The organism is Micromonospora sp. DT41 (assembly GCF_049841715.1).
GTDB lineage: Bacteria > Actinomycetota > Actinomycetes > Mycobacteriales > Micromonosporaceae > Micromonospora > Micromonospora profundi.
On sequence record NZ_JBNCKU010000003.1, the window covers coordinates 284788 to 339411 of the forward strand.

Below are 54624 nucleotides of genomic sequence, written 5' to 3' on the forward strand. Positions count from 1 at the left end.
AGGGCCGCGACGGCGATTGCCGGTGCGGCGTACCGGGGCAGACGGCGTGCCCGCAGCGAGTCCGGCTGGGCCGGCGGAGGGGTGCGGCGGGAGGTGGCGGTTGTGGTCATGCGGCCGACTCCGTGAACTCCCGGCGGCGGTAGATGATCGCCCGCGCCGTGATGTTGACGATCAGCGTGATGGTGAACAGCACCAGGCCGGAGGCGATCAGTGCGCCCCGGCCGGTCTCGTTCGCCTCGCCGAACGCGTTGGCGATGTTGGCGGCGATGGTGTTGCCGCCGTTCTGGATCAGGTTGAACGAGATGCCGAAGGTGATGCCGAGGGTCAGCGCCAGGGCGATGGTCTCGCCGAGCGCCCGGCCCAGACCGAGCATCACCGCGGCGATGATGCCGGGGCGCCCGTAGGGGAGTACCGCGGTGCGGAGCATCTCCCAGCGGGTGGCGCCCAAGGCGAGGGCGGCTTCCTCGTTCGCCGTGGGCGTCTGGAGGAACACCTCGCGGGACAGCGAGGTGATGATCGGCAGCACCATGATCGCGAGCACCAGGGCGCCCAGCATGACGGAGGCGCCGAACGGGCCGTCGCCGCCGAAGAGTGGGATCCAGCCGAAGTGCTGGTTGAGCCAGATCGAGAAGTCCCGGACCGGGCCGCTGAAGACGTCGCGGCCCCAGAGACCGAAGACCACGCTGGGTACGGCGGCGAGCAGGTCGATCAGGAAGCCGAGCGCGGTGCCGAGCCGGCGGGGAGCGTAGTGCGAGAGGTAGAGCGCGATGCCCAACGCCACCGGAACCGCCACGAGGAGCGCGAGTGCCGAGCTGAGCACTGTGCCGAAGGCGAGGGCGCCGATGCCGAACTTCGGCTCGGTCTCGTTGGGGGACCAGCCCTCGTAGGACCAGAAGTTCTCGGTGTTGGCGCGCAGGGCCGGCACCGCCTTCGCGACCAGGAAGATCGCGATGGCGGCGATGATGACCAGAACGGCGGTGCCGGCGGCAAGTGTGAGACCGCGGAAGGCCCGCTCGGCGCCGAACTTACGGCTGCGCGGCAGCGCGCCGCCGCCGCCCAGCCCTCCGCTGCCCGGGGGACGGGTGCTTACTGGTGCCTCGGCCACGTGCGCCGAGGCACCGGCGGGCCACTCGTGACTCTGGGTCACTTGCGTCCCGCCGGTGCCGGCGTCGGCCGAGCGGTGAGGGGTTTCACCCATCTGCTCGCTCGATTCGGTTGCTGAGGTGTTGGGGTCGGGTCAGGAGAGGTTCTTGACCGCGGTCTCGACCTTGGTGCGAACCGTCTCCGGCAGCGGGGCGTAGCCCAGGTCGGTAAGCGAGTTCTGGCCCTCGGCGCTGGCGGCGTAGCCCAGCAGTCCCTTGATTAGCTTCAACTTGTCGGCCGCGAGGCCCTTGCTGCAGACGATCTCGTACGTCGCCAGGACGATCGGGTAGGCCCCGGCCTCCTCGGTGTTGTAGTCGATCTTCAGCTTGAGGTCGTCGCCCTGGCCCTCGATCTCGGCACCGGCGATGGTCTTGCCGGCCGTCTCGGCGGTCAGCGCGGCGAACTCACCGTTACCGTTGCCGATCTTGGACATCTTGAGGCCGGCGTTCTCGGCGAACGACCACTCCATGTAGCCGATGGAGCCCTCGGCACCCTTGACCCGGCTGGCCACGCCGTCGGAGCCCTTGGCGCCGGTGCCGCCCGGGCCCTTCCACGCCTTGGCGTTGCCGAGCGTCCAGTCGGCCTCGGCGGTCTTGGAGAGGAACTTGGTGAAGTTGTCGGTGGTGCCCGACTCGTCCGAGCGGTGCACGGTCTGGATAGTGGTCGCCGGCAGCTTGGCGTCCGGGTTGTCGGCCTTGATGGCCGGGTCGTCCCACTTGGTGACCTTGCCGGTGAAGATCTTCGCCAGGGTGGCCGGCTTGAGCTGGAGGTTGTCCACGCCGCTGATGTTGTAGGCGACGGCCACCGGGCCGATCACCATCGGCAGGTGAATGGCCTTGCCGTCGACGCACTTGGCGTCGGCCTGCGGCTGCTCCTCCGGCTTCAACGCGGAGTCCGAGCCGGCGAAGTCGGCGGTCCCGGCGATGAACGCCTGGATGCCGGCGCCGGAACCGGTCGGCTCGTAGTTGACGGTGGTGCCCTGGCACTTCTGCTGGTACGCCTTGATCCACTCGGCCATGGCGTTCTTCTGCGCCGACGAGCCCTGGGCGTTCAGCGTTCCGGTAGCGCAGTCGATCGCGGCGGCCGAGCCCGAAGCGCCGGCACCGGCAGCGGGCTCGTTGTTGTCCGAGCCGCATGCGCTGAGGCCGAGCGTCGCGGCGAGAGCGAGGCCGGCAATCGCGCCGTACCGCTGGAGCTTCACCTGAGGGTTCCCTTCGCGTCTGACTTGGCACCCCGAATCCGGGGCCCGAGAACCGGCACTGGCCGGCTGACACGAAAGTTAGAAGTGCCAGGTAGCCGGTTCGCCGGTCACAAGTGAACGCAAGGTGAACACGTACGGCCTGGAAGATGACCGCTCGCTGAGGGCGAGTTGTCCGTTAAGTGAACCGGGGCACTTCAGTGCCCCGTTGCAGCTCAGCCGAGGTGGTAGTTGATGTGCGCGGACCAGCGGGCGAAGCCCATCCGCTCATACAGCGCGACAGCTGCGCTGTTCGACTCGTCCACGTAGAGCATCACCCGGTCCAGGCCCCGCTTGTCCCGCAGGTAGGCCAACCCCGCAGTGGTCAGGGCGCGGCCGAGCCCGCCGCCGTGCGCTGTCGGTTCGACGCCGAGGACGTACACCTCGCCGATGCGGGCCGACCCCGGACGCTCGTGCACCTTGGTCCAGTGGAAGCCGAGCAGCCGGCCGGTACCGGTCTCCTCGGCGAGCAGGAAACCGGCCGGGTCGAACCATGGCTCGGCGAGGCGGACAAGCAGGTCGTCCGAGGTCCACCGGCCCTGCTCTGGGTGCTCGGCGAAGGCGCGTGAGTTGAGGGTCAGCCACGCCGCGTCGTCCGCCCCCGGCCGGAACGCGCGCAGCGCCACCCCTTCGGGCAGGCGCGGCTCGCCCTGCGCTGTGGTCAGTGGCCGGCGCAGCTGCAGGAGCACCCGCGCCCGGGTGAAACCGAGGTCCACGCCGAGCGCCGCGGCCGAGGGGTGGTCGCCGTGCGCCCACGCCCGCAGCGGCCCGGTGGCCGAGGCGAGCACGCCACGGGCCAGCGCCCGACCGGTGCCCCGCCGCCGGTAGCCGGGGTGCACGACGAGTTCCACGCCGATTCCGCCCACCGGGTCGGTGGTGTCCAGGTGCGCGTACCCGGTGAGGGTGCCGTCGTCGGCGCGGGCCAGCAGGTGTACGGCGCTGGCCTCCGGGTCGCGCAGCCGAAGCAGGACGTGCTCGTCGAGCGGGTCCGCGCCGTCGGTGTCGCCCGCGGCGCGGGCAAGAGCCAGCACGTCGGCGATGTCCGCCGGAGCCAGTCGGTCGGTACGGGTCACCTGGTCGCTGGTCGGCTCCGCGCTGCTCATTCCGCCACCGTATCCGCTGGGTGCCGTGCGGCTCGGACCGTCGCCGAGTAAAGCCGCAGCCGGCTCAGGTCGGGTCGGTGGGCAGTGCCTCCAACTCGAAGTGCGTGCTCAGCTCCGGCAGGATCCGGCGTAGCGCGTCGACGGTGCCCTGCCGGTCGCCGCCCGCGTCGTGCAGCAGCACCACCGAGCCTGGTCCCACCTGCGTGGATACCGTCGCGGCGATCTTGCCGGCGCCGGGGGCCTGCCAGTCGGACGGGTCCACCGACCAGTGCAGCGGGGTCATGCCGAGCTGCCGTGCCACCGACACCACCGGATACGTCCAGGCGCCGCCGGGCTGGCGGTACCAGACGATGGGCGCCTCCGGCACCGCAGCCCGGATCGCTGCGTTGGTGCGCAGCAGGTCGGCGCGGATCTGGTCGGTCGACCTGTTGCCCAGGGAGACGTCGTGGTGCCAGGAGTGGTTGCACAGGGTGTGCCCGTCGGCCACGATCGCCTGGATCAGGTCCGGGTGGTTCTGTGCGTTCTCGCCCACCACGCAGAACGTGGCCTTGACGTCGTACTCGCGCAGGGCGGCGAGGACCTGCGGGGTGTAGCGCGGGTCCGGTCCGTCGTCGAAGGTCAGCGCGAGTCGGTCGCTGCCGGTGCCGGTGTGCGCGCCGAACAGTTGGTCGCCGGTGGCGTCCCGCCCCGTACCGTCCTGGCCGGCCTCGGTGGGGCCGGTGCTCCGGCTGGCGCTCGGCGTGACGCTGGGCTTGTCGCTGGGGGGCTGGTCGGCGTAGTGCGGCTCGCCGTCGTTTGTGGTGACGCCGGTGGCCTGCCGTTGAGGCTGGTCGGGGACGAGACTGCGGCCCAGCACGTACGCCGAGCCGAGCAGCGCGACCACAACCAGCGTCACTATCGCCGCGGCCCGCGCGGTCGAGTTGACCCGGATCACGGCTTCCGCCTCGTCGACAGGGCGCGCCCGCCCATTGCCCCCGTGGTACCTGCGCGCACCGTCGCCCCCTTTTTTCGACAAACCCGGCAGTCAGAATAGAGCCGACGGGCTGCGCAAAAGGGGCATATGGGAAATCGTCAGGAGGCGGGATCGCTCTGAGCGACCTCAGGTCAATGTCAGACGGGCAGCGGCGCGTGCTCCGCCTCGGGCAGGGACCGCGACGGCGGCACGACGAACTTGTAGCCCACCTGACGGACGGTGCCGATCATCGACTCGTACTCCGAGCCGAGCTTCGCGCGCAGCCGCCGGACGTGCACGTCCACAGTCCGGGTGCCGCCGAAGTAGTCGTAACCCCACACCTCGCGCAGCAGTTGGTCCCTGGTGAACACCCGGCCGGGGTGCTGGGCCAGGAACTTCAGCAGCTCGAACTCCTTGTAGGTCAGGTCGAGCGGGCGACCCTTGAGCTTCGCCGCGTACGTGTCCGGGTCGATCGTCAGCTCACCGGCGCGGATCGAGCCGCCGGCACCGGCGGTCGCGTTGCTCAGACGCCCGACCGCCAGGCGCAGCCGCGCCTCCACCTCGGCGGGGCCGGCCGAGGCGAGGATGACGTCGTCGACGCCCCAGTCGGCGTTCAGCGCGATCAGGCCAGCCTCGGTCACCACCGCGACAAGTGGCACACCGAGCCCGGTGGCGTGCAGCATCCGGCAGGTCGCCCGGGCCTCGCTCAGTTCCGAACGGGCGTCCACAAGCACCGCGTCCGGGCTGGGCCCGGCGACAAGTGTGCGGACGTCTCGCGGCGCGGTGCGAACCGAGTGCGGCAGCAGGTCGAGTGCCGGCAGCACAGCCGACGGCTCCCCCGCTCGCGCGGTCACCAGCAGCAGGATCTCCACGATCACCTCCGTCCCGGCGGCGCATCGCCGCGCGCGACCAGACACACTCATCGAGGAGTGCGCTGAGAAATTGCGTGGTCCCGGCGTCGCTGACGGGCGGGTAACGCGTCTGAGACTAACCGATCGCCTCGCCCGCACCATCAGGCCCTTTCCTGTTTGTCTAGCTTGCCCCTGATCGTGGCGCAGTTTTTAACGTTGCTGAAACCCGGGACCACCGTGTCGGGCGGTCGGTCTGGCACGATCGGGGCGTGTTTCCCTCCACCTCGTCCGACGCCGATCGCGAATCGTGGCCCGACGGCCCCCGCTCGGGTCCGGCCGCCCCGACCCGTGGCCAAACGCCAGCGCCGCGCACCGGGCCGGCTGGCACCGATGGCGAACGCCGTGAGCGCGGTGGGCCGCGCCGGGCTCGCCGCGCCGGTGAGCCCGCCCGCCGCTCCGAGGACGAGGTCGACGAGCCGGAGGAGGAGGTCGTACCCCCGGTCGAGGTGCGCCGCCCGCTGGCGCTGACCATCGCCGGCTTCGCCGCGCTGCTCGGCCTCGGTCTGGTGCTCGGCGCGCAGACCTCCGGGCCGGGCAACCGGCTGCCGTTCGCGTTCGTCATCTTCGGCGTCCAGTTGCTCTTCATCCTCGCCTGGACGATGGCGATGCGCCCACCGGCGGTGCTGCTTGTCGCCGGGGTCAGCGCGGTGGTCGCCGCAGGCGTCGACGTCGCCGCCGTGCAGACCGACGTCGCCGGCCTGGCGCCACTTGGTTACCTGGCGGCCGGCGGATTCCTCGCCGCGGTGCTCGGTCAACTGGTCCGTCGGGTCGACCGCGCCCGGGTCACCGATTCACTCGGCGCCACACTGCTCATCGTGGTCGGCGTGGTGGCGTTCGGCACCCTGATCGTGCTCAGCCGCATCCCGGCCGGCACCCAGGCCATCACGGTCTGCCTGACCGCAAGCGGGGTCGCGCTTACCGTCGCCCGGCTCACCGACGCGGTGCTGCCGTGGCCCCGGCTGGCCCCGCAGGTGCCCCGGGGCGCCGCTGGCGTGGTGGCCGGCGCGATGGTCGGCACGCTTGTCAGCGCGGTGCTCGGGAGCTACCTGGTGGCACCCTTCACGCCGACGCGGGCCGCGGTGCTCGGCCTGGTCGCGGCGGTCACCGCCGTGCTCTCCGACCTCGCCGTGGGGTACGCGGAGGCGGGCCGAATGATGGCCGGTGAACTGCCCACGATGTGGGTGGCCCGGCACATGCAGGGGCCGCTCGGTGGCTTCGCCCTGGCCGCGCCGGCGGCGTACGCGATGTGCATGCTCTTTCTTTGATCCACCGTCGGGCCGTGAGCCACGGTTGAGCGCGGCGCCGGTCGGGTACCTACGGAGGCGCCGCGCTGCGGCACCGGTACGCACGCTCCGCCGCGCCGCGGCGGGTGGAGACAGGAGGCGGCGTGGCCCAGGAGTATCCGGCTGACGATGCCCGGCCCCGACGGCGCGGTCGCAAGTTGCTCATCGGTCTGGTCGTGCTGCTCCTGGTGGTGGGGGGCCTGCTGGTGGTCGCCGACCGGGTGGCTGTCGGTGTGGCCGAGCGCCTCATCGCCGACCGGGTCAGCCAGGAGGTCAGCAAGCAGGGCGCACAGGCCGCCGCTCCCAAGGTGGAGGTCGCCGGTACGCCGTTCCTCACCCAGGTGCTCGACGGTCGCTACGAGCGGATCTCCATCCAGCTGCGGGACGTGCAGGCATCGGTTGAGGGTGACGCCGTTCGGCTGCCGGTGCTCGACGTGGACGCCCGCAACGTGCGGGCATCGCTGGACACCCTGCGCACCGGGCAGGGCGACGTCGTGGCGGACACCGTCAACGGCACCGGAACGATCAGCTACGACAGCCTCGCCGCGCTGCTGAACCGGCCCGGGCTCACCCTCGGCGAGCAGGGCGGCAAGCTCGCCGTCACGGCACCTGTCGACGTGCTCGGCCAGAGCTTCACGGTAAGCGGTACTGCTGACGTCACCGTCGCCGAGAACGGCGCTGTCGCGCTGCGGTTCAGCAACCTCGACGCCGAGGGTCTGCCGAACCTGCCGCTGGCCCGCACGATCCTGAACAACTACGCCAAGGGCATCTCCGTCGACGTGCCGTTGCCTGATCTGCCGTTCCAGCTCGCGGTCCGGGAAGTCCGGCCGTTGCCCGAAGGTCTGGCCGTCACCGCCGACGCGAAGGACGTGCCGATCAACTCCGCCGGCTGATTGGCGCGTCAGTTTCCTCCGTCGGTGGGACGCCCCGATGGTCCGACAGCCGGGGCGATTCCCGGATGCTGGTCGGCTCTGTGGCAGCTCCGTCACTCACTGGTAAGCTCCGTGGCCATGGGGATTCACCTCACCAAACGGCGCGCGGTCGACCTGTGCCGCGTGGCCACCTGCCTGTGTCGCCCCGTCATCTGACGGCGGGGCTGTTTTCGGCCGCCTGATGGCGGCCACCGGCTTGCGGGGTCCTCGACCCCTCCGGTGATCCCACCGAACGCCCGGCAGCGGCGCCGTCGCACGAACCCGTGATCCCGTCCTTCCGTTGGGTCCCGCGCGCGGTGCGACAACTGCATCCATCGACATTCGCGCGCTGACTCACCATCCATTCACCAGGGAGTGATTCGATGAGTCGCGACACCGCACTCGTTTCGGCCGAGTGGGCCGAGAAGAACCTCGACGCCCCGGGCGTCGTCTTCGTCGAGGTCGACGAAGACACCTCGGCCTACGACACCGGTCACATCGCCGGCGCCGTCAAGATCGATTGGCGGACCGACCTTCAGGACCAGGTCCGCCGGGACTTCGTCAACAAGACCCAGTTCGAGGCGCTGCTCTCCGAGCGGGGCATCAGCAACGACGACACCGTCATCCTCTACGGCGGCAACAACAACTGGTTCGCGGCGTACGCCTACTGGTACTTCAAGCTGTACGGCCACGGCGACGTGAAGCTGCTCGACGGCGGCCGCAAGAAGTGGGAGCTGGACGCCCGTCCGCTGGTCACCGACGCGGTTCAGCGGCCGAAGACGCAGTACGTCGCGCAGGAGCCGGACACCTCCATCCGCGCCTTCCGTGACGAGGTCGTCGACGCCATCGGCACCAAGAACCTTGTCGACGTGCGCAGCCCCGACGAGTTCGCCGGCCGGCTGCTCGCACCCGCCCACCTGCCGCAGGAGCAGGCGCAGCGGGCCGGTCACATCCCGACCGCGATCAGCGTCCCGTGGTCCAAGGCGGCAAACGAGGACGGCACGTTCAAGTCCGACGACGAGCTGCGCAAGATCTACGCCGACGCCGGTCTGGACGACGGCAAGGAGACGATCGCCTACTGCCGGATCGGCGAGCGCTCCTCGCACAGCTGGTTCGTGCTCCAGGAGCTGCTCGGTCACCGCAACGTCAAGAACTACGACGGTTCCTGGACCGAGTACGGCTCGCTTGTCGGTGTGCCGGTGGCGCTCGGCGACGAGCCCGGGGAGGTCTGACGATGACCGCTCCCACGGCTGCGGGTTGCGCCGCCCCGGACCAGGCCGCGCCGCTGCCGGCCAGCCTGGACCTGGAGAAGGAAACCGTCATCACGGGCATCGTCCGCTCTGCGGCGGACGAGGTCGTGCCGGGCGCGTACGTCCGGCTGCTGGACTCGACAGGTGAGTTCACCGCCGAGGTGGTCACCTCGGCGGCCGGTCAGTTCCGGTTCTTCGCCGCGCCGGGTTCCTGGACGCTGCGGGCGTTGTCCCGGCACGGCAACGGCGACGCCGCCGTCACCGCCGCGCGGGGCCTCAACGAGGTCACCGTAACGGTCGCCTGAGGTGTGCGGAGGGGCCCCCGACAGGAAGGGCCCCTTCCGACCGCTCTCGCACCGCGCATCGGCTCGGGCCGGTCGCCCCACCTCGGGGTGACCGGCCCGAGCCGTTCGTGCCGCCGAGAAGGGCGCGGGCGAGAAATGGTGAAACAACAGCGGGGGCACGGCGCGACGGACGCCGTACCCCCGATTAGCTGCGGTCAGTTACCCCGGCTGCGCACCTTCGCTCCCCACTGCGCCACTGTCACCAGCAGCGCGCCGAGGCCGAGGGCGATGGCGCCGATCACACCGACGGCTGCGGTCGAGGCTCCCGTCACCGGAAGATCCTGGCTCGCGGACATGTTGATTCACCTCCCTTCCGACTGCGTCACGGCGGAGACGACGAGGCGGGCGGGGAAGCCCACACGCAGCGGTCTACCGTTGGTTGACGGATGGCCTTGACCAGGGCGTGCACCAGGATCACCCGGTACAGCAGGTCGGTCAGCACGATCGCGGGCAGGAAGAGCAGCAGGCGGGGGCGTCGAAGCCGCCAGGCGGCGAGCGCGACCCACAGCACATGGCCGGCGAGCAGGAGCAGCAGGCCCGGACCGAGTCCCGGCCCGGCGGTCGCCAGCAGCCAGATCGTCAGCGGCGTGCCGAGCACGTAGAGGAGCCAGTGCGCCATGAGCAGCAGGTACGCGTAGTCGAAGCGGGTGTTCCGCCGGCCGACCTGGTGCCCGATGACCCCTGGAAGGTGCCCCACAGCCAGCGCAGGTTCTGCTTGTACCACTCCCGGCCGGTCGTCGGGTCCTGCAACAGCGCGACGGCGCGGGGGGCGTACACGACCCGGCCGAGGCCGCGGCGGTGTGTCTCGAGCACCCAGTAGGTGTCGTCGACGATGTACGGCGGTTGCTGCGGCAGCAGCACGTCGAGCAGTTCGGTGCGGTAGAGCGAGTTCGAGCCGGAGATGCAGTTCATGACGTTGAAGTGGCTCTGGATGCGGCGTACGACGGCCTGGTAGTTCCAGTAGCTGTAGGCGCGTTTGGCCAGCCAGATGTTCCACCGCCGCTCGGGTGGCCACCAGGTGACGTTGTGCCCGACCACGATCGCCACCCGCTCGGTGAGGTGCGCCAGCGCGTTGGTGATGAAGTCGGGCTTGACCAGCACGTCGTCGTCGAGGATGACGACCGCTCGGTAGAGCCCGCCCAGCCCGAACCGGACGTAACCGGCGTGCAGGGCGGCTGGCTTGCCGACGTTCTCCCGCAGCTCCAGCACCGTGGCTCCGGCCTGGAGCGCCTCCTGTGCGGTCGCGTCGGTGGAGGCGTCGGAGATCACGTACACCGGGGCGCCGGTGGCACGGGCGGCCCGTACGGCACCGGCGATCGTCGCCGCCCCGTTGCGGCAGGCGATCAGGATGGCGACTTCGCGGGGTGCGACCGGCTGGTACCTGGGGAATTCGGGGCGCTCGCCGCGCCGGGTGACGCGTTCGGGGCGGAGGAAGCCGTAACAGAACGCGGCCACGATGAGAAACAGAGCGATCCCACTGAGAGTAACTATGGAGATCAGCAGAACTTCCCGCATGTAAGGGCCAATTCGCAGGGAGGAGGGGGGATGCGAAAACTGCTCACGTTGCGGCGTTGCGGTAACCCTAGGTGTTCTTTTGGTGACTTCCAAACGCCGGCCCGGGTTCTGACCGTTCAGTCGACCCGTCTCCGTCAGCCCGGCTGAATCATGGGCGGCCGGCCAGGTTATGGCTGGTCAGACGGTCCTTCGGCGGCCACCGGACGTACCGCCCTGGCGTTCGCGGTCACTGTGGGTCGCACCCGAGGGTTCGGTTGGTCGCTCGGGCGGTCGCCCCCCGAAATGCATCGGCGTACGTCACTATCTACAGGTGAAGTCACGGTGGGTGTGGGGTGGGGATGTGTCCGGTGCGGACGTCCCGATCGTCGTCTGCGTCAGCGCGGACGTGTCGGTGCGTGAGCGGGTCCTGCGCCAACTGGACGGGGTCGGCCCGGTGCTGAGCTGCGCCGACCTGTCCCAGCTGCGGGCGATGCTGTTCCCACCACCGGCCGGCCCGGCGCCGGCCGTCGTCTCGCCGGTGGCGCAGCAGGGGCCGGTCCGCTGGGGTGAGCTGGTCGTCGATCGGGCCGGGCACGTTGTCACCTGGCGCGGCGAGCCGATCCCGCTCACCCGCATCGAACGCGAGTTGCTCGCCCGGCTCATCGGCCCGCCGTTGGTGGTGTGGAGCTACGAACAGCTCTTCGCCGCCGTCTGGAACGGCGCGTACCTGGGGGATTCCTCGATCCTGCACTCCGCCGTCAAGCGGCTCCGCCACAAGCTGCGCGACCTTCCGGACGGCCCGCGGGTGCACACCGTGCGGGGGGTCGGTTACCGGCTCGACCCGGCACCCGGTCCGGTTGAGGCCGATAACGCCGTACCCGTGCTGCCGACCGACCGCTGCCTCCGGACCGACGGACCGCCCGTGACACCATGACCGGGTGAGCGGTGCTGTGCAGACGGGTTGGCCGTCGTCGAACGGCCCTGTCGAGCCGGCACGGGCCGGGCATCGACGGCGTTGGCTGCTTGTCGCGTCCGTGCTGTGGGCCGTCCTGCTGGCCGGGCTCGCCTGGACGTCGGCTCGCGACGACCCGCCGACAGTGCGCGAGCAACGCACCCTCGACCAGGCTGGCCCGATCGTCGACAGTGCGGCCGGCGAGCTGGCCCGTGCCGCCGGCTCGGGGCTGCTGGAGGTCGTTCCGGCCCGGGTCCGGTCGGGCTGCCGGGTCACCCCGATCTCCGACGGTGCGGCCCTGCGACGCGAGGTCGGTGTGCTCGCGCCCGCCGGCACCGAACGGGCCGTGCTGACCGGCATCGCCGATCGACTGCCCGCCAACTGGCGGGCCTGGGTCGGTCCCGGGCTGGACGGCCCGGAGTTGCGCGCCGACGCCGGCGAGTTCGTCTCCGTCGAGGGCCGGCCGACCGGGGACGGCCGGGTCCGGTTGACTGTCGAGACCGGCTGCCGGCCGGTGGGCTCCGGCTACACCCCGACGTCCGCCGCCGCCGGCCCGGAGGTCGCCGGGTTGAGCCTGGTGCTGACGGCCGCGCTGAAAGCTCTCGGCCAGGCGAACCCTGCCGCACCGGAGGTGGTCACCGCGCCCTGTCCCGGTGGCGCGCTGGCCCGTACCGCCCGGTCCGCCGAGCCCGGCCCGGTTCCGCCGGCCGGCGGGCTCGCGCAGTTGGCCGGCGCCGCTGCACTGCTGGACAAACCCCCGGTGTACGCGTACCGCGCCGGCGGCGTCACGGTGCTGGCCGAGACCGGCCCGGACGACGGCGCCGTACGACTGGCAGCCACCGTCGGCTGCCCGGACTGACGCGACCCGCTCCGGTCAGCCGTCGGTCGTCCCGCCCTGCGGATCGCGGCTGCGGCCCAGGGCGTCCACCCGGCCCCAGCGGCCCGGAATGTCCAGCAGCTCGATGCGACCCATGCCCGGCGGCACCGCCGGATCGATGATCAGGTGCTCGCCCTGCGGCTCCAGCCCCAGCATCACCCGCAGTAACAGCAGCGGGGTGCCCGTCGACCACGCCTGCGGGCTGCACGCGGTCGGGTACTCCACCGGATACTCGGTGAGTTCACGTGTGTAGCCGGCGAACGCCTCCGGAAGCCGACCTCCGAAATAGCGGGACGCCTCCAGCATCCTGTCGCAGAGCATCCCGGCCTCCTCGCGGTAGCCGTACCGCCACAGCCCCCAGGCGATGATCGAGTTGTCGAACGGCCAGACGGTGCCCACGTGGTAGCCGATCGGGTTGTACCGGCCCTGGTCATCGGCGAGGGTCCGCACCCCCCAGCCGGAGAAGAGGTGCGGCCCCAGCAGATGCTCGACCACCTTGCCGGCCCGGGTCTCGTCGACGATGCCGCTCCACAACAGGTGCCCGATGTTCGACGTCAGCGCGTCGACCTGACGGCCGTCGGCGTCCAGCGCGAGCGCGTAGTAGCCCCGCTCGGCGATCCAGAAATCATGGTTGAACCGCTGCTTGAGCGCTGCGGCCTCCCGCTCCAACCGGTCGGCGAACTCGCTGTCATTCCAGAACGTCCGGGCCAACCGGGCGGCCCGGATCTTCGCGTCGTACGCGTAGCCCTGCAATTCGCAGGTAGCCCGGGGAAATCCGGGCAGTTGGCCGTCGGCGTACGAGATGGCGTCCCAGGAGTCCTTCCAGCACTGGTTCTGTAGGCCGGTGCTGGGGTTGCGGGTCTGGTACCAGAGGTAGCCGGTGCCCAGCAGATCGCCGTACGTGTCGATCCACTCCAGCGCCGCGCGGACCTGCGGCTCCAGCCGGCGAACCAGTGCGGAGTCGCCGGTCCAGCGCTCGTACTCGTCGATGAGGATGATGAACAGCGGCGTCGAGTCGGCCGACCCGTAGTACGGCGAGTGCGGCTGCTCTTCGAAGCCTGCGGTTTCGCCGTAGCGCAGCTCGTGCAGGATCTTGCCGGGTTCCTCGTCCCGGAAGTCGTCCACCCGGTGCCCCTGAAGGCCGGCCAGCATCAGGATGGTCGGCGGAATCAGCTCCGGTAGGAACGGCACCACCTGTAGCGAGGTGAAGATGCTGTCCCTGCCGAACAACGTCATGAACCACGGCAGCCCGGCGGCGATCAGCCGTACGCCCAGGGCGATCGACTCGTAGCGCAGGGCGGCCAGGTCGTTGAGGCTGCACCGGTACGCCCCGGCCAGCGGTTCGCAGTCACAGCCGAGCTTCGGCGCCCTGTCGATCAGTTCCTGCTGCTCGGCGCGGATGGCGTCCGCGCTGCGGCCGCCGCCGAACGGCAGGGTGGCCCTGATGTCCTCTCCCCGCGCCCCGTAGACGACTGTCGACACGCACAGCCGGGTGGTCCACTCGCCCTTGGCGTCGACACGGATCTCGAAGGTCATCCCGGAGGCGTCGACCTGCGCGGGCATGCTGGAGGTGACCACCGTCTCCCGGTGGAACGCCTCCCGCCGATAGGTGAACCGCAGCTCGTTGTCGGCCACCGAAACCGTTGTGCGGCCCTGCTTCTGCCGGGCGTGCTTGATCTCGAACAGGTCGGCGAAGTCGCTGCCGATCTCCAACCGGACCGTGAACTCGACATGCTTGCCGGAGTGGTTCAGCACGGTCAGCTCCTCCTCGAAGCTGCCGCCGATCGACCGGTTGCGGATCACCGACGCCTTGGCGTCCAGGTAGTGGGTGGGCTCGCCGGGGGCCAGGAAGAACTTCGTCCGGTACGACTCGCGGTCGTCCATCGAGAGGGTGTGCAGCCGCTCGCCGTCAAGGGTGAGCACCCAGTTGGACAGGAAGCGCGTGTCGAAGGAGAACAATCCGGTGGGGAAGTCGTACGACGGCTCGATGTCGCCCGCCCGGTCGCTGACCAGGAATGTGTTGCCGTCGAGGATGCTGACGAGGTCCTTCATGTCAGCCGCCCGGCTGCCTTTCGGGCCACCTCACGAGGGTCGCGGGTGCCGGGCGGGCTCGGGAAGAAACGGCGGAAGACCAGGAAGAGCACGACGTTGCCGCTGAACGTGCTCTCGTTGCGCAGCACGGCGGCGATCCCCTGGGCCTCGCCTGTGATCAGCTTGTCGAACAGGGCCGCACGGCAGTACCAGATGGCGTCGGCGGGTCCCCGTTCGCGGGCGCTCCGCACCGCACCCGGTCGCATCCGTACCAGCCAGTGGTCCGTCTGCTGGCCGTCCCCGAGATCGATCTGAAGGGTTCCTTCGGCAAGGCCACGCAGGATCGTGGGGCCACGAGCCGGCAGTGATTCGAAGAACCTCTCCGTCGCCTCGGTCACCTCCGAATCGTAGGCAGCCGGTCGGGTCGCCGGGCCGGTATCGGTACTCCGTCGGCCTGTCCCGTCGCGGCGCGCGGACGGTCAGCAGATCGGACGGTCAGTAGACGAGCGCCTGCGCGCCCTCTGCCATCGCCTCTTCGACGAACGCCGCGGCGCCCGCGATCCGGACACCGGGCAGGACGTCGTCCGGGCCGATTCCTCGGCGGGCCGCGCACTGGGTGCAGGCTGTCACCCGGCCGCTGGTGAGGATGACGTGCAGCAGCTCGGCCAGCGGCGCGGAGTGCGGCAACTCGAACTCCTGGGCGCGGCCGGGCAGCACGAACCAGGTCGACTCGCCGGTGAGCCAGAGCGAGACGTCCACCCCGGCCGCGACCGCCGTGGCGGCGACAGTGAACGCCTGCGCGCACCGTTCCGGGGCGTCCGCCCCGGCGGTGGCCTTGACGACGAGAGAGCGGGCCATGACGCCCAGCATAGGATGGGCTGGATGGTTACCGAGATCGGGTTCGTCAGCCTGCTGGTCGCCGGCCTGGGCGGGCTCGCCGGTGGCCTGCTGTACCTTGCCGTACGCATATCGAGAGGACGCTGGTGAGCGCGAGGAGTGAGCCGGGTTTGCGAGCCCCGCAGTCGCGAGCGAAGGTGGCAGCGTGAGCGCGAGGAGTGAGCCGGGTTTGCGAGCCCCGCAGTCGCGAGCGAAGGTGGCCTGGTGAGTGACGAGAACCCCCTGCAACCACCGTGGCTGAACGCGCCGCCGGTCGAGGAGTACCCGTACGAGGAGAGCTACGACCTTCGGGTCGGGCCCAAGCTGCACCCGGCGCTGGACGGCCTGCTGCCCTACATCGGCCTCTGGCGTGGCCGGGGCAAGGGCGGCTTCCCCACCATCGAGGATTTCGACTACGCCCAGGAAATCCGGATCAGCCACGACGGCCGGCCGTTCCTGCACTACGAATCCCGCGCCTGGCTCCTCGACGAGCAGAGCAGGCCGGTGCGTCCGGCCGGTCGTGAGGTCGGCTGGTGGCGGCCGGTGATGGTGGACGGCAGGGCCACCGACGAGCTGGAGGCGCTGATCACGACCCCCACCGGTGTGATGGAGCTGCACCTCGGCAAGCGCACCGGCACCCAGGTCGAGTTCGCGACCGACGCGGTCGTCCGGTCGCCGACCGCCAAGGAGGTCACGGGAGGGCACCGCCTCTTCGGCATCGTCGAGGGCGCGTTGCTCTACGCCCAGGAGATGGCGGCCATGGGGCACCCGCTCAGCCCGCACCTTTCCGCCCGGCTCATCAGGGTCGGCGGCTGACGCTCAGTCGACGGGAAAGCCCAGCAGGGCGTGCAGGGCCGGGGTGCGCGGGCAGTGGTCCCGACGCACCCCGTCCAGCACCCGGACTTCGGTGAGCCCGCGCACCGACGAGCTGAACCACACTCCGTCGGCGGCGTGCAGCTCCTCCGGCGTGACCATCCGTTCGGCGGCGTCCAGGCCCAGCTCGCCGGCATGGGCGAGCAGCCACGCCACTGTCGTGCCGGGCAGGATGCCTGTGGTGGCGGCCGGCACGGTGCAGAGCGTGTCGCCGGTGAGCCACACCACGTTGGCGGTGGGCCCCTCCAGGGCGTACCCGTCGGAGGAGAGCCAGAGCACGTCGTCCACGCCGGCCCGGCTCGCCCAGCGGCGGGCGGCGGTGTTCACCGCGTACGACGTGGACTTGATGCCCGCGGGCAGCCAGTCCAGGCCGGTCCGCGCGTCGGCGGGCAAACCCAGCGGCAGGAAGGCCACTGTGATCCCGGTGCGCCGGGTCGTCTGGGAGGCCGCCGCCACCTCGGTGAGCGTGGCGTAGACGGTCGGTGGGCCGCCGGCCTCCGAGCCTCTGGTGCAGACCAGCCGTAGCGCGCCCTCCACCTCTGCCGGCCAGCCCGCGCGCACCGTGTCGAGCAGGTCGACAAGCGTGTCGGTGGGGGGCAGGTCGAGGTCGACGGCGGCCGCCGCCGTGGCGAGCCGGGCCAGGTGCTCGTCGCGCAGCCACGGCTGGCCCTGGCGCAGGTGCATGGACTCGAAGAGCCCGTCGCCGCGCAGAACGCCCAGGTCGTCGCCCCTCAGGACGGGCTCGTCGGCAGGGATGAGACCCCGCCCGAGTACGGCGATGCGGGCGCTCGCGGTGGTCGCGGTCGTGCCGACGGGTGGCGTCACCATGACCGTCGAGCCTAGCGGCGGTCGGTCGCGTGCAGGAGGGGGCGCGATCGCCGAACTATGATCGGATGGTGTCCGAATCCTCGCTCGCGGAAATGCTCCGAGCCCGTGGCCTGCGGCTGACGGCCCAGCGGCAGCTCGTCCTCCAGGCGGTGCTCGATCTGGGCCATGCCACGCCGGAGCAGGTGCACACCGCGGTCCGCGAGGTCGCCGCCGGAGTCAACATCACCACCATCTATCGCACGCTGGAGCTGCTGGAACGGCTCGGCCTGGTGACGCACACCCACCTGTCGCACGGTTCGCCTACCTACCACGCGGCCGGTGAGCACCAACACGTCCACCTGGTCTGCCGGGAGTGCGGAGCGATCGACGAGATCCAACCCGAGATGCTCCGGCCGCTTGCCGACCAGTTGGCCACGCAGCGGGGTTTCCAGGTGGACATCGGGCACGTGTCACTCTTCGGCGTCTGCGTACGCTGCGAGAACGGGGACCAGACATGATCGACATCGCGGGCGCGGTGGCCGTCGAGAGCATCGACGAGGCCACCCGCGACCAGCCGGATCCGGCGCACGTCGCGGCCGGGGTGCGAGGGGTCGCTGCGCACTACGGCGACCCGCTGCGTGAGCAGCGCATCCTGGACACCGAGGTCGGGCTCGTCGACCGGTCGCATCGGGGCGTCATCGCGGTGCCCGGCGAGGAACGGGCCAGTTGGCTGCACACTGTCACCTCGCAGCACTTGACGACGCTTGTCGCGGGCGAGGGCACCGAACTGCTGGTGCTGTCCCCGCACGGCCACATCGAGCAGCACGCGCTTGTCGCCGAGGACGGCGAGACCACCTGGCTGGACACCGACCCCGGTGCCACCGAGGGCCTGCTCGGCTATCTGGAGAAGATGCGGTTCTTCAGCAAGGTCGAGCCCCGTGACGCCACCGCCGAGCGGGCGTTGCTGTCGCTGGTCGGGCCGGCGGCACCGGACGCCCTGGCCACGCTCGGGGTCAGCGGGCTGGCCGCCCCGGACCTGCTTCCCGTGCCCGGCCCGAAGTTCGCCGCCGGCGCCGTACCGCCCCGGGCCGGTGTGCGGTACGACGTCCGACCGCTGCCGGCCGGCGGTTGGGCTCGGCGTGGGCCGCTCGGGGTGGACCTGCTGGTGCCCCGCCCGGCGATGGAGCAGGTGGTGGCGGAGCTTCGCGGCGCTGGCGTACCACTTGCCGGCCTCTGGGCGTACGAGGCGATCCGGGTGGCCGCCCGGCAGCCCCGGGTCGGGGTGGACACCGACCACCGGACCATCCCGGCCGAGGTGGATCTGATCGGCCCGGCGGTCCACCTGGACAAGGGCTGCTACCGAGGTCAGGAGACGGTGGCCCGCGTCCACAACATGGGTCGGCCGCCGCGTCGCCTGGTGCTGCTGCACCTGGACGGGGTGACAACCGATCAGCCACCGACCGCCGGTACGCCGGTGACCCTCGACGGCCGGACCGTGGGTTTCGTGGGCACCGCCGTGCTGCACCACGAGTTGGGTCAGGTCGCGCTCGCCGTGTTGAAGCGGAACGTCCCGGACGACGCCGCCCTCATGATCAACGAGACCGCGGCGGCGATCGACCCGTCCTGAGCGAGCCGTCTAGGATCGCCGGCATGACGACAGGGACGTTGATCACGGTGGCCCCGACCGGCGCGGAGTCGGCCAAGGCGGAGGTGCCGGCGCTGCCGGTGACGCTCGACGAGCTGCTGCGCACCGCCAAGGAGTGCGAGGCACTCGGCGCCGCCGTGATCCACGTCCACATCCGTGACGAGGCGGCGCGGCCGACCCTCGACCCGGTTCGCCTGGCCGAGACCGTGGCGGCGTTGCGGGAGAGCACCGACCTCATCGTGCAGCTCTCGTCCGGCGGCGCGGTGACCGACCCGGAGGCGTCCCGGCTCGCCGTGCTCGACGCCCGTCCGGACATGGCCTCCTGCACCATGGGCACTGTCAACTTCGGCGACGACGTCTTCCTCAACCGCTGGGAGTTCATCGTCGACCTGCACACCCGGATGCAGGAGCGGGGGATCGTGCCGGAGTACGAGATCTTCGACCTCGGTCACCTGTCGGCGTTGCAGCGGCTGCTCGGCAAGTACGGGCTGCCGGCCGGTGGGCACGTGCACGTCGACTTCGTGATGGGTGTGCCGGGCGGCATGCCGGGCACCACCGAGACGCTCGTCGCGGCGCACCGGATGTTGCGGGACCTGCCGGAGGGCACCACGTTCTCGGCGACCGGTGTCGGTCGGAGCACCATCCCGGTCCTGCTGGCCTCGCTGTCGACAGGCGGGCACCTGCGGGTCGGTATGGAGGACACCGTGACGTACGCCAAGGGGCGCCCGGTGGAGTCCAACATGCAGCTGGTCGCCCGTGCGGTCGGCTTCGCCCAGCTCGCCCAGCGGCCGCCGCTGACCACTGTCGAAGCCCGTACCCTGCTCGGGTTGTAAGGCCGGCTCTGTCCCACGCCCCTGTCACCCGGGCGGTGGAAAGCCTGGTCACCCCGCCGCCGTGCGGTCCCGGACCGTCGGTACCGTCCAGCCGTGGCAAAGACGTACGAGGGCGGCGTGCCGCTCGCCGAGGTGGTCCGGTCCGGGTTCGTGGAGGGCGCGCACCGCGGCTCGGTGGTGGTGCTTGACGCGGCCGGTGTGCCGGTGGCCGCCGCCGGGGATGTGACAGCACCGATCTTTCCCCGCTCGGCGAGCAAGCCCATGCAGGCGATCGGGATGCTCCGCGCCGGCCTCCCGCTTACCGACCCGGCCGACCTGGCACTGGTCTCGGCCAGTCACGCGGGTGAGGCGTTCCACCTGGAGCGGGTCGCTGCTCTGCTGGACCGCGCCGGGTTGGACACGTCCGCGCTGCACTGCCCGCCCGACCTGCCGGCCGGTGCGGCGGCCCGGGAGGCGGCGCTGCGCGCCGGGGGCGGACCGACTCCGGTGCAGATGAACTGCTCGGGCAAGCACAGCGGAATGTTGCTGACCTGCCAGGCTGCCGGGTGGCCGCTGGACGGCTACTGGCGGCCGGAGCACCCGTTGCAGCAGCGACTACGGGCAGCCATCGAGGAGTTCACCGACGAGCCGGCGGCGGCGGTCGGGGTGGACGGCTGCGGTGCCCCGGTGCTCGCGGTGTCGCTTACCGGCCTGGCTGGCGCGTACCTCAGGTTGGTCGACGCCGAGCCCGGCTCGGCGCCGCGCGTGGTCGCCGACGCCATGCGTGCCCATCCGGAGACCGTCGGCGGCAGCCAGGCCGACGACACCCGGTTGATGCGCGGCGTACCGGGTCTGCTCGCCAAGGTCGGCGCGGAGGGCGTGTTCGCGGTGGGGCTACCGGGCGTCGGCGCGGTGGCCCTGAAGATCGACGACGGGGCTGAACGGGCACGGATGCCGGTGCTGGTGTCGGCGCTGCGACGGCTCGGCGTGGACGCTCCCGTGCTGACCGAGTACGCCGAGGTGCCCCTGTTCGGCGGCGGCGTCCCGGTCGGCGCGGTCCGCTCGCTCTGGTGAGCGAAGGGCGGCCCGGTCCAGGCGGGGAAACGTGTCCCTGCCTGCGCGTGCGGTGCGGTAGGCAAGCGCCAGCGTCGGGCACCGCCGGCCGCCGCCGGGGCGGAGGCCATGAATGGGCCTGATACCTCAGAGGCATCTTGATGACTCTGAGGTATCAGGCTTATTCGCGTGACAGGGGCGCCGAATCAGCTCAGGAAGTCGAGCACTGCGGCGTTCACCGGCTCGGGACGCTCCAACGGCAGCAGGTGCGCGGCGTCCGGTACGTCGGGCAGCCGTACCGCGTCGGGCGCCTCGGCGGCGATCCGGTCGGCGAGCCGGCGGATGTCCGGCACGTCGGCCGCGCCGGCGGTGACCAGGACTGGCACCCGCAGTTCGCCGAGACGGTCGATCGCCGGCGGTGTCAGCTCGCCCACCTCGACTGCGCCGAGGGCCAGTTCGGCGGCGAGCGCGCGCTGATCCATCTCCTGCGCGAACGCGATCAGGTCGCTGTCGACGTCGGACGGCTGGCGGGCCGGGCCTACCACCCAGAACCGCACCTCGCCGGCCGCCCCGGCGGTGAAGTCGTCGGGGTCGACCTCGCCGACGAGGTCGTCCCACAGGTCGTTGGCCTCCTCGGACCACTCGTTGCCGGACACCGCCGTGCCGAGCAGCGCGAGTGCGGTGACCCGGTGCGGGTGTGCGAGCGCGGTGTCGATGGCGACCGAACCGCCGAAGGAGCAGCCGACCAGGGCGGCCCGGGGGATGTCGAGCGCGTCCAGCAGGCCGGCCACGTCGTCGTGGTGCGCGAACGGCGTCGCCGGCAGTTCCGAGTCCCCGTACCCGCGTAGGTCGGGGGCGATCACCCGGTGCCGGGCGGCGAGCGCGGGCAGCACGCCGCGCCACATACGGCGGTCGGCGATGCCGGCGTGCAGCAGTACGACGGGGGTGCCGGTGCCGGCCTCGTCGTACGCGAGGGCTGCACCGTTGACTGTGATCTTGTGCACGGGAACGGACCGTACGGAACGGGCGAGCGGCGCGCAAATGGGATGTTGAGACGTTGCTAACTCTGGCTAGCGTTTTGCTTGCAGTAGTTAGCAGCGCGGATTAGCGTCTGGTTCATGGCCACACCCAAGGATCTCCCCGACGTTGGCGGGTTCATTCGTGATCTCCGGCGTAACGCCAAGATCTCGCTGCGGCAGCTCGCCGATCAGGCGGGGGTCAGCAATCCGTACCTCAGCCAGATCGAGCGTGGCCTGCGCAAGCCCAGCGCCGAGGTGCTCCAGCAACTGGCGAACGCGCTGCGTGTCTCCACCCCTGCCATGTACCTGCGGGCCGGGCTGCTCGACGACAAGGAGGGGCACGGCGTGCTCGCCTCCATCGCTGTGGACCCCGACCTGACGATGGCGCAGAAGCAGTCGCTGACCCAGATCTACGAGACGTTCCGACGGGAGAACACGCGGCTGGCCGAGGCCCAGGCCGCCGCCGAGGGCACCCGCACGGACACCTCGGACACCACTGGCGACGCAACCGGGCCGACCGTCCCGACCGACGTCGCCGATCAGCCGGCGGACGTGGCCAACCTGGCCGCGACCGGCCCCACCACTGCCGGCGGCACCCCGACCGAGGCCGTCCTCGAGTCGGTAGCCGTCACCGAGGCGGGCACCGCTCCCGCTCCGACAAGCACGAACACCCCTGAGAAGAAGGCCGCCCCGACGGCCGAGGAGGAGACGTCATGACCGAGCCGAAGACCAACCGCATCCCCGCCCCGATCTACGCCGCCGCCGGCGTTGGCGAGCTGGCCTTCGAGCAGCTGCGCAAGCTGCCGTCGGTGGTCGGTGTCCTCGGCACCCGGGTCGTCGCCGACCTGGGTGGTCGGGCCGTCCTGACCGGCTTCGAGCTGCGCCAGAAGGCCACCGAGACGCTGCGTACCGCCAACGAGACCGCGGAGACCCTGCGGGGCCGCGCGCAGGCCGAGCTGGACCTGGCGAAGCTGCGCGAGTCCGCCGACCTGGCCAAGCTGCGCGAGGTCGCCGACCTGGACAAGCTCCGCGAGGTGGCTGACCTCGACAAGCTGCGCGCCGCCGCGACCCGCAACGCCGCAGTTGTCGTTGCCAGCGCCCACGCCGCCCAGGAGCGGGCGTTCGCCGCGTACGGCGCGCTCGTCGCCCGCGGTGAGCGGGTCGTCGGCACCGGTGTGCTGGAGGCCGCCGAGACGGTGAACGCCGACATCGAGGCCACCGAGGGCCTGCCGGCCGCGACCGCCACGTCGACTGCCGCCACCACGGCCGTGACCGCAGGCACCCCGACTGCCGCGGCTGCACCGGCCGAGGTGCCGACCCCGGCCGAGGTGGCCGAGATCGTCGAGGCCAAGCCGGCCGCCGTCAAGAAGGCCACCCGCGCGAAGGCGGCCAAGCCGGCCGCTGCCTCGTCGGCCAAGACGGCCGCTACTCCGTCGGCCAAGGCTGCCAAGCCGGCTGCCAAGTCGGCCGCGACCCCGTCGGCGAAGCTGCCCCGGGCCACCAAGCGGACCCGCCCGGCCGCCGAATAGTTCGCGGCGTCGACGGTCCCGGCGGCGTCCTTGTCGGACGTAGCCGGGGCCGTCGACATAAGCTTGCCGGCATGGCCAACGCTGCGCCGATCTTCGCGTTCGAAGTCCGCTACGTGATCGAGCTGATCCTGCTCGTCTTCGCGCTGATCATCCAGGGCGTCGCGCTGGTGCACGCCGTCACGCAGCGCTCCGACGGTTTCTCCGCCATCGGGACGCTGCCCAAGGGTGGCTGGATCGCCATCCTGGCGGTCTGCCTCGTGCTGACCCTGCTCGGCTTCGGTCCGATCAGCCTCTTCGGACTGATCGGTATCGCCGCCGCACTCATCTACCTGCTCGACGTCCGGGTCGGCCTACGCGACCTCAGTGACGGCAAAGGGTTCTGGTGAGAGGTTTCCGCTGGCCGCCGCCGCCCGACGGGGGCCCCCGCACCTGGGGGCCCGGTCCGGGCGGGCCGCGTACCGGTCGGCCGGCGCTGCCGGAGCCGGAGACCGAACTGGTCGCCACCCCGCACGGCGTCCGGCTGGAGCGGCTGGTCACCGGCACAGGTGACCCGGTCACCGTGTTCGCGCACGGGCTGGGCAACGGGATCGCCACCACCCGACCGTTCGGCAGCGGGGTGACCGGCCGCAAGGTGTTCTTCCAGTTCCGTGGGCACGGCCGCTCCGAAGCGCCGGACGGCCCGTGGACCTACCTGGACCTTGCCCGGGACCTGCGCGCCGTCGCCGACCTCGGCGGTGCCAGCCGGGCGTTCGGGGCGAGTCTCGGCGCCGGCGCGCTCTGCCGGTTGCTCGCCGAGAGCCCGGAACGCTTCGAGAAGCTCGTCTTCTTCCTGCCCGCGGTGCTCGACGAGCCGCGTGGCCCGGTCGCCCGGGAGCGCCTCACCGCTCTGCTCGAGGCCGTGGAGAGCGGAGACGCCTCGGCGGTCGCCGACGTCGTCTCGCTGGAGCTTCCGCCGGCGGTCCGCAACACCCCGGCCGGCTGGGCCTACCTGCGGCAACGGCTCGACCAGTTGCTCCGCGACGGCCTTGCCGACGGTCTGGCAACGCTTGCGGAGCAGACGCCGCTGCGCGACGCCTCGGCTCTGGCGGCCGTCGACGCACCGGCGCTGGTGATCGCCTGCGCGGGCGACGACCTGCACCCGGTCGAGGTCGCCGAGCAGCTCGCCGCCGCGCTGCCCCGGGCCACCCTGCACGTGTACGACCGCCCGGGCGTGCTCTGGTCGGAACGCGCCGACCTACGGGAGCGCGTGTCCGGTTTCCTCAACGAGTAACGTCCCTGGTCATGGGCGTCACACAACACGGCCGGACGCACCGGCTGGACCTCGCCGACCCGACCCTGCGCGAGTGGACCTGCACGGTCCTGCACTCCGACCCGGAGCAGGGCATCGTGCTGGACCGTTCGGCGTTCTACCCGGGGGGAGGCGGTCAACCACCGGACCACGGAGTGCTGCTCTGGCAGGGCGTACAGACCCGGATCGTCGGCACCCGCAAGGGTGACGACCCCTATCTGATCCCCGCCGAGGGTGACCCGCTGCCACCGGTCGGCACCGAGGTAGTCGGCGCGCTGGAGGATGAGCGCCGCACGCGACTGATGCGTACCCACTCCGGGCTGCACGTGCTCTGCGGCGTGGTGTTCCGCGACTTCGGCGCCCTCGTGACAGGCAACTCCATGGACGTCGGCGAGGCCCGGATGGATTTCAACCTCCCCGAGGTGCCGTCCGACTTCAAGAGCCGGATCGAGGAACTGGTCAACGCCGAGGTGGTCGCCGACCGCTCGGTGGCCGTCCGGGTGCTGCCCCGCGACGAGGCACTGGCCCTGCCGGACATCATCCGCACCCAGTCCAACCTCATCCCGCCGGATGAGCAGGAGGTGCGGATCGTGGACATCGTCGGCCTTGACGTGCAGGCCGACGGCGGCACGCACGTCGCGTCCACAGCTCAGATCGGCAAGGTGCAGGTGGTGAAGGTGGAGAGCAAGGGCCGGGCCAACCGCCGTGTACGCGTCCGACTGGTGGACTGAGCAGCACGATCGGTAATTCGGACGGCGGGCGGCTCAGCCAGGCGCACGAGTTGAAGCCGCACGGCTGCACGGCCGTGGCGATGGCCCCGGGGTGGATCCGTTCCGAGGCGATGCTGGAGCACGTCGGCGTGACCGAGGACAACTGGCGCGACGGCGGTCAGGGGCGCGCCGGGCCGGCGTACCGTGCGGCGGCCCGGCGCGCCGCGTCGGCCATCCGCTCGCGCAGCTCCGGCGGGTCGAGCGCCTCGACCTCCGGCCCCAGCGCGAGCAACTGTGCGTAGGCGACATCGGCCGACTCGACGGGCAACCGGGTCACCACCCAGCCCTGCTCGTCGCTGTCGCTGGCGGCGGCGAGCACGTCCTCGTACACCATTGGGGCATCGACCAGGTGCCGGAGCTGGCGCAGGCCGGCGGGGCTGATCCGGACGGTGACCTCGGCCCGCAGGATGGTCCGCAGGAACGACCCGGCCTGCTCCCGCCAGTGCCCGGCCAGGTCGAAGCCCTCGTCCCGGTCGAACGTCTCCTCGCTGACGTCGACGCCTGTCACCCGGTCCACCCGGTAGGTGCGGTGCCCGTCGTCGACCCGACCGACCAGATACCAGATCCCACTCTTGAGCACGAGCCCGTACGGTTCGATTTGGCGGGTGACCTCCTGCTCGCCGCGCCGGTACCGCAGGTCCACCACCCGGTCCCGCCAGGTCGCGCGGGCCAGCTCGGTCAGCCCTGGCGGCGGCGACGTCTCCCGGAACCAGCCCGGCGCGTCAAGATGGAAGCGTTGCCCGGCGCGGGCCGGGGCGTCCCGGAGAGCGGGCGGCAGCGCGGCGAGCACCTTCAGCTCGGCGGCGGCGACCGCGTCGGCCAGCCCCAGCTCGCCGGCCGGTCCGGGCAGCCCGGCGAGAAAGAGCGCCTCCGCCTCGTCCCGGCTCAGCCCGGTCAGCCGGGTCCGGTAGCCGCCGAGCAGGCGGTAGCCGCCGGCCCGGCCCCGATCGGCGTACACCGGCACCCCGGCCGCGGAGAGCGCCAGCACGTCCCGGTAGACGGTCCGCTCGGACACCTCCAACTCCTGCGCCAGCTCGCCCGCTGTCATCGACCCACGCGCCTGCAACAGCAACAGCAGGGAGATCAGCCGGGATGCGCGCACCTGCCCATCCTGCCTCGGGGCCGCTCACCGTCCGCCGGGGGTGAGCAGCCCTCTGTCGTACGCGACGGCGACAGCGGCCGCCCGGTCGTTGACGCCGAGTTTGGCGTAGACGTGCAGCAGGTGGGTCTTCACAGTTGCCTCGCTGATGAACAGGCGGGCTGCTGCCTCCCGGTTGGAGGTGCCCTTCGCCACCATTGCCAGCACCTCAAGCTCGCGGTGGCTCAGTGGCTCCTCGGCGGGTGCCCGCAGCCGGCCCATCAACCGGCCTGCCACGGAGGGGGAGAGCACCGCCTCACCTCGGGCGGCGGCCCGCACAGCCCGGACCAGCTCCTCGCGGGGCGCGTCCTTGAGCAGGTAGCCGGTGGCACCCGCCTCGATCGCCGGTAGCACGTCGGCATCCGTGTCGTACGTCGTGAGCACCAGCACCTTCGCGGGGCTGCCCGAGCCGACCAGCCGGCCGATAGCTGTCACGCCGTCCATTCCGGGCATCCGCAGGTCCATGAGCACCACGTCGGGTCGACGGTTCGCGGCCAGCGCGAGGGCTTCGGCACCGTCGCGGGCCTCGCCGACCACCTCGAAGTCGGGGTCGCCGGTGAACATGCCGCGCAGCCCGTCCCGGACCACCGGATGGTCGTCGACGATCAGCAGCCGGATCGGCAGGCTCACCCGGCGCTCCCGGCCAGCGCGGGCACCGACGCCGACACGGCGGTGCCGCTGCCCGGTTCGCTCTCCACTGCCAACTCCCCGCCGACCTGGGTGACCCGCTGTCGCATCACTGTCAGACCGTAACCGCCGGCTGGCTGCCGGGCTGCGAGCGGCTCGACGACCGTGAAGCCCACCCCGTCGTCCCGGATGTCGAGCGTCACGAGGTCCCCCATGTACGACAGGGTGAGCCCGACGCGGGACGCGCTGGCGTGCCGGGCCACGTTGGCCAGGGACTCCTGGGCGGTCCGCAGCAGTGTCACCTCCACCTCGGGGTGCAGCGGGTGGGCCTGGCCGGTGACGCTGACCTCGGCGCGTACGCCGTGCAGGGCCGACCAGCGCTCGCCCAGCTCGACGAGGGCGTCCGGCAGCCGGGCACTCTCCAGCGACTCCGGACGGACCGCCCGTACCGAACGGCGGGCCTCGGTGAGGCTCTCCCGGGCCAGCGCGAGCGCGTTGTCCACGTGCCGGCGCCAGTCTGCGGACCGGTCGCGGGTCTGCTCGGCCGCCTCCAGTTGGGTGATGATGCCGGTCAGCCCCTGGGCCAGGGTGTCGTGGATTTCCCGTGCCATCCGTTGACGCTCGTCGAGCACGCCGGCCTCCCGGGCCTGGGTGAGCAGTTGGGCGTGCAGCCCGGCGTTCTCCCGGACGGTCTCGGTGAGTTGGCGGTTGGCCTCGCCGAGTTGGCGGTTGGCCTCGCCGAGTTCCAACACCAGCCGCTGGCGTTTGGCGTCCTCCTGTTCGCCGACCATCGCGAACCAGCTCACCGAGCCGGCCACTCCCAGGTTGAAGAGCACGAGCACCAGCCAGAGCGGCCAGTGCGACAGCGCTATCGCCAGACCACCGCCCTGGGAGGTGGCGACGAGGGCGGCAGTGGTGGTCACCCCGGCTATCCGCCAGCGCTTGGGCAGCACCGGAAAGGCGTGGATGTATCCGATCCAGGCGAAGAAGCCGTACCACGGACTGGCCGCCACAAGCACGGCGGCGAGCGCGAGCAGCCCGGCGTAGTAGACCGCCATCAGCTTGAGCCGGCTCTGCCAGCCGGGGTGCAGGGTGACGAACCAGGCGATCCAGCACCCCGCCGCCGCGGCCACGGCGATGGTGAACGCCGTTCCGAGGCCCTTGGGTGCCGGGGCGAGGAGGGCCAGCAGGGTGCCCAGAACCAGCCCTCCATAGGGGAGGACGCGGAAGACACGTGCCTCGCGCTCTCGCCAATTGGTCAGACGGCCCGGCCCATCGCTGCTGGTCATCGAATCCCCGATCACTCCCAGCGGAACAGCTTTGCTGCCACCGAACCGACGAGCACGGTGATCACGGCCATTATCGCCAGGTGCAGCGGTTGCGGGGAGTCTCCGGTCCAGGCGTCGAGCAGTGCCTGCACACCTGGCGGCGTGTAGTCGCCGATCCGGGCCACGAAGTCCGGCAGCAGGAACCGGGGCAGATAGACGCCGCCGAAGAACATGCTCCCCATGAACACCGGCACGGCGAGGGCCTGCGCCGCCTTCGTCGTGCGGGCCACCGCCGCCACCACCAGGCCCAGCGCGAGCAGCGCCGCCGTGCCGAGGGTGAGGGCAAGCGTGAAGCCGAGTGGATGTCGGGGCAGCGGCACGTCGAAGGCCAGCCGACCGACGAAGACGAGCAGCACGGCGCTGGTCAGGATGGTGGCGAGCGAGATGACCAGTTGGGCGGCGAGCAATGCGGCCGGGTGGGCCGGCGTGGTGGCGAGGCGACGCAGCACCCCCCGTTCCCGGTACGTGGCGAGGACTGTGGGCAGGATGTTCACGGCCGCCATGGCGACCGTGATCACCAGCAGCGACGGGACGAAGTACTCGATGAAGGTCCGGTCGCCGAACATCGGGTCCGGCTTACGCAGCGCCGGAATGAATCCGAACACCACGAGCAGCGCGAGCGGCAACGCGATGGTGGTCAGCGGCGCGGCGGGGTCCCGCAGGAACAGTTTCGTTTCGATCTTGAGGATCTGCCCGAAGGCGCTCATTGTCGTCTTCCCTCACTCGGCGGGCCGGTGCCCGGTCAGCTCGACGAAGGCGTCGTCGAGGGTGGACTGCTCCAGCCGTAGGTTGGCGGCGACGATCTCGTGGCGGGCGAGGGTCGACGCGACAGCGTGCAGCAGGTCGCCCGTACCGGTCACCACCACCTGGCCTCCGGAGTGCTGCACGGCACTGACCTCGGGCAGGTCGGTGAGGAGTTCGTCGTCAAGGGGAGCGGACGGCCGGAACCGGACCCGCTGCTCCGGCACGACCGTCGACACCAGGCCGGCCGGGCTGTCCAGCGCGACCACCGACCCGCGGTCGATCACGGCGACCCGGTCGCAGAGCCGCTCGGCCTCCTCCATGAAGTGGGTGACCAGCACGATTGTCACGCCGCTCTCGCGTACCTGTTCGATGAGCGCCCAGGTGTCCCGCCGGGCCTGCGGGTCCAGCCCGGTGGTCAGCTCGTCGAGGATGGCGATCTTCGGGTTGCCGACAAGGGCCAGCGCGATGGAGAGCCGCTGCTTCTGACCGCCGGAGAGCTTCTTGTACGCGGTGTTGCGCTTCTCGCCCAGACCAAGCCTGTCGATCAGTCCGGCAGGGTCGGCCGGGTTCCGGTAGAACGACGCATAGAGCTCCAGCGCCTCCGCGACGCGCAGCCGGTCGGGCAGTTGGCTCTCCTGAAGCTGCACCCCCACCTGCTGGCGGAGCTGTTTCGCGTCTTCGCGGGGGTCGAGCCCGAGCACCGAGACCCTGCCGGAGTCCGGGGCCCGCAGCCCGGCGACGCACTCCACAGTCGTGGTCTTGCCGGCGCCGTTCGGCCCGAGGATCCCGAAGATCTCTCCCGGCTCCACCGCGAACGACACGTCGTCCACGGCCACCACGTCGCCGTACCGCTTGTGCAGACTGGTCACCTCGATGACCGGCATCGCCCCGCCCTCCGCCGTCGTATCAGTACCTCCTCAGCCTGCTGCCGGCGGCCGGGCGGCGGATCGACCGGCAGTTGGTGATCCTTCGGGCCCCGGTTGATGCGGCCGATCCACCAACTGGTTGATGTCGGCTTGACCTTGACGCTGCGTCAACCCTCCATGCTGAGCGTCATGAGCATTCCGCCGACGACCGGTCAGGTCGAGCAGACCGCCATCTCCGTACAGGGCCTGGAGAAATCGTTCGGGCAGGTGAAGGTCCTGCGGGGCGTGGACCTCGACGTGGCCCGGGGCGACATCTTCGCCCTGCTCGGCTCGAACGGCGCCGGCAAGACCACAGTGGTGAAGATCCTGTCCACGCTGCTCCGGGCCGACGCCGGGATCGCCCAGGTCAACGGCTTCGATGTCCGGACCCGGGCCGCCGACGTACGCGCTGCCATCAGCCTCACCGGACAGTTCGCGGCGGTCGACGAGATCCTCACCGGGCGGGAGAACCTCGTCCTGGTAGCCAGGCTGCGGCACCTCACGGGCCCGGGTGCGATAGCGGACGACCTGCTGAGGCGCTTCTCGCTGACCGAGACGGCCAACCGCAGGGTGGCGACGTACTCAGGTGGTATGCGCCGCCGCCTGGACATCGCGATGAGCCTCATCGGGAATCCGCCGGTCATCTTCCTCGACGAGCCCACGACCGGGCTGGACCCGGAGGCGCGCATCGAGGTGTGGCACGCCGTCAGGGAACTCGCACAGGGCGGCACGACAGTGCTGCTCACCACCCAGTACCTCGACGAGGCCGAGCAGCTCGCCGACCGGATCGCGATCCTGCACGAGGGTCGGATCGTCGTCAACGGCACCCTCGACGAGCTCAGACAACTCCTGCCACCCGCCGAGATCGAGTACGTCGAAAAGCGGCCGACCCTTGAGGACGTCTTCCTCAGCCTCGTCGGTGCCAGAACGGACAAGGGACAACGATGAACAAGTACTTCCTCGGCGACACCGGCGTCCTGCTGGGCCGTTCCCTGCGGCACATCAGCCGCAGCCCGGACACCATCATCACCACCGCTGTCATGCCGATCGCCTTCATGCTGCTGTTCGTGTACGTCTTCGGCGGCGCGATCGAGACCGGGACCGACTCGTACGTCAACTACCTGCTGCCCGGCATCCTGATCATCACGATCGCCTCGGGTATCTCGTACACCGCGTTCCGGCTCTTCCTCGACATGCAGGGCGGGATCTTCGAGCGCTTCCAGTCCATGCCGATCGCCCGGCCTGCCGTGCTGTGGGCGCACGTCCTTACCTCGCTGGTCGCCAATGTGATCTCGCTCGTGGTCGTCGTCCTCGTCGCCCTGGCCATGGGCTTCCGCTCGGGTGCCGGAGTGCTGGCCTGGCTCGCGGTCGCCGGCATCCTCATCCTGTTCACCCTGGCGCTGACCTGGATCGCCGTGATCCCGGGCCTCAGCGCGAAGTCCGCCGACGGTGCGAGCGCGTTCTCCTACCCGCTCATCTTCCTGCCGTTCATCAGCTCGGCCTTCGTGCCCACCGGCACCATGCCTGGCCCGGTACGCGCCTTCGCCGAGCACCAGCCGGTGACCTCAATCGTCAACGCGATCCGGGACCTGTTCACGTCTCAGCCGGTCGGTGCCGACATCTGGACCGCTCTCGCCTGGTGCGTCGGCATCCTCGTCGTCGCCTATCTCTTCGCCACCATGTCCTACCGGCGCCGGATCTCCTGAACAGGGGCGTCGGACCGGGTCGGCCGAGGGCAGGATCGGGAGCATGCTGACGATCGGGCAACTCGCGGCGTACGCGGGCGTCACGGTGCGGGCGGTGCGGCACTATCACCAGATCGGGCTGCTGCCCGAGCCGGAACGGGACGCTTCGGGTTACCGCCGTTACGGCGCGACAGCTGTCGTGTCCCTCATCAAGATCCGTACGCTCGCCGACGCCGGTGTGCCGCGATCGCAGATCAGCCGGATGCTCGAAGCCGACGCGAAGGGCTTCGCCGAGGCGGTTCGGGCGATCGACGACCACCTGCGCGACGAGATCGAGAGGCTGGAGACCAGCCGCAGGCACATCGCGCAGCTCAGTGCGGGGGACAGCCTGGCGCTGCCGCCGGAGGTGGTCTCCTATCTGGACCAGCTGCGCCGGATCGGTGCGTCGAAGCGGCTTGTCGAGGCGGAACGGGACGGGTGGATCCTGGTTGCGGCGCGCTGGCCCCACCGCATCAGCGAATGGATGCCCGCGAAGGTCGCCGAGCTCGATGACCCGCAGATCGTCCGGCTCTACCAGTTGTTGTCGGAAATCTTCGACAGCACGGAGGACGACGACTCGCGGATGGTGGAGGTCGCCGACATCATGGCGTCCCTGGCCGAGCAGGCGTACAACGCCGGAACTGTCATTGCCAGCGACGAGGCATCCGACGACCTCCCGCATGACCTGATCGACGCTCTCGCTCTGGAGTCCGACCCGCGGGTGGAGCGGCTGTGGGAGTTGATGCGCGAGCGCGGCTGGTCCGGTTGGAACAGGATGGAGCGGCTGTCGCCGCCACCCGACCCACCTCCGGTCGCCTGCTAGACCGGCGTGCGCGGCCCCGCTCATCTAGGCTCTTCGGTCGTGGATGTCAGCAGCATCGCCCGCCCGGTCACCGGGTCCCTCGGCCGATTCCTCTCCGGAGCGGGCCTGCTCCTTCGTGGCCTCGGCCTCTATGTGCGCAACCCCGGTCTGATGCTGCTGGGCGTCATCCCGGCGCTGATCTCCGGTGTGCTGTTCCTCGGCGCGTTCGCCACCCTCGTGTGGTTCGTGGACGACCTGGCCGCGCTCGTCACGCCGTTCGCCGATGACTGGTCGGGCACCGTGCGCAGCCTGGCCCGGGTGATCGCCGGAGTGGCCATCCTGGGCATCGGCGGGCTTGTCGGTGTGCTCACCTTCACGGCGGTCACACTGGTCATCGGCGACCCGTTCTACGAGAAGATCTCCGAGCGGGTGGAGGAGCGGTACGGCGGAACGCCGAACGCCGTGGAGGTGCCGTTCTGGCCGTCGCTGCGCCGCAGCCTCGCCGACTCCGCACGTCTGGTCGCCCTCTCGCTGCTTGTCGGTATCCCGCTCTTCGTGGCCGGTTTCATTCCGGTCGTGGGGCAGACCGTGGTGCCTGTGATCGGGGCGGCGGTGGGTGGCTGGTTCCTCGCCGTCGAGTTGGTCGGCGCGCCGTTCTACAGGCGGGGCATGCGGCTGCCGCAGCGCCGGGCGATCCTCAAGGCCGACCGGCCCACAGCACTGGGGTTCGGGGTGGCGGTCTTCCTCTGCTTCCTCATTCCGCTGGGTGCCGTGCTGATCATGCCGGCGGCGGTGGCGGGCGCCGCCCTGCTTGCCCGCCGCTCGCTCGGCCAGTCGATCGACGGCCCGCTGTCCGCGCCGCCATCCGGTAGACCGGCTGTGGAGGGCTGACGTGGAGATCGTCCTGGTCGAGGGGGACATCACCGCCCAGCGGGTGGACGCCGTGGTCAACGCGGCCAACTCGTCACTGCTGGGCGGCGGTGGGGTCGACGGCGCCATCCACCGGCGCGGCGGTCCGGCGATTCTGGAGGAGTGTCGGGCGCTGCGGGCGTCCCGGTACGGCCGGGGCCTTCCCACCGGACAGGCGGTGGCGACCACGGCCGGCGAGTTGCCGGCCCGCTGGGTGATCCACACCGTCGGGCCGGTCTGGTCGGCAGACGAGGACCGCTCGGCGCTGTTGCGGGACTGCTACGCGAACAGTCTGCGGGTGGCCGACGAGTTGGGGGCGGTCACGCTCGCCTTTCCGTTGATCTCCTCGGGCATCTACGGCTGGCCGGTCGACGACGCGGTCGGTCAGGCGCTGTCGGTGCTGCGCTCGGCCACGCCCGCAACCGTCGCCGAGGCGCGCCTGGTGCTGTTCGGCGCGGACACCCACGCTGTGGCCCGCCGCGTCTTTGACGCTGCCTGAACCGTCACCTCTGCGGCAGTGCCCGTGATCACGGCTGTCCGTTGTCGCTCCGCCATGCCGTTTCCGCAGGCCGCGGTGTGGCGGGAGAGACAGCCACCTCGTCGTCTTTGCCGACAAGGTGTTGATAACATGTCGACATGATGTCGACAATCCACGAGGGTGGGCGCTGATGTTCCTCGCGATACGTGAGTTGAACTTCGCCCGGCTGCGGTTCGTTCTGATGGGCGCCGTGATCGCGCTGATCGCCGTTTTGATGGTGATGCTGTCAGGGCTGTCGGTGGGGCTGGTCCGTGACGGTGTGTCCGGGCTCCAGAACCTGCCGGTCACCTCATTCGCCTTCGCGAAGGACGTCCAGAAGGACTCCGCGTTCTCCCGTAGCGTCGTTGACCTGTCGGCGGTGGAGACGTGGGCTGCCCAGCCGGGAGTCGCGGACGCGACGCCGTTCGGCAACACGCTCGTGAACACGCGTACCGACCGGGGAACCGAGGTGGACCTGGCGCTGTTCGGCGTCCTGCCCGACTCGTTCCTGTCGCCAGCGGTCAGCCAGGGCGACCGGTTGGGCACGGCGGACGGGATCGTTGTGAGCCCGACCGCGCTGGACGCGGGCTTGCAGATGGGCGACATCGTCACCATCGACAGGCTCGGCACGCGGTTGCGGGTCGTCGGTGTCACCGAGCAGCAGGACACGTTCGGGCACGTGGACGTCGCGTACGTGCCGTTGGCGGCGTGGCAGGCCATCAAGTCCGGCACCCCTCCCGAGGCCGAGTTGCCGCAGCGCGCCGCAACGGAGATCACGGCGGTGGCGATCCGCGCGGAGGACGGGAAGTCCCTCGACATGGCCGCCGGTGACACCGCCGCGGGCACCGAGAGCCTCACCCTGAAGGAGTCCTACGGCGCCTCGCCGGGCTACACCGCCGAGACGACGACCCTGCAACTGATCCAGGGATTCCTGTACGCGATCTCGGCGCTGGTGGCCGGAGCGTTCTTCGCGGTGTGGGCGATCCAGCGCAAGCCCGAGGTTGCCGTTCTGCGGGCACTGGGCGCCTCGACCGGCTGGGTGTTGCGTGACGCTCTCACGCAGGCGTTCGTGCTGTTGGCTGCCGCCGTCGCGATCGGCGTCGGGATCGGCCTCGCGCTCGGCGCCCTCATCACGGGCAGCGGCATTCCGTTCGCGTTGAGCATGCCGAGCATCTCCATCGCCGGCATCGGCCTCATCGTCCTCGGCCTGGTCGGAGCCGGTGCTGCCGTCATCCGCATCACCTCTGTCGACCCGGCCACCGCTCTGGGAGGTAACCGATGAGCAGGCATTCCGCTTCGACCGCCGCGACCACACCCACCGACGACGCGTCCGAGCGTCTCGGATTGGTGATGCGCGCGGTGTCCCTGCGGCACGGCAACGCCGCCGAGACCGTGCAGGCGCTCGACAACGTGGATCTGACGGTGCGACCCGGTGAACTCGCCGCCGTCGTGGGTCCGTCCGGTGCCGGCAAGTCCAGTCTGCTCGCCGTCGCCGGTGGCCTGGCCCGACCCGATGAGGGCACTGTCACAGTGGCCGGTCAGGACATGACCGTGCCGAGCCGCCGCACGCGGACTGCCCTGCGCCGCAAGCACGTGGGCTTCGTGTTCCAGTCGGGCAACCTGCTGCCCGCGCTGACCGCCGCCGACCAGCTGCGGTTGCCGCTGCGCCTGGGGCCGCGATCGGAGCGGTCCGGCCGGGACCCGATGGAGTTGCTCGCGGACGTCGGAATGGCGGACAAGGCCGACCGTCGCCCGCACCAGCTGTCGGGCGGCGAGCGCCAGCGGGTCGGCATCGCCCGCGCGCTTGTCACCGAGCCGAGCGTGCTGCTCGTCGACGAACCGACCGCGGCTCTGGACCGGGCACGCAGCCACGACATCGTGAAGCTCCTGGCCCATGAGGCCCGGCAGCGTTCGGTCGCGGTGGTCATGGTCACTCACGACCACGATGTGCTGCAATACTGTGACACCGTCTACGAGATGGTCGACGGCAAGCTCGCCGCCACCAGCTGAACCACGACGGCAGGGTGCGGGCGGGGCGCAGGAGAAGGTCACGTCCATCCGGAACAGGGAGGACGGCGTGCCGAAGATCCAGGCTCCGACCGTCGCCGAGCACCGGGCATCCCAACGCGCCGCCTTGCTCGACGCGGCCCGCACCCTGCTGTCAGAACACCCCGAGCGGATCCCCGGCCTGGCCGAGGTCGCCCAGCACGCCGGCCTCGCCCGCTCCAGCGTCTACTCCTACTTCAAGTCCCGCGCCGACATGTTCGACGCCCTGGTCACCGACACGTTCCCCCGCTGGTCGGCCTACGTCGAGAAGCGCATGGACGCCGCCACGACACCCGGGCAGAAGATCCAGGCGTACGTGGATTCCAACCTGCAACTGGTTGCCCGGGGCGATCACGCTCTGGCCCGCGCCCTGGCGTCGGCGAGCAGCAGTGAGGCACTCGCCAGCTCCAGCCGACTCATGCACGACCGCCTGGAAGCCCCGCTGCGCACCGCGCTCACCGACCACGGCTCCTCGGACCCGGTCCGGATGGCCGAACTTGTCCAGTCGATCGTCTACGCCCTCAGCCGGATGATCGAGGGAGGGCTTTCCCTGCGGGCAGCGACGCGCCTCGGCCGCGAACTCCTCAGCCCGTACCTCGACCGCGACAGCGCCTGAGGCCCGGCCGCCGCACCCGACGTCAGATCAGGTCGGCAAGGCAGGACCACTGGGCCGCGACCGGCCGGTAACCCAACCGGGCGTTGATCGCCAGCATCGGCGCGTTCGCCTCGTCGTTCGACGTGTACGCCACACGGACGCCCGCAGCGGCGGCCAGGTGCAGCGCCGCCGTCTTGGCCAGCCGGGCAAGCCCTCGACCCCGGTACACCGGGACACTAGCGGTGAAGTCCGACCACATCCGGTCACCGTCCCGCTTCACCAGACTGAAGGCGGCCACCTCGCCGTCGACCTCGGCGGCAGTGCTGGCCATCTTGTCCAGCCCGACGTTGTCCCACACGTCGTACTGCCAGCTCTGGTAGCTCATCGCGTCCACCGGCACGTCGCCCGGTTCGTCGACGGCCGCCGCCACGTCCGCCGCGTAGATCAGATGCGGGTCCACCTCGGCGATCGGGCGCAGGCGTACCCCCGGAGGTGGGTCGGGAAGCGCGGGCAGCGAGTCGAGGTCGAGTGCCGAGTACCGCATCTCCCGGCTCGGCTCGAAGCCGTGCCGGCGGGCGAAGGGCAGCGCCTCCGGCTGCGCCCAGGCCCGGACCCGGCGGACGCCCAGCGGGACGAGGTGCCCGGTCGCGGCGGCCAGCAGCGCGGTGCCGATGCCGCGCCGCCGGTGCCCGGGGTGGACGTGCAGCAGGTTGATGTTGCCGAAGTTCGCCGTTGACGTCGAGTTGTCGCGCTCAGCGGTCACCCAGCCGACCACCTGGCCGTCGACCTCGGCCACCAGGGCGGTCCAGCCCGGGGTGGGCGGTGGCTCGGCGATCATCTTGCGGGTGGACTCGACCCCGCGCACCAGGTACGGGTAGACCGTCGCCCGCAGCGCCACCACGGTCGGTGCGTCGTCCGGCTGCGCCACGCGGATCCGCACGTCAGGCCCCCGTCCGTACGGCGGCGACGGCCTCGACCTCGACGAGCTGGTCGGTGTAGCCGAGCACGGCGACCCCCAGCAGGGTGCTTGGCGGGTCGTGGTCGCCGAAGCGGTCCCGCACGACCTCCCAGGCGGTCACCAGATCCGCCTGCCGGGAGGACGCCACGTAGACGGTGGTCTTGACCACGTCGGTGAGGGCGGCGCCGGCTGCCGCGAGTGCGGCCTCCAGGTTCGCCATCACCTGCCGCGCCTGCGCCGCGTGGTCACCGGGCGCGACGGTACGCCCGTCGGCGTCCAGCGGGCACGCGCCGGCGGTGAACACCAGCCGGGCGGGCGACTCGACGGTGGCCGCGTACGCGTACTCGGCGACGCGGGAGAGAGCGGGGACGTGCAGCAGCGCGACGGCATCCGGCATGTCGGCGAGGCTAGCGAGGATCGAGCACCAGAGCGATGGATTAACCGCTCTGTCGACCCCGGTCGCAGGCGGTTGTGCGGATCTTGGGGTGCGGTGGGCGGGCGGTCAGGCCGATTCGCGCAGGATCAGCTCGGTGGGGAGCATGATCGCCTGCTCGATGGTCTCGCCGGCGGCCAGCCGGAGCAGCTGCCGGGTCATCTGGCGACCGATCTCCACAATGGGCTGCCGGACGGTGGTCAGCGGCGGCTCGGTGTACGCGGCGGTCTCGATGTCGTCGAAACCGACCACCGCCACGTCCTCCGGCACCTGCCGCCCGGCCTCGCGAAGCGTCCGCAGGGCCGCGTGCGCCATCAGGTCGGAGGCGGCGAACACGGCGTCCATGTCGGGGTGCTCGCTGAGCAGCCGGCGCGTGGCCTCCGCACCGGATTCCCTTGTGAAGTCACCGACGGCGATCAGCTCGGGCAGGCCGGCGGCGGCGACCGTCTCCCGGTAGCCGCGGAGCCGTTCGATGCCGGCGACCATGTCCTGTGGGCCGGCGATCGTGGCGATCCGCCGCCGACCGCTGTCGATCAGGTGGCGTACGGCTGCGGTGACGCCACCGACGTGGTCGACGTCCACGTACGGCACCGGCACGTCGCCGAGCGGTCGGCCGCTGCACACCACCGGGATGCCGAGCCGGGCCAGCGTCCCGGGCAGCGGATCGGCGCCGTGCAGCGAGGCGAAGAGCACCCCGTCGACGTGCCGGCCGGTGGTGAACCGTTCGACCCGGTGGTGCCCGGCGGGGGAGCCGGCAAGCATCAGCACGAGCTGCTTGTCGGCGGTCTCCAACTCCTGGCTGACGCCGCGGATGATGCCGGGAAACACCTGGTCGTCGGAGAAGACCCGGGTGGCCGCCTCCGGCATGACAAGCGCGATCGAGTCGGTGCGTTGGGTGACCAGGCTGCGGGCGGCCAGGTTGGGCACGTACCCCAGTTCGGCGACGGCCCGGTTGACGGCCTCCCGGATGGGCTCGGCGACGGTGGTGGAGCCGTTGACCACCCGGGAGACGGTGGCCCGGGACACACCGGCCCGTGCCGCCACCGCTTCCAACGTCGGCCGTTGCGCCGTCGTCATCGCGACTCCCCACCCCCGCTCGTCACAGCCCGTTCCGGGAGATCACCTCCTGGTACCACCGGGCGCTGGCCTTCGGTGTGCGCCGCTGGGTCAGGTAGTCGACGTGCACGATCCCGAACCGCTTGCGGTAGCCCTCCGCCCACTCGAAGTTGTCCAGGAATGACCATACGAGATAACCGCGCAGGTCCACGCCCCGGGAGATCGCTTCGTGAGCGGCGCGCAGGTGCCCGTCGAGGTACGCGATCCGGTCGGTGTCGATCACCTGCCCAGGCCCACCGGCCTGCTCGACGCCTGGCTTGTCGGGGAACGCCGCGCCGTTCTCGGTGATGAGCAGTGGCACCCCGGGATAGTCGGTGGCGATCCGTTCGAGGAGCCGGGTCAGTCCGGCGGGTTCGATCATCCAACCCATGTCGGTGAGCGGCCCGGTCGGCGGCAGGAAGTGCACAGCGCCCTCGGTGCCCGGGTACGCGGGGTTGCCCTCGCCGTCGGGCCGGCCGGCGACGTAGCCGGGCTGGTAGTAGTTGATCCCGAGCAGGTCGATCGGGGCGGCGATCAGCTTCTCGTCGCCGTCGCGGATGAACGTCGGCTCGACGATGCGGGCCACATGCTCCCGTACGTCGTCCGGGTAGCCGCCGGCCAGCAACGGGTCCAGGAAGATCCGGTTGTGCAGGCCGTCGACCAGGCGGACCGCTGCGGCGTCGGCAGCGCTCTGCGGATCCGCCGGCCGCACGTCGGCCGGATTGAGCGTGATGCCGACGCTGCGTGCCCCGGCCGACCGCAGCGCCCGCGCCGCCAGGCCGTGCCCGAGCAGCAGATGGTGTACGGCGGTGAACGCCGCCGCCGGGTCCTGTTCACCCGGAGCGTGCACACCGTTGCCGTAGCCGAGGTACGCCGAGCACCACGGCTCGTTGAGCGTGGTCCACACGTCCACCCGGTCGCCGAGGCGGCCGTACACGGCTGTGGCGTACGTGGCGAAGTGCTCGGCGGTGTCCCGGTTGGTCCAGCCACCACGGTCGCCGAGGGACTGCGGCAGGTCCCAGTGGTAGAGAGTGATGATCGGATCGATTCCCCGGGCGAGGAGGGTGTCGGTCAGCCGGTCGTAGAAGTCCAGCCCGCGCGTGTTGACCGGGCCGGTGCCGTCGGGCTGGATCCGGGGCCAGGCGACCGAGAACCGGTACGCCCGCAATCCCAGCTCGGCCATGATCGCCACGTCGTCGGCGTACCGGTGGTAGTGGTCGCAGGCGACGTCGCCGGTGTGGCCCTGGTAAACCTTGCCGGGTGTGCGGCTGAAGGTGTCCCAGATGGACGGGCCGCGTCCGTCGTCGTGGGCCGCGCCCTCGATCTGGTACGCGGCGGTGGCCGCTCCCCAGAGGAAATGCTCGGGAAATCGGAGTTCGTTCACGCCTTGACCGCACCTTCCATGATCCCACCGATGATCTGCCGCCCGAACAGCACGAAGACCAGCAGTAGGGGCAGCGTCGCGATGGCCGTCCCGGTGAACACCTGCGACATGTCCTGGTAGTAGCCGTCCGACAGCGCTCGCAGGGAGAGCTGCACGGTGGGGTTCGCCGGGTCGTTCAGCACAGCGTACGGCCACAGGAAGTCGTTCCAGGTGGTCATGAACGTGAGCAGACCGAGGACGGCGGCGGCCGGGCGCAGCGCGGGCACCACCACGTGCCACCAGATCCGGGCGGTCCCGCAGCCGTCCATCCGGGCCGCCTCGATCAGTTCGTCGCTGATCGCCTGGCCGGCGTACTGCCGCATCATGAACACCCCGAACCCGGTGACAAGCACCGGGACGATCACGGCGGGCAGCCGGTCGTTCCACTGGAGCTTGCTCATGAGCATGTAGAGCGGAATCACGCCGAGCTGGGTCGGCACCATCATCGTCGCGATGATCACCAGCAGCAGCGCGTTGCGACCCCGGAACCGCAGTTTCGCGAAGGCGAAGCCGGCCAGGCTGGAGAAGAACACCACGGAGACGGTCACGGTGGTGGCCACGACCGTCGAGTTGATCAGGCCGGTAAGGAAGTAAGCGTCGGCGTTGTCGAAGAGGCGGGAGATGTTGGCGCCGAGGTTGCCGCCGGGGGTGATCGGCGGCGGCAGTTGGCCCATCGCGTCGTTGGTGCGGCTCGCGACGACGAACATCCACCAGATCGGAAAGACCGACAGGCCGGCGGCGACCACGAGGGCCAGGTAGGTGAGCGGGCTGGCCCGCCAGAGCCGGCTCATCGGTTGACTCCCTTCCGGGCGCCCGGCCGGGAACCGCCCAGCCGGCGCAGCACCAGCACGTTGACGGCCGCGACGACTGCGATGAGCGCGAAGAGCACCCAGGCGACCGCCGACCCGTACCCGAAGTTGTAGTGCGGCGCGAATGCGTTCTCGAACATGTACATGGTCAGGGTCTGCGACTCCCGCAGTGGCCCACCGCGGATCGGGTTGGTGCCGGAGTTGAACATCCGGGGCTCCGTGAAGAGCTGCAACCCGCCGATGGTGGCGATGATGGTGCAGAAGAGGATCGTCGGCTTGAGCATCGGCACGGTGACCGACCAGAACTGTCGGGCCCGGCCGGCGCCGTCGATGGCCGCCGCCTCGTACAGGTCGCGGGGGATGGCCTGCATCGCGGCCAGGAGGATCAGCGCGTTGTAGCCGGTCCAGCGCCAGTCGACCATTGTGGAGATGGCCACCCAGGAGGCGAGCCGGTTGGATTTCCACTCGATCGCGTCCACGCCGACCAGGTCGAGCATCCAGTTGATCATGCCGAACTCGCGGCCGAAGAGCACTCCGAACACGATCGCCACGGCCGCCGTGGAGGTGACGTTCGGGACGAGCACCGCCATCCGCCAGCCGGTACGCCCGCGCAGCCCCCGGTTCAGCAGGTTGGCCAGCCAGAGCGCGGCGAGCAACTGCGGAACGGTGGAGATCACGAAGATGCCCATCGTGTTGACGAGTGCGTGCCAGAAGTCGGCGTCGGCGAGCAGTTGGGTGTAGTTCTCCGCGCCGACGAACGGGTGGTCGGTGCCGAGCAGGTCCCAGTCGTGCAGCGAAACCCAGAAGGTGTACACCAGCGGGTAGGCCCCGAAGACCGCGAAGAGCAGGAAGAACGGGGCAATGTAGAGGTACGGCGAGTAGCGGGTGTCGAGCCGGCTGAGCCGACCCGTCGATCGGCGGCGGGGCCCGGCTGCCGGTACGGCCGGCGGGCGGGCGTCGAGCTGGACGGTCATGCCCGGGAACTCCTTTCGCCGTGCGTGCGGGCCTCCGGTGCCGGAGACCCGCACACACGCTCGTTCGGGCTACTTGGCGGCGGCCTTCTTGGCGTTGTTCACCGCGTCCGTCCAGCCCTGCGCCGGGCTGCGCTGACCCAGTTCCACGGTCCGCACGGCGTTCTCCACCTCGGTGCGTACGGCCTGGTTCTTGGGCCCCATGTAGACAGGCTTGAGGCTCTTCGCGCCCGCGCCGAAGATCGTGCCGATGGGCGCTCCGGAGAAGTACGTGTTGCTCGCGCCGGAGATCGCCGGGTCGTCGAGCGCCTGCGGCGAGGAGGGCAGCGGACCCTTGGCCTTGAACGCGCCGATCTGGCCCTTGGCGCTGGTCAGGAACTTGGCAAGCGCGATCGCCTCGGCCTGGTGCTTGCTCTGCTTGGGCACGGCGAGGTGCGAGCCGCCCCAGTTCCCGCCGTTGCCGGGCACCTTGGCGATGTCCCACTTGCCCTGGGCGCCGGCGCCGGCGTTGCTCTCGATGACCCCGGTCATCCAGGCGGGGCAGGCGATTGTGGCGAACTTCGACTGCTTGAAGGCGGACACCCACTCCTCGGACCAGGAGCCGTACTTGCCGGAGAGGCCCGAGTCGACGATGTCCATCGTGGTGTCCCAGGCCTGCCGGATGGCCGGGTTGCTGTCGACGACCAGGTTGTCGCTGGTGTCGTAGTAGCTGTAGCCGGTGGTGTTGCCTGCGGTCTGAAGCAGGATGGTGTTGAACGTGTTGGTGGCCGCGTCGAGGAAGGATGCCCCGGTCTTGGCCGCGACGAACTTCTCGCCGGTGGCGATGTAGTCCTGCCAGGTCGGCCACAGCTTGGAGACGGCGTCGCGCTCGGTGGGCAGGCCGGCCTTCTCGAACAGGTCCTTGCGGTAGCACATGGCGATGCCGCCGACGTCGGTGCCGAGGCCGATGAGCTGTTTGCCGTCGGCGGTCAGGCCGGCGTTCCACTTCCACTCCAGGAAGTTGCCCTTGAGGTCGGCGGCGCCGTGGTCCAGCAGGTTGACGAAGTTGTTGGGGTTCGCCTTGTACTCGACCATGAGGCCTTCCTCGATGGCCACCACGTCACCGGCGCCTCGGCCGGCGGCGAGCCACTGGGTCAGCTTCGGTGAGTATTCGTCGAGGTTGGTGCCGGTGCCCCGCTCGACGATCTTCACGCCGGGGTTCGCGGCCATGTACTCCTTGTAGAGCTCTTCGTAGCCGAACTGGCCGAAGACGTCGACGGTCAGCGTGGTCGGCCCGTCTCCTTCGGCGTCGTCGCCGCCGCCGCAGCCGGCGGTGACGAGGAGGGCGGTGGCGGCGGCGAGGGCCACTGCGGCGAGGCGGCGGCGTGGGAAGACAGCCATGGGATATGGACCTCTCTCAAGGTGGTGAGGTGATGGCGATAGCCAAGAGAGCGCTCTCACGACAGGGTGGTGGGTCCTCGACCCGCTGTCAAGAGAGCGCTCTCTCGGTTATCCGAATCGATCCCGACATGCGACGAGGGCGCCACCTCGTCGGGTGACGCCCTCGTCGAGCCGGTTCGGCTCGTTACCAGATCAGCTGGTACGCAAGCCCTCCAACAGCGCGCGATCCCCGGCCACGTCGAGTGTTTCGAAGCTGACCCGGCCCCAGAGCGCCAGCAGCAGGTCGCTCGCGGTGCCGCTGACCTGCGCACGGGCGTGATGGTCGTCGTGGTCGAAGATGGTCGCGGTGTCCAGCAGCGCCACCCCCTCGCCGCGCAGCCGCAGATACCACTGCTGCTCCGCGTCGGTCGACGTCAGCTGCACCACGCCGTGCCAGTCGCCAGGCGTCCGCCGCCGGCCCGCGGGCAGCCAGGTGTCCAGCACCTCGCTCACCCCGTCGGCCGCAAGCTTCGCCTCGATCGGCTCACCGGAGGCGATGGCGAGCTGGGCGTCCCAGCGGTGCACCGCCGTCTCGTGCGCCATCCGGCGTGGCCAGAAGCCCGCCCTCTTCGGCTGCGGCGCCCAGTTCCACGCCGGCGCCTCCGGGTCGAGCCCGTCGAACCGGGTGATCAGCTGGTCGTACCCCTGTTGCCAGAGCTGGAGCGGGCTCACACCCGGCGGCATCTCCGGCCGTTCCGGGCGCGGCGGCGGCGCGCTCGTCTCGCCCGACCCGACGAACGAACCCACCCAGAGGTAGATGCCGGCGAGGTGCAGAGTGAGATCACCGACCGTCCAGCCGGGACAGGACAGCACGGGTGTCTCCGGCGGCGCCTCGGCGACCGCCGCAGCGAAGGCCGGACCCTCGGTCCGGAGTGCCCCAATCCAGAAATCCTTGCTGCCCTGCAGTCTGCTCATCGCCATCCTCCCGGGGGTGCCGAGCGACCAATGGGTGCTGCGGCTGCACATCAGCCTAAGGTGAGATACGTGTCAGACGCCTATGCCCAGCCGACAACCGAAACCGATCGTGCCATCCCGGTTCCACTGGCCCACCACACCACGCTGCGGATGGGCGGGCCGGCCAGGCGAATCGTAGCGACGGAGGACGCCGACGAACTCGTCCGGGCGGTCCAGGACGCGGGCGAACCGGTCCTGGTCCTGGCCGGCGGCAGCAACGTGGTGATCGGTGACGCCGGCTTCCCCGGCACCGTCGTGCTTGTGCGCTCCCGGGGCCTGCGGGTCGTCGCCGAGGACACCGAAACCGTCACCGTACGCGTCGAAGCCGGCGAGCCGTGGGACGACCTGGTCGCCGCCACCGTCGCCAACGGCTGGTCCGGCCTGGAATGCCTCTCCGGCATCCCCGGCGCGACAGGGGCCACCCCGATCCAGAACGTCGGCGCGTACGGCCAGGAGGTCGCCGAGACGATCACCGGGGTCGAGGTGTACGACCGCGCCGAGGGCACCCGCCATTTGATCCCGGCCGGCGAATGCGGCTTCGCCTACCGGGGCAGCATCTTCAAGTACCAGGACCGCTGGATCGTGCTGTCGGTCGACTTCCGGCTCACCCGGTCACCGCTCTCCGGCCCGGTGCGCTACGCCGAGTTGGCCCGGGCGCTCGGTGTCGAGGTGGGCGACCAGGTGCCGCTTGCCGACGCTCGGGCAGCGGTGCTGCGACTGCGCGCCGGCAAGGGCATGGTGCTCGACGCGGCCGACCCGGACACCCGCTCGGTCGGCTCCTTCTTCACCAACCCCGTGCTCGACCGGGCGACGTACGAGCTGCTCCGGGAACGCGCCACCGACCTGGGCGAACCACCGGCCTGGCCCGGACGCGACGACACCGTCAAGGTGAGCGCCGCCTGGCTGATCGACAAGGCGGGCTTCGAGAAGGGGCACCCCGGCCCGGGTGGTGTCGCCATCTCCGGCAAGCACACCCTCGCCCTCACCAACCGCAGCGGCACCGCCAGCACCAGCGACCTGCTCACCCTGGCCGGCACCATCCGCGATGCGGTGCACGCCCGCTTCGGCGTGACACTGCACCCCGAACCGGTCCTCATCAACTGCGCCTTCTGACAACCGCGTCTCGGCGTGGCCGGCCGTCAGCCGGGCGGTGGCCAGGGGAGGGTCAGCTCGCCGTGGCGCCATCGGCGCGGGCCGTGCAGGACGGGCCAGCCCGTCTCCCGCAACTGGGCCACGGCCCGCAGCCACCGTTGACGCGGCCCGAACGGCGCATAGGGGGCGGCGGCACGCCAGGCGTCGTCCAACGCGCCGATCAGGTCGTACACCGGCTCACCGGGGACGTTTCGGTGGATCAACGCCTTGGGCAGTCGTTCGGCCAGCTCGGCGGGGCTGCCCAGGGTCGTGAGTTTCGCGGCCAGTGTCAGCGTCCGGGGGCCTTCGGCGTCGATCAGCAGCCAGCTCGCGAGCCGGCCCAACTCGTCACAGGTGCCCTCGACGAGCGCGCCGCCAGGGGCGAGGGCGGCGGTCATCGTCCGCCACGCCTCGGGCACCTCGCGCTCGTCGTACTGTCGCAGGACGTTGAACGCGCGGACCAGCACCGGCCGCAGCCCGGCCAGCTCGAAGCCACCCCGGGCGAAGGTCAGGCCCGGCGGGTCGGCGGCCGGTGTCGCGGCTGCCACCCGGGCCGGATCGATCTCCAGCCCGACCAGGCGTACGTCCGGACGGACGCCTGCGGCCAACCGTGCCCGCAGCTCCACGGCGGTCACCGCTGTGGCGCCGAAGCCGAGATCGACCACGAGCGGGTCGGCCGCAGCCCGCAGCCGGTCGGCACAGGTGGCCACGATCCAGTTGTCCACCCGGCGGAGCCGGTTCGGGTTCGTGGTGCCCCGGGTGACGACGCCGAGCGGCCGGCGTCGCGCCGTCCCGCTCATCGTGACCTCCCGACGACCGTGCGCCTCACGGGTTGACGCGGTGCACCTTGTGCTGCGCGGCCTGCGCCCGCGGCCGGACCACCAGCCGATCCACGTTCACATGCTCGGGTCGGGTGGCGCACCAGGCGATGCAGTCCGCCACGTCCTCGGCGACAAGCGGATCCGGAACACCTGCGTAGACGGCTGCCGCCCGGTCCGCGTCGCCCTCGAAACGGACCAGCCCGAACTCGTCGGTCTTCACCATCCCCGGGTCGATCTCGATCACCCGCAGCGGCCGGCCGCACAGCTCCAGCCGCAGCGTTCCCGCGATGGCGGTCTGCGCGTGCTTCGCCGCTGTGTAGCCGCCACCGCCCTCGTACACGGTCAGCCCGGCAGTGGAGGAGACCACCACGATGGTCCCCGAGCCGGACGCCTCCAGCGCCGGCAGCAGCGCCTGGGTCACCCGCAGCGTGCCGAGTACGTTCACGTCGTACATCCACTGCCAGTCGGCGACGGAGCCGGACTCCACCGGGTCCAGACCGCGCGCGCCGCCGGCGTTGTTGACAAGCAGGGTGACCGGCCCAGGTGCCCGCGCCGCCGCCTCGGCGAGCCCGGCCACCGACTCGTCCGAGGTGACGTCGCAGGTCACTGCGGTTGCCTGACCGCCGGCGGCAGTGATCTCGGCGACCAGACCGGTGAGTCGGTCGGTGCGGCGGGCGGCGGCGAGCACGTGGAAACCGTCGGCGGCGAGGCGGCGGGCGGTGGCCGCCCCGATCCCGCTGGACGCTCCGGTGACGATGGCGACAGCTGTCATCCGGTCATTGTCGCGCGCCCGTCCGCTCCGCTCCGGTCCGGCGTCGACACGGGCGCCGTGATGAGGTCCGTCACGCCCAGGGCCCGTGCCGACGAATTTCCATGGTCGGGTGGGGAAGATGACATCCGGCGTACAGGTTGACCGAGATGCGCCGGTCGTGCGAGACGACGTTGGCCGTGGCAGAGGGAGCGGACGTGGCGGAAGTGCACACCGGTGTCGGTCGTCAGCGAGGTGCTCGACCGTGGCCCCGGCCGCGTCGCATCGCCACCCTGTCCGTACACACCTCCCCACTGCACCAGCCCGGCACGGGCGACGCCGGCGGGATGAACGTCTACATCCTGGAGGTCGCCAGGCGGCTCGCCGAGGCCAACGTCGAGGTGGAGATCTTCACCCGAGCGACCTCCGGTGACCTGCCCCCGGTGACCGAGATGGCCCCCGGTGTGCAGGTCCGGCACATCACCTCCGGCCCCCTGGAAGGGCTCACCAAGGAGGAACTGCCCGGCCAGCTCTGCGCCTTCACCGCAGGGGTGCTGCGCGCCGAGGCGTCCCGGCCGCCCGGCCACTACGACCTGATCCACTCCCACTACTGGCTCTCCGGGCAGGTCGGCTGGCTGGCCAAGGAACGCTGGGGAGTGCCGCTGGTGCACACCGCGCACACCCTGGCGAAGGTCAAGAACGCCCAGTTGGCGGCCGGTGACCGGCCGGAGCCCAAGGCCCGGGTGATCGGCGAGGAGCAGGTGGTCGCGGAGGCGGACCGTCTCGTCGCAAACACCCGCGTGGAGGCCCGCGACCTGGTCGAGCGGTACGACGCCGACCCCGGTCAGGTCGCCGTCGTGCAGCCCGGCGTCGACCTGGCACGGTTCCGGCCCGTTCCCGGCGACCGGCACACGGCAGCTCAGGCCGCCCGTCGCCGTCTCGGGCTGCCCGTCGACGGGTACCTGGTGGCCTTCGTCGGCCGGATCCAGCCGCTGAAGGCGCCGGACGTGCTGATCCGCGCGGTCGCCGCGCTGCGCGAGCGTGACCCGGCCCTCGCCGACCAGGTGACTGTCGCGATCTGCGGAGGGCCCAGCGGCAGCGGTCTGGACCGGCCGACGGCACTGATCGAGCTGGCCGCCACGCTGGGGGTCAGCGACCGGATCCGCTTCCTGCCGCCGCGGACCGGCGACGACCTGCCGGCCCTGTACCGGGCCGCCGACCTGGTCGCGGTGCCGTCGCACAACGAATCCTTCGGGCTGGTCGCGCTCGAGGCACAGGCCTGCGGTACGCCGGTGCTGGCCGCCGCCGTCGGCGGGCTGGTCACCGCCGTACGGGACCAGGTGAGCGGGGTGCTCATCGACGGGCACGACCCGGTGAACTGGGCACGCGCTCTGGCCCGCCTGCTTCCCGACCGGGCCCGCAGGGCGGTGCTCGGCCGGGGCGCCGAACAGCACGCCCGGAACTTCTCCTGGGACCGCACGGTCTCGGGCCTGCTCGACGTGTACGGCGAGGCGGTCGCCGCGCGCCGCGCACGGCTCGCCGCCGACCTGGCGGGCGATCCGGCGCTGTCCTGCTCCTGGTGATCGAGGGCACCGGCTCTCGTCGGGTGCGCCGACCCGACCGGTCGTAGAGTGGGTGCGGTGAGCCCGAAAAGCGATCTCGCGTCCCTGATCGAGTCGGTGTGCGCCGAGCGTGACCTGGCCTGGGAGTCGACAGGCCCCGGGTCGTACGCGGTGACACTGCCGGGCACCCACAAGCTCAAGACGATCTGCAACCTGATCGTCGGGGAGCACGCGCTGCGGATCGAGGCGTTCGTGATGCGCCAGCCCGACGAACGGCGCGAGGAACTGTGGGCCTGGCTGTTGCAGCGCAACGCCCGGATGTACGGCGTCTCGTTCTCCACCGACAAGGTCGGCGACGTGTATCTCACCGGGCGGGTCAACCCGGCCGGCGTGGACGCCGACGAGTTGGACCGGCTGCTCGGTGCGGTGCTCACGTACTCCGACGAGTCGTTCGACACGATGCTGGAGATCGGCTTCGGCAGCTCGATCCGGCGCGAGTACGAGTGGCGGGTCAAGCGCGGCGAGTCGACAGCGAACCTGGCCGCCTTCGCCCACCTCTTCGAACCGTCCGGCACCGGTCCCGACCCGGCCTGACGCCCGTTTCCGCCCAGCCTGACCCCGTTTCGGCCCGGCCTGACGACCCGGATTCCAGTCGGTCGGATGTCTGTGGTTCGGACTGCTCCTGACGGGTATGCCGCACCGCGCGGTACGGCACAGGGACCCCCGCGCGCCGAGGACGGAGTGTCGAGGAGCGGAGCATCCCATGGCTCAGCGGAACAGCTCAGGTCGCGGCGGGACTGCGACAAGGACCAAACGGCAGGCCGGCAACCAGACGCCGAATACTCCAGGGGTCTCCGAATCGGAGATCTCTCAGATGCGGGTGGACGACATCCGGGGCCAGTTGCGCAAACGCGGGATCTCCGGGATCTCCGCACTGCGCAAGCCCGACCTTGTGAAACAGTTGGTGCGCTCGCTGCGATCCGAACGCGGTGGCGCGGCCCGGCGCAGCACCGGCCCGGCTGGTCGGGCCACCGGCAGCAGGGCGTCGGCCGGTCGGGCCGCCGCGACGAAGAAGTCGGCTTCGAGGGCGGCGCCCAGTCGCGCCAAGGCCGCGCCGGCCAACAAGAGCGCTCCCGCGAAGCGGGCCGCCGCCAAGAAGACGACCGCCGCGCGGAAGTCGACGACGGCGCGTACCACGACTGCCGCGCGCAAGCCGGCGGCACGTACCACTGCTGCGGCGCGCAAGCCGGCGGCACGTACCACTGCTGCTGCCGCGTCGAAGCCGGCGGCGGCGCGCAAGACGGCCCCGGCAAGGAAGTCCGCCGAAGCCACGTCGACCGCCAGGGCGAAGACGTCCTCGGCCCGTACCGCGCGTAAGGCGCCGGCGCGACCGGCGGCCAAGCGTGCGGCGCCCGCGAAGCGTGCTGCCGCGAGCCGTCCGGCCGGCGGCGGTACGGCGGCCGGTGGCATCCGGACCGGACGGGGCACCGGGCGGTCGGTCCGCAGCTCGCAGGTGATCTCGTCGATCGCGGACCGGCCGGAGCGCCCGGGGCGCAGCCTGATCACCGCGAACCACGAGGTGATCCAGCGCTGGGCACGGGAGCGTGGCGCGAAGCCGGCCACCATCGCCGGCACCGAGCGGGACGGCCGGGCTGGTGTGTTGACCTTCAACATCCCCGGCTACCGCGAGAGCAGCAAGATTCGCGAGATCACTTGGGACCAGTGGTTCCACACCTTCGACCTGCGCCGGCTGAACCTGATCTATCAGGAGCAGATGCGCGACGGCCGGCAGAGCAACTTCTTCCGGACCGAGTCACCCGATCGGGAAGACGGCTGAGGTGTTTGCGGGAATGCCCGAGGGGTATGCGGCGGTTGCCAGAGACGGTGACCCCCAACTGGGGGATACCCGCCAGTTGTGACGGGCGAGACACCCAGTTGGGTTGAATCCGGAATCCGGGCGAACTAGCTTTATTGCACCGCGTCGCGCTTGGAAACGTTCGGGGGAGCGGCGGATCGATCAGGTCCGTGCACCAGGCGAGATGCGAGGAACGGGTGGATCTACCGTTGGGGGACGGTGCCCACCTGTTTGGACCGGCGGCGTGAGCGGGCGATGCTTACGGGGGTGAGTGTTGCCCGCCGCCGCCGGCCCCACCGGCGGGCGCCCACCATGACCTTCGGGACATGGTGGGCGCTTTGCGTGTTTCGTACCCCCGTTCGGGGAGGTCACCCGGCCGGCGCGTGGTCCACGGCCGGAGCCGGCTCCCGGCCGGCGGCCCGGCGCAGCGCGGCGACGTGCCGCTCCCGGGGCGGCCCGGCCAGCAGGTGCCCGAGTGCGGCAAGCAGGCCCAGCCCGCCCACGATCAGCCAGTGCCCGTCGCCGAGGTGTTGCAGGCTCACCCCGCCCAGCGTGGGTGCGACGAACGCCGCCGCCGGGAACGTCAGGTAGAAGACCGACTGATACCGGGCGCGAAGCTGCGGTGGCGCCAGATCCGCGTTGATCTGCGCGTTGGGCGGGGCGGCGAGCATCGAGCCGACCGTCCAGACGACAGCGGCGGCCAGGTAGACACCCAGCACGTCGGCCACGGCCAGCACACCGAAACCGACAGCGAGCAGGGCGGTCGAGACCGCAAGGACGACGTCCTTGCGGTGCCTGTCGATCAGCCGGGGCACGAACAGTTGCCCCAGCACGATCAGCGCGCCACCCAGGGCCACCACCAGCCCGTACGCCGATGGGCCGAGGCCGTCCGCGCGCATCGCCAGCGGCATGATCGTCGAGGTTTGCATGGTGAGTACGGCCAGCACGAAGGTGAGCCCGACGAAGACCAGGAAGGTCCGGTCGATGAGCGCGGTACGCAGGCCGGGACGCCGGGCTGCCGTGGCCGGTGGTCGGAGGTCGACGCTCGGGGCGGCCCGTCGCAGGGTCTCCGGAACCTTCCAGGCGATGACGACGGCTGCGGTAAGCGTGGCGCCCGCGTCGACCAGGAACAGTGCTGTGAAGCTGGCCTCGGCCAGGACCCCGGCGAGCAGCGACGCCACCGCCATGCCCAGGTTGAACGCCCAGAACTGGAGGTTGAACGCACGCGAGCGGCGCTGCGCGGGGACCACGTCGACGATCGCCGCGACGAACGCCGGGCTGGGCATCGAGTGCACCACGCCTACCAGCGCGGACAGCACCGCGATCAGCAGCAGGGGCCGGCTGAAGGCCAGCGCCACCATCAGGGCGGTGGTGGCCAGGTGGGCGGCGAGCAGGGTGGACCGTCGGCCCCACCGGTCGGCAAGCACCCCGCCGAGCAGCACGCCTGCCGCCCCGCCCGCTCCGTACGCCCCGACCACTGTCCCGGCCAGCGACTCGCTGGCGCCCCGCGCGTCGGTGAGATAGAGCGACAGGAAGAGCATGGCGAACGCGCCGGCCCGGTTGATGAGCAGGCCGGCCCAGAGATACCAGAAGGTGGCGGGAAGCCCGCCCGCGGCGTCGTTCCACAAGCGTCGAAGGGCGTGCACCCAACCTCCCGACAGTTCAGTTTCCTAACCGTTTCCCTGGGACGGTAGGAAGTCGGGTCCGTTCGCGCCAGCCGTACTGCTGATCATGGGCGATTCGTCACAGCGCGGTCAGGCCGTCGCCTCGGCAGGCTGTGCTGCCGGTCGGGCGTCGGCAGGCACCAGCCCTGCCCCGGAACGGCGCAACGCGTCGGCCCGTCGTTCCCGGGCCGGGCCGGACACCAGGTGGGCCACCGCCGTCAGCACACCGAGCGCGGCGCAGCCGAGCCAGAGCGCGGAGTTGCCGGCGTGCTCGCGTACCAGACCACCGAGGACCGGCGCGCTGGCTCCGGCGATCTGCCAGGAGAGCCCGAACACGCCCTGGTAGCGCCCACGTAGCGCGGCCGGGGACAACTCGGCGATCAGGGTCGCGTTGGACGGCGAGTTGAGCATCTCGCCGACCGTCCAGATCAGCACGGTCAGTCCGTAGAACCAGGCGGAGCCGGCGAACGCGGTAAGCCCGAAACCGACCCCCATCACGACGGCCGACAGCGCGAGCACGTGCGAGCGGCTGCGGCCCCGGATCAGCCTGGGCACGAAGAGCTGGCCAACGACGATCAGGACGCCGTTGAGCGCGATCACCGAGCCGAAGGTGGCCGGGCTCAGGCCGGAGTCGCCCATGGCGATCGGCAGCATCGAGATGTGCTGGAGGAAGACGAGCGCGGCGAACAGGTTCAGCACCACGAAGCCGAGGAAGACCCGGTCGGCGAGGATCGTGCGCAGCGCACCACGAGGTGCCTTGGCGGTCGTGACGACCGGGCCGGCGTTGCGGGTCTCCGGCACCCGGATGAAGATGATCAGTGCGGTGATCAGCATGGTGGCCGCGTCGACCATGAACAGCAGCAGGTAGTCGGCCTGCGCCGCGAGACCGGCGAGGATGGCGGCGCAGGCGAAGCCCAGGTTGATCGCCCAGTAGTTGAGCGAGAAGGCGCGTAGCCGGTCCTTCGCCGGCACCACGTCGATCATCATGGCGCCGAACGCGGGCCGGGCCGCCTCGGCGAACATGCCGAGCAGCAGCGCGCCGAGTGCCACGGCCCAGAGGTCCCGGGCCAGGCCGAGGGCGATCATCATGGCGGCCGCGCCGACGTGCGCGGTGAACAGCGTCGGGCGGCGACCCCACCGGTCGGCAAGGGTGCCGCCGACTGTGGTGCCGACCGCGCCACCGACGCCCCACAGGCCGAGCACCAGGCCGGCCTGGGAGGCGGAGAAGCCGCGTTCCTGGGTCAGGTAGATGGCGAGGAAGATGAGGACGAACGAGCCGAGCCTGTTGATCAGGGTGCCGGTCCACAGGTACCAGAAGGTGGTGGGGAGGCCGCCGGTGGTGTCCCGGAACCAGTTCCGCATCGTCAACACGTCGTGCCCCCGCTTGCAAGTAATGACCGAAGTGACCGTAGCGCCTTACGACCCTAGTGGTGGCCCGATCGACAGGTCACCCGCTTTTTCACGTGGTGGTCGTCACGACGGGTGCCCGCGTGTCCCGTACCGGGTTGAGGCAGGATGATCCGCATGACTGCGAGCGAGGGGCCCACCATCGGGACGCTGGTCCTGCTGCGGCACGGCGAGAGCGACTGGAACGCCAAGAACCTCTTCACCGGCTGGGTCGACGTCGACCTGACCGAGAAGGGCGAGGGCGAGGCGAGGCGCGGCGGCGAGCTGCTTCGCGAACACGACCTGCTGCCGGACGTCGTCCACACCAGTGTGATGCGCCGGGCGATCCGTACCGCCGAGCTGGCGCTGAACGCCGCCGACCGGCACTGGATCGCGGTGCGCAGGTCGTGGCGGCTCAACGAGCGGCACTACGGCGCACTCCAGGGCAAGAACAAGAAGCAGACCCTTGACGAGTACGGCGAGGAGCAGTTCATGCTCTGGCGCCGGTCGTACGACACCCCGCCGCCGCCGATCGCCGACGACGACGAGTGGTCGCAGGTGGGCGACCCGCGGTACGCGCTGCTGCCGACCGAGCTGATGCCGCGTACCGAGTGCCTCAAGGACGTCGTGGAGCGGATGCTTCCCTACTGGTACGACTCGATCGTGCCGGACATCCTGGCCGGCCGGACGGTGCTGGTGGCCGCGCACGGCAACTCGCTGCGCGCCCTGGTCAAGCACCTCGACCAGATCTCCGACGAGGCGATCGCCAAGCTCAACATCCCGACCGGCATCCCGCTGCGCTACGACCTCGACCCGCAGCTGCGCCCGCTCACCCTGGGCGGCACCTACCTCGACCCCACGGCAGCGAAGGCAGCCGCCGCGGCGGTCGCGAACCAGGGC

61 protein-coding genes and 2 pseudogenes (2 of these 63 cut by a window edge) are annotated in these 54624 nt (G+C 70.9%); 32 read left to right on the top strand and 31 right to left on the bottom strand.

The window, feature by feature from the left end; translation table 11 throughout:
• The 6 genes from pstA to ACLQ23_RS07690 form a co-directional block, all read right to left on the bottom strand.
• On the bottom strand, nt 1-110 hold the beginning of the coding sequence (pstA, locus tag ACLQ23_RS07665; protein ID WP_355589737.1) for a phosphate ABC transporter permease PstA. It extends 979 nt beyond the left edge of the window; only the first 110 of its 1089 coding nucleotides appear in the window; its start codon is at nt 108-110; the stop codon falls past the left edge of the window.
• On the bottom strand, nt 107-1198 hold the full coding sequence (gene pstC, locus ACLQ23_RS07670) for a phosphate ABC transporter permease subunit PstC (protein ID WP_355589735.1): 1092 nt from the start codon (nt 1196-1198) through the stop codon (nt 107-109). The genes pstA and pstC overlap by 4 nt, the downstream gene beginning before the upstream one ends.
• Nucleotides 1199-1237: 39 nt before the next feature.
• Nucleotides 1238-2344: a phosphate ABC transporter substrate-binding protein PstS gene (pstS, locus tag ACLQ23_RS07675; protein ID WP_355589733.1), complete on the bottom strand. Its 1107-nt coding sequence runs from the start codon at nt 2342-2344 to the stop codon at nt 1238-1240.
• A 212-nt stretch (nt 2345-2556) separates the two neighbouring features.
• Nucleotides 2557-3483, bottom strand: a complete 927-nt coding sequence (mshD, locus tag ACLQ23_RS07680) for a mycothiol synthase (RefSeq protein WP_355589731.1) — start codon at nt 3481-3483, stop codon at nt 2557-2559.
• 64 nt (nt 3484-3547) lie between these two features.
• The gene (locus ACLQ23_RS07685) at nt 3548-4417 is read right to left on the bottom strand and encodes a polysaccharide deacetylase family protein (RefSeq protein ID WP_355589729.1); all 870 of its coding nucleotides are present in this window, start codon (nt 4415-4417) and stop codon (nt 3548-3550) included.
• 176 nt (nt 4418-4593) lie between these two features.
• Complete coding sequence (locus tag ACLQ23_RS07690; RefSeq protein ID WP_179781168.1) at nt 4594-5313, bottom strand: winged helix-turn-helix transcriptional regulator; 720 nt, start codon at nt 5311-5313, stop codon at nt 4594-4596.
• 242 nt (nt 5314-5555) lie between these two features.
• Here ACLQ23_RS07690 and ACLQ23_RS07695 point away from each other — a divergent pair, with 242 nt between their 5' ends.
• From ACLQ23_RS07695 to ACLQ23_RS07715, 5 genes are all read left to right on the top strand, one after another.
• Nucleotides 5556-6611 (top strand): hypothetical protein, encoded by a 1056-nt coding sequence (locus tag ACLQ23_RS07695; protein WP_355589727.1) that lies wholly within the window; start codon nt 5556-5558, stop codon nt 6609-6611.
• Nucleotides 6612-6733: 122 nt separating this feature from the next.
• Nucleotides 6734-7522, top strand: a complete 789-nt coding sequence (locus ACLQ23_RS07700) for an LmeA family phospholipid-binding protein (protein WP_355589725.1) — start codon at nt 6734-6736, stop codon at nt 7520-7522.
• Nucleotides 7523-7639: 117 nt separating this feature from the next.
• A complete protein-coding gene (locus ACLQ23_RS07705; RefSeq protein WP_312877454.1) occupies nt 7640-7717 on the top strand; it encodes an Ms5788A family Cys-rich leader peptide in 78 nt (25 codons plus the stop codon).
• Nucleotides 7718-7923: 206 nt separating this feature from the next.
• Nucleotides 7924-8772: a sulfurtransferase gene (locus tag ACLQ23_RS07710; RefSeq protein ID WP_355589723.1), complete on the top strand. Its 849-nt coding sequence runs from the start codon at nt 7924-7926 to the stop codon at nt 8770-8772.
• A 2-nt stretch (nt 8773-8774) separates the two neighbouring features.
• Nucleotides 8775-9095 carry a DUF1416 domain-containing protein gene (locus tag ACLQ23_RS07715; protein WP_053654284.1) on the top strand — a complete coding sequence of 107 codons (321 nt, stop codon included), beginning with the start codon at nt 8775-8777 and terminating at the stop codon, nt 9093-9095.
• A 194-nt stretch (nt 9096-9289) separates the two neighbouring features.
• On the opposite strand, the gene ACLQ23_RS07720 is transcribed toward ACLQ23_RS07715, so the two are convergent.
• From ACLQ23_RS07720 to ACLQ23_RS07730, 3 genes are read right to left on the bottom strand one after another with little or no spacing between them, the layout of a single operon-like run.
• Complete coding sequence (locus tag ACLQ23_RS07720) at nt 9290-9430, bottom strand: hypothetical protein (protein WP_425880477.1); 141 nt, start codon at nt 9428-9430, stop codon at nt 9290-9292.
• A 26-nt stretch (nt 9431-9456) separates the two neighbouring features.
• Complete coding sequence (locus tag ACLQ23_RS07725) at nt 9457-9753, bottom strand: hypothetical protein (protein ID WP_425880478.1); 297 nt, start codon at nt 9751-9753, stop codon at nt 9457-9459.
• The gene (locus ACLQ23_RS07730; protein ID WP_425880479.1) at nt 9714-10649 is read right to left on the bottom strand and encodes a glycosyltransferase family 2 protein; all 936 of its coding nucleotides are present in this window, start codon (nt 10647-10649) and stop codon (nt 9714-9716) included. Before ACLQ23_RS07730 ends, ACLQ23_RS07725 begins: the two co-directional genes overlap by 40 nt.
• Nucleotides 10650-10989: 340 nt before the next feature.
• Here ACLQ23_RS07730 and ACLQ23_RS07735 point away from each other — a divergent pair.
• Both ACLQ23_RS07735 and ACLQ23_RS07740 read left to right on the top strand, forming a co-directional pair.
• Nucleotides 10990-11466 (top strand): annotated as a pseudogene (locus ACLQ23_RS07735) (winged helix-turn-helix domain-containing protein); the annotation flags it as partial.
• 100 nt (nt 11467-11566) lie between these two features.
• Nucleotides 11567-12439, top strand: a complete 873-nt coding sequence (locus tag ACLQ23_RS07740; RefSeq protein WP_355631903.1) for a hypothetical protein — start codon at nt 11567-11569, stop codon at nt 12437-12439.
• Between the two features lie 15 nt (nt 12440-12454).
• On the opposite strand, the gene ACLQ23_RS07745 is transcribed toward ACLQ23_RS07740, so the two are convergent.
• From ACLQ23_RS07745 to ACLQ23_RS07755, 3 genes are all read right to left on the bottom strand, one after another.
• Nucleotides 12455-14509, bottom strand: coding sequence for an amylo-alpha-1,6-glucosidase (locus ACLQ23_RS07745; RefSeq protein WP_355589717.1), 2055 nt, complete (start codon nt 14507-14509; stop codon nt 12455-12457).
• On the bottom strand, nt 14506-14886 hold the full coding sequence (locus ACLQ23_RS07750) for an SCP2 sterol-binding domain-containing protein (RefSeq protein WP_355589715.1): 381 nt from the start codon (nt 14884-14886) through the stop codon (nt 14506-14508). Before ACLQ23_RS07750 ends, ACLQ23_RS07745 begins: the two co-directional genes overlap by 4 nt.
• A 97-nt stretch (nt 14887-14983) precedes the next feature.
• The gene (locus ACLQ23_RS07755) at nt 14984-15358 is read right to left on the bottom strand and encodes a DsrE family protein (protein ID WP_053654273.1); all 375 of its coding nucleotides are present in this window, start codon (nt 15356-15358) and stop codon (nt 14984-14986) included.
• Nucleotides 15359-15370: 12 nt separating this feature from the next.
• Between ACLQ23_RS07755 and mtfM the strand changes: the two genes are divergently transcribed.
• Nucleotides 15371-15475, top strand: a complete 105-nt coding sequence (gene mtfM, locus ACLQ23_RS07760; RefSeq protein WP_053655014.1) for a small membrane protein MtfM — start codon at nt 15371-15373, stop codon at nt 15473-15475.
• Nucleotides 15476-15589: 114 nt separating this feature from the next.
• Nucleotides 15590-16180 carry an FABP family protein gene (locus tag ACLQ23_RS07765; RefSeq protein ID WP_355631912.1) on the top strand — a complete coding sequence of 197 codons (591 nt, stop codon included), beginning with the start codon at nt 15590-15592 and terminating at the stop codon, nt 16178-16180.
• Nucleotides 16181-16183: 3 nt separating this feature from the next.
• Here the strand turns inward: ACLQ23_RS07765 and ACLQ23_RS07770 are convergent, their stop codons facing one another.
• Complete coding sequence (locus ACLQ23_RS07770; RefSeq protein WP_425880480.1) at nt 16184-17065, bottom strand: aminotransferase class IV; 882 nt, start codon at nt 17063-17065, stop codon at nt 16184-16186.
• A 65-nt stretch (nt 17066-17130) separates the two neighbouring features.
• On the opposite strand from ACLQ23_RS07770, the gene ACLQ23_RS07775 reads away from it, so the two are divergent.
• From ACLQ23_RS07775 to ACLQ23_RS07790, 4 genes are all read left to right on the top strand, one after another.
• Nucleotides 17131-17562 (top strand): Fur family transcriptional regulator, encoded by a 432-nt coding sequence (locus tag ACLQ23_RS07775; RefSeq protein WP_425880481.1) that lies wholly within the window; start codon nt 17131-17133, stop codon nt 17560-17562.
• Complete coding sequence (locus tag ACLQ23_RS07780) at nt 17559-18671, top strand: YgfZ/GcvT domain-containing protein (RefSeq protein WP_355589707.1); 1113 nt, start codon at nt 17559-17561, stop codon at nt 18669-18671. The genes ACLQ23_RS07775 and ACLQ23_RS07780 overlap by 4 nt, the downstream gene beginning before the upstream one ends.
• 23 nt (nt 18672-18694) lie before the next feature.
• Complete coding sequence (locus ACLQ23_RS07785; protein ID WP_053654262.1) at nt 18695-19522, top strand: 3-keto-5-aminohexanoate cleavage protein; 828 nt, start codon at nt 18695-18697, stop codon at nt 19520-19522.
• A 93-nt stretch (nt 19523-19615) separates the two neighbouring features.
• The gene (locus ACLQ23_RS07790) at nt 19616-20575 is read left to right on the top strand and encodes an asparaginase (RefSeq protein ID WP_425880482.1); all 960 of its coding nucleotides are present in this window, start codon (nt 19616-19618) and stop codon (nt 20573-20575) included.
• Between the two features lie 185 nt (nt 20576-20760).
• Here ACLQ23_RS07790 and ACLQ23_RS07795 read toward each other — a convergent pair whose 3' ends face one another.
• Nucleotides 20761-21558 carry an alpha/beta fold hydrolase gene (locus tag ACLQ23_RS07795; RefSeq protein ID WP_425735105.1) on the bottom strand — a complete coding sequence of 266 codons (798 nt, stop codon included), beginning with the start codon at nt 21556-21558 and terminating at the stop codon, nt 20761-20763.
• Between the two features lie 114 nt (nt 21559-21672).
• On the opposite strand from ACLQ23_RS07795, the gene ACLQ23_RS07800 reads away from it, so the two are divergent.
• From ACLQ23_RS07800 to ACLQ23_RS07825, 6 genes and pseudogenes are all read left to right on the top strand, one after another.
• Complete coding sequence (locus ACLQ23_RS07800) at nt 21673-22290, top strand: helix-turn-helix domain-containing protein (RefSeq protein ID WP_425735106.1); 618 nt, start codon at nt 21673-21675, stop codon at nt 22288-22290.
• Nucleotides 22287-23102, top strand: a complete 816-nt coding sequence (locus tag ACLQ23_RS07805; RefSeq protein ID WP_355589701.1) for a hypothetical protein — start codon at nt 22287-22289, stop codon at nt 23100-23102. The genes ACLQ23_RS07800 and ACLQ23_RS07805 overlap by 4 nt, the downstream gene beginning before the upstream one ends.
• 71 nt (nt 23103-23173) lie before the next feature.
• A complete protein-coding gene (locus ACLQ23_RS07810; RefSeq protein WP_355589699.1) occupies nt 23174-23488 on the top strand; it encodes a DUF2516 family protein in 315 nt (104 codons plus the stop codon).
• Nucleotides 23485-24372, top strand: a complete 888-nt coding sequence (locus ACLQ23_RS07815) for an alpha/beta fold hydrolase (protein WP_355631896.1) — start codon at nt 23485-23487, stop codon at nt 24370-24372. The genes ACLQ23_RS07810 and ACLQ23_RS07815 overlap by 4 nt, the downstream gene beginning before the upstream one ends.
• 11 nt (nt 24373-24383) lie before the next feature.
• Nucleotides 24384-25121, top strand: coding sequence for an alanyl-tRNA editing protein (locus ACLQ23_RS07820; RefSeq protein WP_355631893.1), 738 nt, complete (start codon nt 24384-24386; stop codon nt 25119-25121).
• A 32-nt stretch (nt 25122-25153) separates the two neighbouring features.
• Nucleotides 25154-25276: pseudogene (locus tag ACLQ23_RS07825) on the top strand (short-chain dehydrogenase); the annotation flags it as partial.
• Nucleotides 25277-25278: 2 nt separating this feature from the next.
• Here ACLQ23_RS07825 and ACLQ23_RS07830 read toward each other — a convergent pair.
• From ACLQ23_RS07830 to ACLQ23_RS07850, 5 genes are read right to left on the bottom strand one after another with little or no spacing between them, the layout of a single operon-like run.
• On the bottom strand, nt 25279-26262 hold the full coding sequence (locus ACLQ23_RS07830) for a helix-turn-helix transcriptional regulator (RefSeq protein ID WP_425735108.1): 984 nt from the start codon (nt 26260-26262) through the stop codon (nt 25279-25281).
• Between the two features lie 24 nt (nt 26263-26286).
• On the bottom strand, nt 26287-26928 hold the full coding sequence (locus ACLQ23_RS07835) for a response regulator transcription factor (protein WP_355589690.1): 642 nt from the start codon (nt 26926-26928) through the stop codon (nt 26287-26289).
• Nucleotides 26925-28214 carry a sensor histidine kinase gene (locus tag ACLQ23_RS07840; RefSeq protein WP_355589688.1) on the bottom strand — a complete coding sequence of 430 codons (1290 nt, stop codon included), beginning with the start codon at nt 28212-28214 and terminating at the stop codon, nt 26925-26927. Before ACLQ23_RS07840 ends, ACLQ23_RS07835 begins: the two co-directional genes overlap by 4 nt.
• Nucleotides 28215-28225: 11 nt before the next feature.
• A complete protein-coding gene (locus ACLQ23_RS07845; RefSeq protein ID WP_355589686.1) occupies nt 28226-28960 on the bottom strand; it encodes an ABC transporter permease in 735 nt (244 codons plus the stop codon).
• 12 nt (nt 28961-28972) lie between these two features.
• Nucleotides 28973-29881 carry an ABC transporter ATP-binding protein gene (locus ACLQ23_RS07850; RefSeq protein ID WP_355589684.1) on the bottom strand — a complete coding sequence of 303 codons (909 nt, stop codon included), beginning with the start codon at nt 29879-29881 and terminating at the stop codon, nt 28973-28975.
• 171 nt (nt 29882-30052) lie between these two features.
• On the opposite strand from ACLQ23_RS07850, the gene ACLQ23_RS07855 reads away from it, so the two are divergent.
• The 8 genes from ACLQ23_RS07855 to ACLQ23_RS07890 all read left to right on the top strand — a co-directional run bounded on the left by ACLQ23_RS07855 (nt 30053) and on the right by ACLQ23_RS07890 (nt 36516).
• The gene (locus ACLQ23_RS07855) at nt 30053-30850 is read left to right on the top strand and encodes an ABC transporter ATP-binding protein (RefSeq protein WP_355632501.1); all 798 of its coding nucleotides are present in this window, start codon (nt 30053-30055) and stop codon (nt 30848-30850) included.
• Complete coding sequence (locus ACLQ23_RS07860) at nt 30847-31608, top strand: ABC transporter permease (RefSeq protein ID WP_355632504.1); 762 nt, start codon at nt 30847-30849, stop codon at nt 31606-31608. Before ACLQ23_RS07855 ends, ACLQ23_RS07860 begins: the two co-directional genes overlap by 4 nt.
• 43 nt (nt 31609-31651) lie before the next feature.
• On the top strand, nt 31652-32449 hold the full coding sequence (locus ACLQ23_RS07865; RefSeq protein ID WP_355589678.1) for a MerR family transcriptional regulator: 798 nt from the start codon (nt 31652-31654) through the stop codon (nt 32447-32449).
• A gap of 39 nt (nt 32450-32488) precedes the next feature.
• Nucleotides 32489-33319, top strand: coding sequence for an EI24 domain-containing protein (locus tag ACLQ23_RS07870; protein WP_425735109.1), 831 nt, complete (start codon nt 32489-32491; stop codon nt 33317-33319).
• 1 nt (nt 33320) lies between these two features.
• Nucleotides 33321-33836, top strand: a complete 516-nt coding sequence (locus tag ACLQ23_RS07875) for an O-acetyl-ADP-ribose deacetylase (protein ID WP_355589674.1) — start codon at nt 33321-33323, stop codon at nt 33834-33836.
• A gap of 169 nt (nt 33837-34005) precedes the next feature.
• A complete protein-coding gene (locus ACLQ23_RS07880; protein WP_355589672.1) occupies nt 34006-35136 on the top strand; it encodes an ABC transporter permease in 1131 nt (376 codons plus the stop codon).
• Nucleotides 35133-35864, top strand: coding sequence for an ABC transporter ATP-binding protein (locus ACLQ23_RS07885; protein ID WP_355589670.1), 732 nt, complete (start codon nt 35133-35135; stop codon nt 35862-35864). The genes ACLQ23_RS07880 and ACLQ23_RS07885 overlap by 4 nt, the downstream gene beginning before the upstream one ends.
• 67 nt (nt 35865-35931) lie before the next feature.
• A complete protein-coding gene (locus ACLQ23_RS07890) occupies nt 35932-36516 on the top strand; it encodes a TetR/AcrR family transcriptional regulator (protein ID WP_425735110.1) in 585 nt (194 codons plus the stop codon).
• Nucleotides 36517-36538: 22 nt separating this feature from the next.
• Here ACLQ23_RS07890 and ACLQ23_RS07895 read toward each other — a convergent pair whose 3' ends face one another.
• The 8 genes from ACLQ23_RS07895 to ACLQ23_RS07930 form a co-directional block, all read right to left on the bottom strand.
• Nucleotides 36539-37435, bottom strand: coding sequence for a GNAT family N-acetyltransferase (locus ACLQ23_RS07895; RefSeq protein WP_425735111.1), 897 nt, complete (start codon nt 37433-37435; stop codon nt 36539-36541).
• 1 nt (nt 37436) lies between these two features.
• Nucleotides 37437-37850, bottom strand: a complete 414-nt coding sequence (locus ACLQ23_RS07900) for a RidA family protein (RefSeq protein ID WP_425735112.1) — start codon at nt 37848-37850, stop codon at nt 37437-37439.
• 105 nt (nt 37851-37955) lie between these two features.
• Entirely contained in the window at nt 37956-38963 is a 1008-nt protein-coding gene (locus ACLQ23_RS07905) for a LacI family DNA-binding transcriptional regulator (protein ID WP_425735113.1), read from the bottom strand.
• Nucleotides 38964-38985: 22 nt separating this feature from the next.
• Nucleotides 38986-40365, bottom strand: coding sequence for a GH1 family beta-glucosidase (locus tag ACLQ23_RS07910; protein WP_355589662.1), 1380 nt, complete (start codon nt 40363-40365; stop codon nt 38986-38988).
• Nucleotides 40362-41195, bottom strand: a complete 834-nt coding sequence (locus tag ACLQ23_RS07915; RefSeq protein ID WP_355589660.1) for a carbohydrate ABC transporter permease — start codon at nt 41193-41195, stop codon at nt 40362-40364. Before ACLQ23_RS07915 ends, ACLQ23_RS07910 begins: the two co-directional genes overlap by 4 nt.
• Nucleotides 41192-42187: a carbohydrate ABC transporter permease gene (locus ACLQ23_RS07920; RefSeq protein WP_425880483.1), complete on the bottom strand. Its 996-nt coding sequence runs from the start codon at nt 42185-42187 to the stop codon at nt 41192-41194. Before ACLQ23_RS07920 ends, ACLQ23_RS07915 begins: the two co-directional genes overlap by 4 nt.
• Before the next feature lie 69 nt (nt 42188-42256).
• The gene (locus ACLQ23_RS07925) at nt 42257-43564 is read right to left on the bottom strand and encodes an ABC transporter substrate-binding protein (protein ID WP_425880484.1); all 1308 of its coding nucleotides are present in this window, start codon (nt 43562-43564) and stop codon (nt 42257-42259) included.
• A 192-nt stretch (nt 43565-43756) separates the two neighbouring features.
• The gene (locus ACLQ23_RS07930; RefSeq protein ID WP_355589654.1) at nt 43757-44518 is read right to left on the bottom strand and encodes a maleylpyruvate isomerase family mycothiol-dependent enzyme; all 762 of its coding nucleotides are present in this window, start codon (nt 44516-44518) and stop codon (nt 43757-43759) included.
• A gap of 69 nt (nt 44519-44587) precedes the next feature.
• Between ACLQ23_RS07930 and ACLQ23_RS07935 the strand changes: the two genes are divergently transcribed.
• Nucleotides 44588-45670: a UDP-N-acetylmuramate dehydrogenase gene (locus ACLQ23_RS07935; protein ID WP_355632082.1), complete on the top strand. Its 1083-nt coding sequence runs from the start codon at nt 44588-44590 to the stop codon at nt 45668-45670.
• A 26-nt stretch (nt 45671-45696) separates the two neighbouring features.
• On the opposite strand, the gene ACLQ23_RS07940 is transcribed toward ACLQ23_RS07935, so the two are convergent.
• Both ACLQ23_RS07940 and ACLQ23_RS07945 read right to left on the bottom strand, forming a co-directional pair.
• The gene (locus ACLQ23_RS07940; protein ID WP_355632085.1) at nt 45697-46488 is read right to left on the bottom strand and encodes a class I SAM-dependent methyltransferase; all 792 of its coding nucleotides are present in this window, start codon (nt 46486-46488) and stop codon (nt 45697-45699) included.
• Between the two features lie 25 nt (nt 46489-46513).
• On the bottom strand, nt 46514-47281 hold the full coding sequence (locus ACLQ23_RS07945; RefSeq protein ID WP_355589648.1) for an SDR family oxidoreductase: 768 nt from the start codon (nt 47279-47281) through the stop codon (nt 46514-46516).
• Between the two features lie 194 nt (nt 47282-47475).
• Between ACLQ23_RS07945 and mshA the strand changes: the two genes are divergently transcribed.
• From mshA to ACLQ23_RS07960, 3 genes are all read left to right on the top strand, one after another.
• A complete protein-coding gene (mshA, locus tag ACLQ23_RS07950; protein ID WP_355589646.1) occupies nt 47476-48840 on the top strand; it encodes a D-inositol-3-phosphate glycosyltransferase in 1365 nt (454 codons plus the stop codon).
• Nucleotides 48841-48897: 57 nt separating this feature from the next.
• Nucleotides 48898-49413 carry a YbjN domain-containing protein gene (locus ACLQ23_RS07955; RefSeq protein ID WP_355589644.1) on the top strand — a complete coding sequence of 172 codons (516 nt, stop codon included), beginning with the start codon at nt 48898-48900 and terminating at the stop codon, nt 49411-49413.
• Between the two features lie 379 nt (nt 49414-49792).
• Nucleotides 49793-50656 carry a hypothetical protein gene (locus ACLQ23_RS07960; protein ID WP_425880501.1) on the top strand — a complete coding sequence of 288 codons (864 nt, stop codon included), beginning with the start codon at nt 49793-49795 and terminating at the stop codon, nt 50654-50656.
• A 386-nt stretch (nt 50657-51042) separates the two neighbouring features.
• On the opposite strand, the gene ACLQ23_RS07965 is transcribed toward ACLQ23_RS07960, so the two are convergent.
• Complete coding sequence (locus ACLQ23_RS07965; RefSeq protein WP_425735115.1) at nt 51043-52320, bottom strand: MFS transporter; 1278 nt, start codon at nt 52318-52320, stop codon at nt 51043-51045.
• Nucleotides 52321-52428: 108 nt separating this feature from the next.
• The gene (locus ACLQ23_RS07970) at nt 52429-53709 is read right to left on the bottom strand and encodes an MDR family MFS transporter (RefSeq protein WP_425735116.1); all 1281 of its coding nucleotides are present in this window, start codon (nt 53707-53709) and stop codon (nt 52429-52431) included.
• A 153-nt stretch (nt 53710-53862) separates the two neighbouring features.
• On the opposite strand from ACLQ23_RS07970, the gene ACLQ23_RS07975 reads away from it, so the two are divergent.
• Nucleotides 53863-54624, top strand: partial view of a phosphoglyceromutase gene (locus tag ACLQ23_RS07975; RefSeq protein WP_355589636.1) — the 5' portion only. It continues 6 nt past the right edge of the window; only the first 762 of its 768 coding nucleotides appear in the window; it begins with the start codon at nt 53863-53865; its stop codon lies beyond the right edge, outside the window.

Coding starts and splice junctions, on each gene's coding strand:
- pstC (WP_355589735.1), bottom strand. CDS start 1,198: ATGGGTGAAACCCCTCACCGCTCGGCCGACGCCGGCACCGGCGGGACG.
- mshD (WP_355589731.1), bottom strand. CDS start 3,483: ATGAGCAGCGCGGAGCCGACCAGCGACCAGGTGACCCGTACCGACCGA.
- ACLQ23_RS07705 (WP_312877454.1), top strand. CDS start 7,640: ATGGGGATTCACCTCACCAAACGGCGCGCGGTCGACCTGTGCCGCGTG.
- ACLQ23_RS07710 (WP_355589723.1), top strand. CDS start 7,924: ATGAGTCGCGACACCGCACTCGTTTCGGCCGAGTGGGCCGAGAAGAAC.
- ACLQ23_RS07715 (WP_053654284.1), top strand. CDS start 8,775: ATGACCGCTCCCACGGCTGCGGGTTGCGCCGCCCCGGACCAGGCCGCG.
- ACLQ23_RS07720 (WP_425880477.1), bottom strand. CDS start 9,430: ATGTCCGCGAGCCAGGATCTTCCGGTGACGGGAGCCTCGACCGCAGCC.
- ACLQ23_RS07725 (WP_425880478.1), bottom strand. CDS start 9,753: ATGGCGCACTGGCTCCTCTACGTGCTCGGCACGCCGCTGACGATCTGG.
- ACLQ23_RS07730 (WP_425880479.1), bottom strand. CDS start 10,649: ATGCGGGAAGTTCTGCTGATCTCCATAGTTACTCTCAGTGGGATCGCT.
- ACLQ23_RS07745 (WP_355589717.1), bottom strand. CDS start 14,509: ATGAAGGACCTCGTCAGCATCCTCGACGGCAACACATTCCTGGTCAGC.
- ACLQ23_RS07755 (WP_053654273.1), bottom strand. CDS start 15,358: ATGCTGGGCGTCATGGCCCGCTCTCTCGTCGTCAAGGCCACCGCCGGG.
- mtfM (WP_053655014.1), top strand. CDS start 15,371: ATGGTTACCGAGATCGGGTTCGTCAGCCTGCTGGTCGCCGGCCTGGGC.
- ACLQ23_RS07770 (WP_425880480.1), bottom strand. CDS start 17,065: ATGGTGACGCCACCCGTCGGCACGACCGCGACCACCGCGAGCGCCCGC.
- ACLQ23_RS07775 (WP_425880481.1), top strand. CDS start 17,131: ATGGTGTCCGAATCCTCGCTCGCGGAAATGCTCCGAGCCCGTGGCCTG.
- ACLQ23_RS07780 (WP_355589707.1), top strand. CDS start 17,559: ATGATCGACATCGCGGGCGCGGTGGCCGTCGAGAGCATCGACGAGGCC.
- ACLQ23_RS07785 (WP_053654262.1), top strand. CDS start 18,695: ATGACGACAGGGACGTTGATCACGGTGGCCCCGACCGGCGCGGAGTCG.
- ACLQ23_RS07800 (WP_425735106.1), top strand. CDS start 21,673: ATGGCCACACCCAAGGATCTCCCCGACGTTGGCGGGTTCATTCGTGAT.
- ACLQ23_RS07805 (WP_355589701.1), top strand. CDS start 22,287: ATGACCGAGCCGAAGACCAACCGCATCCCCGCCCCGATCTACGCCGCC.
- ACLQ23_RS07810 (WP_355589699.1), top strand. CDS start 23,174: ATGGCCAACGCTGCGCCGATCTTCGCGTTCGAAGTCCGCTACGTGATC.
- ACLQ23_RS07820 (WP_355631893.1), top strand. CDS start 24,384: ATGGGCGTCACACAACACGGCCGGACGCACCGGCTGGACCTCGCCGAC.
- ACLQ23_RS07840 (WP_355589688.1), bottom strand. CDS start 28,214: ATGACCAGCAGCGATGGGCCGGGCCGTCTGACCAATTGGCGAGAGCGC.
- ACLQ23_RS07845 (WP_355589686.1), bottom strand. CDS start 28,960: ATGAGCGCCTTCGGGCAGATCCTCAAGATCGAAACGAAACTGTTCCTG.
- ACLQ23_RS07850 (WP_355589684.1), bottom strand. CDS start 29,881: ATGCCGGTCATCGAGGTGACCAGTCTGCACAAGCGGTACGGCGACGTG.
- ACLQ23_RS07855 (WP_355632501.1), top strand. CDS start 30,053: ATGAGCATTCCGCCGACGACCGGTCAGGTCGAGCAGACCGCCATCTCC.
- ACLQ23_RS07860 (WP_355632504.1), top strand. CDS start 30,847: ATGAACAAGTACTTCCTCGGCGACACCGGCGTCCTGCTGGGCCGTTCC.
- ACLQ23_RS07865 (WP_355589678.1), top strand. CDS start 31,652: ATGCTGACGATCGGGCAACTCGCGGCGTACGCGGGCGTCACGGTGCGG.
- ACLQ23_RS07880 (WP_355589672.1), top strand. CDS start 34,006: ATGTTCCTCGCGATACGTGAGTTGAACTTCGCCCGGCTGCGGTTCGTT.
- ACLQ23_RS07885 (WP_355589670.1), top strand. CDS start 35,133: ATGAGCAGGCATTCCGCTTCGACCGCCGCGACCACACCCACCGACGAC.
- ACLQ23_RS07900 (WP_425735112.1), bottom strand. CDS start 37,850: ATGCCGGATGCCGTCGCGCTGCTGCACGTCCCCGCTCTCTCCCGCGTC.
- ACLQ23_RS07905 (WP_425735113.1), bottom strand. CDS start 38,963: ATGACGACGGCGCAACGGCCGACGTTGGAAGCGGTGGCGGCACGGGCC.
- ACLQ23_RS07915 (WP_355589660.1), bottom strand. CDS start 41,195: ATGAGCCGGCTCTGGCGGGCCAGCCCGCTCACCTACCTGGCCCTCGTG.
- ACLQ23_RS07920 (WP_425880483.1), bottom strand. CDS start 42,187: ATGACCGTCCAGCTCGACGCCCGCCCGCCGGCCGTACCGGCAGCCGGG.
- ACLQ23_RS07925 (WP_425880484.1), bottom strand. CDS start 43,564: ATGGCTGTCTTCCCACGCCGCCGCCTCGCCGCAGTGGCCCTCGCCGCC.
- ACLQ23_RS07930 (WP_355589654.1), bottom strand. CDS start 44,518: ATGAGCAGACTGCAGGGCAGCAAGGATTTCTGGATTGGGGCACTCCGG.
- ACLQ23_RS07940 (WP_355632085.1), bottom strand. CDS start 46,488: ATGAGCGGGACGGCGCGACGCCGGCCGCTCGGCGTCGTCACCCGGGGC.
- ACLQ23_RS07945 (WP_355589648.1), bottom strand. CDS start 47,281: ATGACAGCTGTCGCCATCGTCACCGGAGCGTCCAGCGGGATCGGGGCG.